This is a genomic window from Microcoleus sp. A006_D1 (genome assembly GCF_036702805.1).
Taxonomy (GTDB): Bacteria; Cyanobacteriota; Cyanobacteriia; order Cyanobacteriales; family Microcoleaceae; genus Microcoleus.
Map to the genome: position 1 here is coordinate 104446 of NZ_JAUBVZ010000003.1, position 57671 is coordinate 162116.

A 57671-nucleotide genomic window follows, 5' to 3' on the forward strand; every position below is an offset into this window, starting at 1 on the left:
CCGGTTTCTGACCACCCGCGCATCAAGCCAAAGAAACCGGGTTTTTTACCTAATCTACGGGTCAAAACCCAAGATTTCGTAAAAAAACCCGGTTTCTGACCACCCGCGCATCAAGCCAAAGAAACCGGGTTTTTTACCTAATCTACGGGTCAAAACCCAAGATTTTCGTAAAAAAACCCGGTTTCTGACCACCCGTGCGATCGCGAACTAATAAAATAAAGGGAGCGATCGCACGGAATGGCGATCGACCCCCTCTAAATATTGTGAACTATCTACTTTCGGCGACGGCGCCGCCAGTCAACACCCAACCGCTTGAGATAATCCCAGCCGCGTTGGGGCCAGACATGAGCGCTACCGGTCTTTTCGGCAATCCAGCGAGCTACTTTGGGGCCTGTCCAGTCTCCGCCGTCGGGGGCGGGACTTTGCAGGGCAAGTCGCAGTTCTTCTTGCTGTTCTGGACTCAGCAAGGATTTTGCGGGAGGGGGCTGGCGGTCTCCGCTGCGATTTCTCACCGAGGTAGGCCCTTCTCGGTTGTAGCGCTGGACAATTTCTTTGGCGTAGTCGTAGTTGAGCCCTACGACTAGGGCGGCTTGTTTGATAGTCCAATTTCGGGAAACTAAGAGCAGCAAGTGCCAGCGGCGCGACTCTGTGGTGTTTTGTGCCTGCCGGTAGCGAAGTTTGAGTTCCTCTGCCGTCAGGTGAGATTCTAGGTGAGCTTTAGGTGGCATTCTTCCAACGGGGCATCGGGAACTTCTTACCATATATCTTTGGTTTTGGGGATAATTCCGGATGAAATTGTTTTGCTGGGGATCGTTGCGGCAAATACGTAGGTTTTTTTCGCCGCCGATGCACGCAGAGAGACGCAGGTGAAGAAGGGCTGTAAGTGGGTACAATTGCCAGCTATATTGGCTAAGTGGCTGAAAGTAGAAATGATAAAGGTACGAGCATGGCATCCATCCGCGAGTTGCACCGACAACTAATCAATAAAGAACGCTCTGCTGTGGAAATTACGCAAGAAGCATTAGACCGAATTACCCAGCTAGAGCCGAAATTGAAAAGCTTTCTGTGCGTGACGGCAGATAGCGCATTGGCGCAGGCCCACAAAGTGGATGCCCAAATTGCAGCAGGCGAGGAAATTGGGCTGTTGGCCGGCATCCCGATCGCCGTTAAGGACAATATGTGCACCGAGGGCATTCCCACAACCTGCGCTTCTCGGATTTTGGAGAATTTTGTGCCTCCCTACGATGCAACCGTCGTCTCCAAACTCCACGCAGCCGGTGCGGTGATTGTGGGTAAGGCGAATATGGACGAGTTTGCAATGGGGAGCTCGACAGAAACTTCTGCCTACCAAGTTACCGCGAATCCTTGGGACTTGGAGCGCGTGCCCGGAGGTTCTTCTGGCGGTTCTGCCGCAGCGGTGGCTGGCGGAGAATGCGTCGTGAGCTTGGGTTCGGATACTGGGGGTTCGATCCGTCAACCTGCTGCTTTTTGCGGTTTGGTGGGGATGAAACCGACTTATGGGTTGGTTTCTCGCTACGGTTTGGTGGCCTATGCTTCTTCTCTCGATCAGATCGGGCCCTTTGGCCGGAATGTTGAGGATACGGCGATTTTGTTGGGGGCGATCGCCGGTTACGATAACAGAGATTCCACGAGTCTGAATGTTCCAATTCCTGACTACGCCCAAGCTTTGAGACCCAGTTTGCGACCCAAGGGTCAGATTAGAATTGGTGTAATTAAAGAAACTTTTGGTGTCGGGTTGGACGCGGCGGTGAAAGAGGCTGTGACTAAGGCGATCGAGCAATTTCAACAATTGGGCGCAGAAATTCAAGTCATTTCCTGTCCCCGGTTCCGCTACGGTTTGCCCACTTACTACATTATTGCTCCCTCGGAAGCTTCGGCAAATTTGGCGCGATATGATGGAGTCAAGTACGGTTTCCGATCGCCCGATCCCGATAATCTTTTGGATATGTATGCCAAAACTCGCTCTCAAGGGTTCGGTGCGGAAGTTAAACGCCGGATTGCGATCGGCACTTATGTGCTGTCGGCTGGATATTACGACGCCTATTATCTCAAAGCTCAAAAAGTTCGGACTTTGATTAAAGAAGACTTTGAAAAAGCTTTTTCTCAAGTTGATGTTTTGGTTTGTCCCACTGCTCCGACTACGGCTTTTAAGGCAGGGGAAAAATTCAATGACCCGCTGAGTATGTATTTGTCAGATTTGATGACTATTCCGGTGAATCTTGCTGGTTTGCCTGCTTTGAGTTTGCCCTGCGGATTTGATGATAAAGGACTGCCGGTGGGCATACAACTGATTGGTAATGTTTTGCAAGAATCTCGGCTGTTTCAAGTGGCTCACGCTTACGAACAGTCTACGAATTGGCACTTGCGCCGCCCAGAATTGCATTAATTTTTGAAATTCGGCGGAACGGGGCGACGGAAGTTAGTAATCGATATTGGCTAATTATGTGAATTAATCATTGACCGTTAGCTTTTAACCGATCGCTAATTTCCCGCTTGCCCTATTTTCTATGAACAAGTTTTTGGTATTCCTTTTGTCTAAATCGCTAATAACTTTTGGGATGGTTTTGGCGATCGCTTATGCTGCTGGTTGTCTAATTCTATTTGCAGCCCAAGGTAAGTTTATCTTTTTTCCGGCGCGGGCGATCGAAACTACCCCAGATAATTTTCAGTTGAAATATCAAGATGTTTTGCTGCCAATTCCAGCTAAAACAGGGGCGGTGGAAACCGTGCACGGGTGGTGGATTCCTGCCTGGGAAAACCCCCGCAAGGAGAGGGGGGAAGTCAGAGAGGCGGTTCCGGTTTACCCACAGGAAACCCCCCCCAGCCCCCCCTTGTTAAGGGGGGGAGCAAGAGAGGCTGTTCCTGTCCCCCCCCTTAACAAGGGGGGGTTAGGGGGGGTTCCGGTTCCTCACCTGAACAAGGGGGGGTTAGAAAGGGTAGTTTTGTACCTGCACGGTAATGGTTCAAATGTGGGAGCAAATGTCGAACACGCTAATCGATTTCATGGGTTGGGTTTGTCGGTATTTCTGATTGATTATCGCGGTTACGGAAAAAGCCAGGGCGATTTTCCCAGCGAATCTCGGGTTTATGAGGATGCTCAACTTGCTTGGGATTATTTGGTGCAACAGCGGGGGATTAACCCGCATCAAATTTATATCTACGGTCATTCTTTGGGAGGGGCAATTGCGATCGATCTAGCAGTGCGCCACCCGGAGGCGGCTGGGTTAATTGTGGAGGGCTCTTTTACTTCGACGCGGGCAATGGTGGATTTCCAAAAAGGGCTGTTTTGGATGTTTCCGATAGATTTTTTGCTGAGGCAGCGGTTTGATTCTCTGGCAAAAGTCGATCGCCTGCAAATACCTGTGCTGTTTATTCACGGGACTGCTGACAGTGTAGTTCCAGCCGAAATGAGCCAAAAACTGTTTGATGCAGCACATGAACCCAAACAGCTTTACATGGTTCCTAATGGAGGACACAATAATGCGGCACAAATCGGCGGTGCAGAATATCTGCGGGTAGTGAGCAAATTTTTAGGTACTTCCAAGTAGAGAAAAGCAGTTGTATAGCAAGAAACCGGGTTTCTGAGTTGAGTTTGTAGTAGTTAGTGACGCATCGGGGGCGAGAAACCGGGTTTCTACGAGTTTTGGGTTTGGTAACGAGAAATCTGCGAAGAAACCCGGTTTCTGGGTTCGCGAGTGCGATCGCCAACAAAGAAAAAAGCGATGGCGACGATACCGATTAATTAAACCTTAAAACATTCAGCCACCAGTCATTAACGGCACGGCAGTAATTGCAGTAATTGTTCGAGCTAATCGGTTGTTGTTTGTTAACTTCGCAACCTCGGCGAGATATTTTTCGGTTCGGCATCCTGGCACCGCAGAGATTGGCATCTGTGAGATTAGTTTTGTTCAATCTCGCATCGGTCAAGTCTGCCGCTCTGAGGTCTGCACCGGTGAGATTTGCACCGCTTAAATCAGCTTCTTTGAGGTCGGCACCGCTGAGATTTGCACCAGTTAAATCGGCATTTCTCATGTCAGTTTGATTGAGTTTAGCGGCGCTCAAATTACTACATTTTAAGTTAGCCAACTGGAGGGATGCGTCTCGAAGAGAACTCTCGCTGAGGTTGGCATTTTCTAAGTTGGCTCCCCTGATGTCTGCCCTGCTCATATCGGCTTTACTGAGATCGGCATCTGCCAAAAAGGCGTTTCTCATGTTGGCATTATTTAAATTGGCTTCCATTAAGTCAGCCGCCGTCAAGTCGGCATCAACTAAGTCGGCTCTGCTGAGAGTGGCGCGGCTCAAGGAAGCACCGAACAAATCTGCACGGCTTAAGGAAGCGCCAAATAAGTCGCATCCGGGACATCCTCTTGTTGCTAGCAGCCGCTTGATTAGAGACAGATTTTGAGCTTGTAAGGGAACTGCTGCGCCAAATGGGAGTAGCAGTATTGCTGCTAGAATTGTCAGTTTAATTTTGGTCATAAGCTGTTGCGCATTTAAATTATATATTTCAATTACCTATTCCCTTTCACAGTCAAATTATCTCTCCCTCTTCCCTTCTTCCCTTCTTCCTTTCTCTGCTTTGCTTGCCTCTAACATAACAGACTATGTAAAGGCAAGCGAAGCAAAGCTTAGTCTGAGTAAATCCTGTACGGCCTTTCATCAGCTAGTTTTCTGCTGGAATCAGGCGCGCGGGCTAAAAACCCGGTTTCTTAGTGACTTTTTCGCTGTCACACCCAATATTTTTAGCAGAAACGGCTTTGTTTGCGCAAGTCCTAGTCTAGGGGGCTGAGGCGGGCTGGCGGTGTCAGGTTCGCTGGGACTTGCGCTCGCGGATATTACTTACGTCTTTGGAATGAGAGCGAGTACCTCAAAGCAGCTTGGCAGGCATCGGCAAACCGCCGTTCGCAGGCGCTGAATGCCTTGTATTTTGGAGCTTGCAAGGGCTGGGGCAAATGGCTGGCGACAGCGGATCAATATTTATGCTCGATGTAGTTGGATTTTGCTGCGGGGGGCGATCGTTCTCCGTACAGGCGATCGGTAAATAAGCCAATTGGCTTAGACTCTTAAGACATATTGCTGATGCGCTGCCTTCTATAAAAAAGATAGCATTCTTGGGTAAGCGCCGAAATAATACTGAGCAACTAAGTATAAAAAACTACAACGTGTCTCGGCGGGTGTGAAAACTCGGTACAGCTAATACTTTCAGGAGAATAAAATAAATGTCGAACAGCATAGATCAACTGGCAGAAGGCGGCAGAGGAATCAAACTCATGTGGCAGATTGCAGACGAGTTACGTTACACCCGGACTCTCGATGGTAGAAATTGTTTGGCGCTGAGCAAAAGTTACGAAGTAGAAGGTTGCAGTCGATCGCAAAATATAAAAAAGGCTAGCGCTTTAGATGGGTTAATGAATTTGTTCAAGAGCTGGGATTGGCAGAATCAAATAGAGCAGGAAGAAGAGCTGCATGACAGTTTTGTGAAACAAATCAGCCTGCAAGTTAACACAGATGTGAATGCTTTAACTACAGTTTTGGAGTGGTTTGAGCAGTTGCAAGATTTATCGCTCCCCAATAAGGTTTGGTTCCTGCTTCAGTTAGCTTTGGCTGAAGGTTTCACTAATGCAGTTCGCCACGCTCACAAAAATCTGCCAGTAGAAACTCCTGTGCAACTGGATATTATGGTATTTAACGGACGCTTGGAATTCAAAGTTTGGGATTGCGGCCCGAGTTTTGATTTTGATGCTAAGCTCAAGGAAATTATCGGAGCCGATAGAAAACCCCGCTTGGATTTAGAGGTTTTGAACGATCCTTGCTGGGTGCCTAGCAGAGCGACAACTTTGGAACTGTCTCAGTTTCTAGTTGCTGGGTAGCTGTGGAGCGATCGACAATTAACAAACTGGAACCGTGAAAAATGTGTGATCATAAAAACGGTGTTAGGGGAAACGTTACGGGTTTTGTCTCCGCGCGCATGAGGGGTTTTGCATACTTGCAACCTGCGGCGGCTTTGGTTGAGAGCTATGGGCTTGGGTGAGTCTTTAGCAGTTCGAGAGAAATGGGTTCATTTGTCTAATTCGACCTTGAAAATTCAAAATTCCAAGTTAAAAATTATTTACAATAATTTTTAGCATTTTAGTTTATCATAGTATTTGGTTGCTTACCAATTACTAATGATTTCCAAAGAAAGTTTATTTGTGCTGTCTCTATTTCCCTACTTGGGATTTCTCTGGTTTTTGACTCGATCGGGAAAAACACCTCGTTTAGCTTTGATGGGATTTTATGGGACTCTGGTATTTGTGGCTGTGACTATTCCTGCTGCAATTTACGCAAAAGTTGCCTACAATGAGTCTCTAGCAAATGTCGATTGGTTGCACGGTTCTGCGGAACTATTCTTGACACTTGCCAATATTTTAGTAGTTTTAGGTTTTCGGGAAGCGGTGATTCAAGCTAAAGAATCTTCACAAAATGAGGGCGAAAAGCAAGAGTGTATTGTAGACGGGGAGAATAGCGGCAGTTAAACTGTTGCGGCATTTAAATTTAATTTTTCGGGCGGGCTAGAAGCCCACCCCACAAAAGATTCAAGAAACAGGATTGTAAAAATTAGATGCACGTCGGCTTAGTTTGGCGGGCGTTTGTTTAGTTGGGTGAGATAATTGAGATACTGGGAAATGCGATCGACATCCGCGTCAAGTAAACGACTGGCCCAAGAATGTATCTTGAGTTGCGATCGCATTTCCCGAAACACCGCAGCATCCCCGCGATTGTCGAGAGGAAAAACCCAAGCCTCAAATCCCGCCGACTTGAGACGGCTAACAGCGCCCTCGCCATCTTGCACCCACAATTGACGGTTAATCCGAAGCGGTTGGCAGGAATATTCACCGACAACGATTCCCCCCACAGAAACGCTAGCATCCTCTCCCCGATTGGAAAGTTCTTGCAAAATAGCTTTCAAGGAATTGAGATTTTTAGCATCTTGCACCTGCGGCGGTGTAAACTTGACAATCACCATTTCTAGAACTTCCACAGGTTTTGCGACTCGTGCAAAGTTGACCGGTTGAGCCGCCCAAGAATTTTGTATTTCCGGTGGCGGCGCCCAAGAGTTTTGTGTTTCCGATGGCGTCGCCCAAGAATTTTGTGTTTCCGGTTGGGCTACCTCGATTTCCTCTGCAACCTGTGCTGTTTCTACAGGCTTTGCAGTGTCTACAATTATCTGAATTTCCTCGCCATCCTTCTCAATTTTCCCGCTAATCAGCAAGATAGCATTATCTACAATGTAAGGTTTCAGTTGTTCGTAAGCTTTGGGAAACACAACAGCTTTGATTTGATGTGTCAAATCTTCTAATTGCAAAATTGCCATCGCATCGCCTTTTTTCGTCACCACCAGTTTGATAGCGTTGAGCATGACAATAACTGAGACTTTCCCTTTTTTATCTGCTAACTGTGCCAGAGTCACAACATCTGGATCTTGATTAGATTGAAGCAGAAACTTGAGGGGATGTTCTGATACATAAAAACCCAGCAATTCTTTTTCTAAACGCAATTTTTCCTGTGTATCAAAATTTTTCACAGTCTTTGATTTTGGTGCAGACTCGAATTTATTCACCGACTTCTCAAAGCTATTCCCACCGAACAAGTCAAACAGATTGCCTTGACCGCTTTCTCGATCTTTTTTGCGATCCCCGGCCCATTTCATCACCCCTTCGAGGTCGTTTACTAATTGACGGCGGTTAGGATCGATTTTGTCAAAAGCACCGCACTGAATCAAGGCTTCTAGGGCGCGGCGGTTGACAGAATGTAGATTTACGCGATCGCACAAATCAGCTAGCGACTTAAACTTACCCCCTTCTTGGCGCGCCGCCAAAATAGTTTCAATAGCCGTTTCCCCGACATTTTTCACCGCCGAAACCCCAAACAAAATCTTATCTTTTGCACCTCCCGTCATCTGTGTGGGGAGCGGCGTAAAAGTAAGTTCAGAACTATTAACATCCGGCGGCTCAACCTCAATACCCAGCTTGAGACAATTGGCGATATATCTCTGTACTTTATCCTGATCGCCCCGGTTAGCAGTTAGCAGTGCAGCCATGTATTCTACAGGATAATTCGCCTTTAAATATGCCGTTTGATAAGTGATATAGGCATAGGCCATTGAATGGGATTTATTAAAACAGTTAGATGCCACCAGACTATTTTCTAGCGTAAAATTATGATCTCGTTCAACGCCAATGTCATATACTTCTTGAGTTCCTAGTGATTTTCGACTAATAATTTTAACCATGTTTGTAACTCCTGAGAATATCTTCAATTTTAGTTTTTTTTCGTTGCAGCCCCAATCTGGGATACTGATACACAAAATCATAGAACGCTCGTATGTTTTCCCTACTAAATATTCTCCACTAATAAACTTTTTTGAATTGATGTTCTTGTATAGAACCCATGCCTAAGTGCCTTGCTAGTTCACAGGCAAATTCAAAGGAACCGACGATGCAGACTAAACCGCCACTTCTACCTTTGTTTGCATAAGCACAACCGTCACCGTCAAAGTAGCCTAACACATAAGATGCTAAATATTGTGAGTTAGGGAAATAAGTAACTCCTGAAAAAGTCCTTCCTGGTATGATGCCGTAGGCGTGTAAAGAGCTTGCCAGTTTTTCAGAAGAAAAATTTATTCGGTAGTGAGGAGCATAATTTTGAGGCTGAACAACTCTAATTTCACCAGAATATTGTAGCTCTACGCTGAGCATTTCTGTTAGTTCCTTGTCAATAGATTCAAAAGCTACATAATTAGTGTGAGTAGCGCAGCCATCAGCAGCTATCAATCCTAATAAATAGGCTTTAGCTTGAGAGTCAATTACATCAAAATAGCTTTCATTTAAAGTATAGCGGTTTCGCCGCTTAGTATTAATGTCAGCTTCTTTTAAAACTCTTGAAACCGCTCTTTCGCTCACGCCAAGGTAGTTAGGAATTTCTCGACACTCCATACCATGATTAAAAGCAGAAATGATTTGTTGCTTGTGTTCTGATTTTAGCTTTCTATAGTCTAGATACATTTTATATATCTGAGCTAGAGTTGATTTGTTTTAATTCTAATCCTTTTTCAAAGATTTCGTCAATGGGCAGCATTTGACCGTCAGCAGTCATAAATTTGTGATCTTTTGTGGCGCGAATTATCGAGCCATCTTCCAGACAATACTCAAAGACCTCCTGCTGACCTCGGCGATGCCACTGTGCAATTGGCTGTGTATAAATATGGCCATTATTATCAACACTATAAACAGTACATTCAATTTCTTCCTCAACGATTTTGCCAATAGCCATCGGCCCATATTCCACAGTCAATATCTTCGTGTCATAGCTCAAGCAATATTCCGCGAATTGTAGCATCTGCGCGAACAGTTTGTCAGCAATTCTTTGACTGACTCCGTTCTTAGTTGCGCCGTCGATAAACGTTTCCTTTTGCTTCTGCATTTCATCAGCTTTCTTCTTACCCATGGCGCGGCGCAGCAAGTCAGCTTGACCCAAAGAATAGCCCGCCAAATCTTGAGCCATCCGCATAATTTGCTCTTGAAAACAAAGCGTTCCGTAAGTCTCTTTTAAAATCGGCTCTAATAGCGGATGATCGTATTCAACGGTTTTACCGTGCTTGCAATCGATAAACTGAGGAATCAAACCTGCATCCAGCGGGCCCGGGCGGTACAGTGCCAAAATAGAAGAAATATCATCGAGACAGGAAGGTTTGAGTTTTCTAACTACATCCAGCATTCCAGAGGATTCCAACTGAAAAATACCTTCTAAATCTCCTCTTTCTAAAAGTCTATAGGTTTTATCTACATCATCCGGTAACTTTTTGATTCTGCCAAAAGTCTCTTGAGCTCGGCGCTCATTATCAGAAGGTAGGCTTTCTGGATCGACGGTTACATTTTGGGTGTGCTTAATATTAACAACAGTTTGCTGGAGCGTTGTCAAGTTTTTCAGTCCCAGAAAATCCATTTTCAGCAGACCTAGTGCTTCCAAATCTTCCATGTAATACTGGGTAATTACAGCACCTTCGTTATTCTTTTGCAGCGGTACAATTTCATCGAGCGGGTCAGAAGAAATCACTACGCCCGCTGCGTGAACGCCAAAGGTTTTGTTTGTCCCTTCAATCCGAATTGCCATGTCAATCCACTGACGAACTGGGACTTCTGTTCCGGTTTCGGCATTTATGCAAATTGTATTTTCGTAGTTGTCTTTAAATTCCTGTGCAGGTGTTGCATCGGAAATCATCACTTTAAGTTTTTCCGGTTTTCCCCGCGACACGGGAATTAATTTTGCCATTTCGTCTGCTTTTTTGTAGGGAATGCCTAACACTCTGGCAACATCTTTCAAAACAGCTTTTGATGTCATTCTGTTAAAAGTAATGATTTGCGCTACGCGCTCTTCGCCATACTTTTCAGTAACGTATTTAATCATATCTTCCCGTCTTTCTATGCAGAAATCGCTATCGATATCTGGCATGGATTTGCGTTCGGGATTGAGAAATCGCTCGAATAGCAGTCCGTGATGCACGGGGTCAATATTAGTGATTTTCAAGACATAGGCAACTAGGGAACCTGCGGCAGAACCGCGTCCCGGCCCTACGGGAATGTGGTTGTCCCTGGCATATTTCATGTAGTCCCAGACTACTAGAAAGTATGTGGAAAAACCCATCTGCTGAATCATTTTTAGTTCGTATTCCAGCCGTTCTTTGTAGACGGGGGGAATTTCGTTGCGGGTTCTACTTTTTAGGCGTTCTAAGAGTCCTGCCCATGATTTTTCTTCTACAAATGTATCTGCTGTATGTTCTGGGGGAATTGGATAGTTGGGAATGCGGTATTCCCCCATAATGTCATAGGATTTTACTTTATTTGCGACTTCTAATGTGGTGTCGATCGCCTCTTTGATGGTTTCGTCGTCCAAATGGTCTCGAAACAGTTGCGCCATCTCGTCCGCAGACTTAAGATATTCAGTGCCGCTGTAGCGCATCCGCTTTTCTTCTTCAATTTGTTTGTTGGTGTTGATGCACAGCAAAGCATCGTGTGCTTCTACGTCGTTGCAGGAAATATAGTGAGAATCGTTGGTGGCAATTATTTTAATGTTGAGTTCGCGGGCAATTTTGACGATTTCAACATTAACCATCCGGTCTTCTTGGGAACCGTGGTCTTGAATTTCTAAATAGTAGTCATCCCCAAAAACTTCTTTATACTCTTTAGCGACTTCGCGGGCTTTATCTAGTTTGTTTTGCAGAATCATTTGGGGAACTTCGCCGCCCAAACAAGCACTGGTGACAATGAGACCTTCGGAGTATTGTTTTAGGAGGTCTTTGTTGATGCAAGGACGACCAAAAATACCTCTGTCGGGCATTCCCTTTAGGTGGGAAATTGTGGTGAGTTTGACGAGGTTTTTATAGCCTTGGGTATTTTTAGCTAAGACAACTTGGTGGTATTTTCTTCTACCTCGAACTTTGACTTCGATGTCGCCGTTGACGACGTACATTTCATTGCCAATTATGGGTTTGATGTTTTTATTTCGGCAAACTTTGATTAGCTCGATCGCCCCGTACATCACTCCGTGGTCTGTAAGGGCGATCGCGGGCATCCCCAATTCCACCGCCCGTTCTGCGAGCTGCTGTAGCTGAGACGCCCCGTCCAGCAGGCTGTAATCGCTGTGAATGTGCAAACCAACGAAGGACATAGGGATTTAAAATATAAGATTTGAGACTTTAGATTCTACACCATTGGCCTGGGGAAAGATCAAATAAAAAAATAAAGCTTATTATCACTTTTAACCGAACTTGGGGTGGGGGGTCTGACACCACAAAACATCAGTTTGCTGCGATATTGATGATTGGAGGGGTAAATTATTGTCGATCGCGATCGCACTTTTACAAACTTGCTTGTTCCAAATAACCCTCCAAATCTTTAATGCGTTCTTTTGTCACTCGGGCTTTGCAATAACCGTAGGTAGGAGCAGCCAAAGTACCGCCTTCAAACTTCCCTGCTTCATAATCACAAGTTTCATCTCTAAATTTTACCCAAGTACGCTGTGCTGTAACCAATCTCTGCTTTTGTTTGGTGTTGATTTTTGGCAGAAGTTGCTGATATAATTGATTCAGCTTTGTATCGGCTGCTTTGAACTCTTGAGTCGAACACACATTCATGTCTAGCGTGGTTTGAGGACTTTTACAGTTAGGCTGTTGGGCGATTTTCACTCGGTTGTTGCTAGCTTGGCTGGGAAGCAACAATCCCGCAGCTAACAAAAGTGAACTTGCCGTAAATGTTGCCCAAACAATGCTATTTTTCACTGACATTATCCCTTTTTTAGTCTTTAATTTTCTCTGCTGGTTGAGCCGATCGCCAAATCCACCAAGCCGCCGCCCACAGAGTAAAATTACCAATGAGAGTCATCGCCGCTTGCAGGGTAACGATCCATTCGAGGGCTGGAGAGTTGTCGAAATAGTGCCACGTACAGGCGCACATAGCGCTGACGAGGGCGGGGAGCATTCCGGCGGAAAGAGCCCACCAAGCTCGGTTTTGAGTGACTTCGCCGTAAGTCCAAATTAACCAGATGGCGGCAATCCACTCGACGACGCTAGAGACGTGAATAATCCAGGTGGGAATTGACAAAGCGTGCATTTTTTGTATTGTGAAAACAGATGTGTGGCAGTTGACAGTTGATAGTTGGCAGTTGACCGTTGGCAGTTGACCGTTGACAGTAGTTACACCGTTTATGGTAGCAGGTTTGCGACTCTATTTATGAGGTTATTTGTGTGAATAGCTATCGGGCGGTTGCTATATTTTGTTGTTGACAAAAGAATTTTTAGGTAACAATAATTAGGTATTGTAATAGTTATATTGGATTCCCAACAAAGAGTAGAAATGCGAGCAATTTTGTGCGGCTATTACGGTAAAGGCAACGGCGGCGACGAGGCGCTGTTGGCTTCGCTACTGCAAATGTTACCAGATGGGGTAACGCCGATCGTCCTTTCTGGCAATCCCGTTCAGACAAATCAACGGTATGGGGTAGCTGCGCGCGATCGCATGAATGCGTTTCAAGTTCTCGAAGCCCTGCGCACCTCCGACGCGCTCATCTGGGGCGGCGGTAGCTTAATCCAAGACGCTACCAGCCTTGCAAGCCCTTTCTATTATGGCGGTTTGATGGGATTAGCGCAGCGGATGGGCTTAAAAACTGTCGCCTGGGCCCAGGGAATAGGCCCTTTGAAGCGCGAAATTACTCGCAAGTTATCTCAGCGCTGTTTTGCTGGATGCACCGCCGTCAGCGTGCGCGATAAAGGCTCAGCTACCTTACTTGCAGATTGGGAAATCCCCTTTACTTTAGCACCCGATCCCGTCTGGGCTTTGGAAAATTCCCCAGTTTCCGGTTTGTGGGATTTGCCAGCGCCCAGAGTTGCGGTTTGTTTGCGATCGCACTCTACACTAACTCCCGCCCGTTTGTCAATCTTAACTCAAGCTTTAGTTGACTTTCAAAAAGCCACTCGCACCTTGATTTTACTGCTGCCTTTCCAAGCATCTCACGACTTAGAAATTGCGAAACATTTACACGAAGCGCTGCCGAAAAGAAGCCGCATCCTCAGTTTAGACGATCCGAGGAAGTTGAAAGGAGTGTTTCGGGGAGTCGAAATGGCGATCGGGATGCGCTATCATAGTTTAATTATGGCCGCATCGGAAGAATGTCGCTGTTTTGCCCTCAGCTACGATCCGAAAGTTAGTCAGTTGATGGACGAGTTAGAAATGCCGGGATACTTATTATCAGAATTGCCCGAAGATCCGTATTTAATCAGCAAAACCTGGATCGAACACTACGCCAACGGTGACGCACTATCGCCGGAAAGGATAAAATTTATTGTAGGGCGATCGCTCTTTCATAAGCAAGTATTGCAAACCGCACTCCAGCAGTCTTAGTAAGTAGGTCATTGCGAAAAAACAATAGTATATTGTAGGGGCGGGTTTAGCTAAGAATCTATGATCCAAGCCAGTTTATGAAGGCAAAACCCGCCCTCTCCATCTAATGTTTATTTGTACCCACCTACTTAATAGCAGTCTCAGTAAGAGGTAAAATACCGTGACACTCAGTACAGCCGCCGACTTAAAAATTACCTGGGAAAAATTGCCCGCCGATTTCATTTTAGACGAGGAACCAGTGGAAAATATTGACCAACCCTTACTAGCTGCGGCCTTGCGAGAAATATTAGAAATTGCAGGCTTCATAGTAGCAGGAATATTAATTGCCCCGAATATGGCGGTCTGCGCGACATTAAACAACCAGCTAGTTGTCAAAGCTCCAGACTGGTTTTATGCCCGCAACGTACAGCCATTTCCTAATCAAGAAATTCGACGCAGTTACACTCCTAATTTAGAAGGAGAAATTCCCGATATAGTGATGGAATTCTTATCAGCTACTGCTAACGAAGAATATTCTCAAATAGAAAATTATCCCCCCGGAAAATGGTATTTTTACGAGCAAATATTACGAGTGCCAATTTATGTAATATTTAAACCTGCCACAGGAATTCTAGAAATTAACCAGTTGAATTCATCGGGAAGGTATGAATCACATCAGCCAGATCCAAACGGCCGTTATTGGATTCCTGGAGTTGGATTATTTCTGGGCATTTGGTATGGCACAAAAGCCGAAAGAACCGGATATTGGTTACGGTGGTGGGATGAAAGCGGCGAGATGCTATTGTGGGGTGCAGAAATGGTAGAAAGAGAAAGGCAAGAAAGAGTAATCGCTCAACAGGAGACCGAACAAGAACGAGAACGAGCCGAACAAGAACGAGAACGAGCCGAACAAGAACGAGAACGATCGTCCATATTGGCCGCACAATTAAGAGCATTAGGCATTGAACCAGAAGCTTAAAAAATAGGCGATGCTATTCGATCGAAAATTATTTTCAGCAGTTTCACCGCATTCTTACTAAGAGGTAAAATACCATGACACTCAATCCAATGCAATTCAAAATATCCTGGGAAAAATTGCCAAAAAATCTCATTTTAGAGGAGCAACCCCTGCAAGATATCGACCAGCCTTTGCTGGCGGCCGCCTTACGGGAAAGCTTAGAAATTGCGGAGCTAATTTTGGAGGGAACATTAGTTGCGTCTCATCTGGCGATTTGTGTAAATTTCAACGATCAGCTAGTTATAAAAACTCCCGATCTGTTCTATGCCACAAACGTACAGCCCCTTCCAGATCGAGAAATTCGCCGCAGTTATATCCCCAACCTAGAAGGAGATATTCCGGCAGTTGTCATGGAGTTTTTGCCAGATAATCCTCCTCGTTATCAGGATGAATATTCTGCCAAACAAAGTTACATCCCCGGAAAATGGCATTTTTATGAACAAATATTGGAAGCTCCAATCTATGTGATTTTTCAACCTGCGATCGGATATTTAAAAGTATATCATTTGAATGCACCAGCAGGCTATAAAAAACAGCAACCCGATGCAAATAATCGTTATTGGATTACAGGAGTTGGGCTATTTCTGGGTGTTTGGGAGGGAACAAAAGCCGAAAGAACCGGATATTGGTTGCGCTGGTGGGATGAGAGCGGAGAGATGTTATTGTGGGGAGCAGAGATGGTAGAAAGGGAAAGGCAACGAGCCGATCGACTAGCCGCACAATTAAGAGCAGCAGGCATTGAACCAGAAGCTTGATACAATAATTAGAAATGAAAAATCATAACACTGCGATTTTTCATTTCTAAATTAATCTGCGTTAATCCGCGTTAATCCGCCGACATCAGCGGTTAACAATTACATTCAGGAGACATCAAAATTGGGAAGAGTTAGAGTTCGGGAACACGTCAATCCGCTGTGCCGTAAATATCAAGTATCCGCCAGTGCCCCGGATTGGACTAAAATCTATGCCGACTCAAGTTTGCCGCTGCATTTAGATATCGGCTGCGCCAGAGGACGGTTTTTGTGGCACATGGCGCAAGTACAAACTGATTGGAATTTTCTCGGATTAGAAATTCGGGAACCTCTGGTTGAGGAGGCGAATCTTTGGCGGGACGAAAAAGGCTTGACAAATTTGCACTATTTGTTTTGCAATGCGAATAGTTCTCTGAAGCCTATTTTAGAAACTTTGCCCGCTGGTACTTTGCAGCGGGTAAGCATTCAATTTCCCGATCCGTGGTTCAAGAAAAAGCACCACAAGCGGCGGGTGGTACAGCAGGAATTAGTCGGCGAGTTGGCGACTTATCTGGCGATTGGCGGCGAAGTGTTTATTCAATCGGATATTGAGGAAGTAGAAGTCGAAATGTGCGATCGCTTTTCATCCGATCCTAGTTTTAAACGTACAAATAGCGGCGAATGGTTAGCAGAAAATCCTCTCCCTGTTGCTACTGAGAGAGAAATTGCTACTCTGAAACGCGGGGAACCAGTTTATCGTGCATTGTTTCACAAGTAGCTACACAAATAAAGCCTTAAACCCAAGACGGCAGCCACATCCTAATTTTCCATTCCATTTGTGACAAAGGCAGTCCCAAATAGATAGGCATCCAGAAAATAAAAGCACCCAAAACCAGAAAAATAATTGTTACCCCCATCCCTCGGAGGCGAGTTTGTGGGCTGTGCAGCCACCTGTCAGTCCACCAAGCAAGTGCTAAGGCTGCAAACACAGAACAGCCCATATAATGGTACAAAAATATGCAGCGAGTCACCTTCACCCAAGGCAGCAAATTAGCGGCCCAATTAACTATTAAATATAACGCCAGCCACATTTCAGCAGTCGGCGGAAACAAAATCGGCCGCTGCTGTTCTATCGTGTCAACAGAAGCCTCGCTGCGCGTTTGCAGCCACACCAAAATCCGGTGAACTAAAACTCCTATTACTAGCAATAAAGCTAAGGTTGACAGCCACCAAAGCAATGGATTTCCCATTGCGTGAACGTCAAAAATCACCGGATTTACACCGATCGGCAAAGGTGGCAAAACTGGGTCTGATTCTGCATTGCTGCTAATAGTTTTGTAGAAGTAAACTATGGGGCGGAGCATCAATGGCCAACTGTACCACGCGGAACAGTAAGGATGCACGTCTGCCCCGCTTTTGATCCGCTGGTGATAGGTCAAAATTTCCGTTTGCATCTGCCAAAAGTTGGGAGTTGGATTGAGATGCAGGTGAGGAATCCAGGAGATGCTGTAAACTAAAACAGGAATCACAGCTAGACTCAATCCTACTTCTATCAAATTGAGTTTAGTCAGTTTTTGTACTGGACTTTCGGGCGGGAGGAGAGCTGAATTTAGCTCGGGCTTTTGTTCTTCATCTGCTTTGTTTCCTTGGATAAAACGAACTGCCCACGCGCAGATCAAAATTAGATAAGTGCCGAACAGAAACCACAGCCCGTTCCATTTGATCGCAGCAGAAGCGCCAAAACCTATCCCGGCTAGCACCAGCCAAAGCCACCGCTTTTTGCCTTCAGATTCTACGGATTTTAGGATAAATAACTGTCCTAAGAGGCCAAACAAAACCAGATAAATGTTGTTGAGCGCGTAGCGAGATTCAACTAAAAACAAACCATCGCAGGCGATAAAGAAAGCAGCCAGAAAAGCAAAGGTGCGGCGCCGCACTAGCTGATAAGCCAGGGCTCCGACAACTAGGGGAATAAAGGAACCTGTGAGGGCATTCAGCCATCGGTAATCCCAAGGGGAAAGCAGGGAGCCAGCTAGACTGTTGACGGCTGTTTTGCCGAAGGGCAGGTGAGAACCTATCCAAATGCCGATCGCAATTATGTACTGACTCAGAGGCGGGTGAGCGTTGAAAAAAGGAGTTTTGGTGAGATAATCGTTGGCAAATTTCGCGTAATAAACCTCGTCAAATACTAAAGTGTTAAATCGCTCCAGTTCCCAAAAGCGCAGAGTTAAGGACACCAGGAAAATACCAAGCATTCCTAGGGAAAAAATCACAGTTGATTTGTTGAATTGTTTTTTGTTCGCTTTCATAAATGTGCACCGAAAAGATAGTAGATAGTAGATATAGCCTTTCGAGCTCTCATATGAGGTACTATCCGACATAGGGCATCGGCCTCCGTGGGCATAGGCCTCCGTGGGCATAGGGCTATCCTCACTTTTTTGAGAACCGCTATAGTAGATTGGAGAGCGAGCCTTAATTTAAAAATACTGAATTGAGAATAGCGTAAAAATTACAATTATGACTATTAACCTAGGCTGCGGCAAACCCTCCGGCGATCGCCCTTTCACGAAAACTAATCTAACATAATACCAAAAAAAAGCGGCTCCGCTTATCGCAGAACCGCCGTAACAGAGGATGAAAAATCAAAAATTAGCGGACTGCACCTTCAACAGAAGGCGATTCGATTGTCTTCATGAAGTACAGTTTCACCAACTGCCAACCGTTGGACAAATACAGAGGCAATTTTTGGAACAATTGCAAAACTTTCGGAGTTTCAGAAGCGACAATTGCGGTCAATTGCTGATTGTTTTTGAGGCAAATATCTAGCCGTTCATAAAATTCTGGATTGTTCACATCCAGCATGACGGGGAAGACGCGGCCTGCTGTTTCGTTGGTTTTTTTGATCACTTCAATGTCGTATTCGCGAGGATCGAGTCCGAGCGATCGATAAAAACCACCGCGCTGGATATCATTGAGATACATTGTCGCGAATACCGACAGCAAGAAGAAGCGGCACCACAACTTAGCGCGCCAATCATTCAACATCTGAGGCTGAGCTCTCATCACCGCATCAAAGAAATCTCCGTGGCGGTTTTCATCCTGGCACCAATTTTCAAAGAATCGGAAAATCGGATAAATCTGGTCTTCAGGATGCTCTTTCAAGTGCTGGTAAATCGTGATGTAGCGCCAATAACCGATTTTTTCGGATAAGTAAGTGGCGTAGAAAATAAACTTCGGCTTGAAGAATGTGTAACTGCGGCTCTTTGTCAAGAAACCCAAGTCCAGGGACAAACCAAAGTCCGACAGCGCTTTGTTGAGGAATCCGGCGTGACGTGCTTCGTCGCGGGACATCAGCAAGAAACCTTCGGCGAGCACCGGATTTTTGCCCTTGAGCTTGCGTGCCAATTCTTTGTATAACAAGAAGCCGGAAAACTCAGCGGTGCAAGAGCGTTCGAGGAATTCAATGAATAACTTGCGCTTTTCGCCGTCGATGTGTTCCCAAGATTGATCGAACTCGGCATCCCGCACGAAGTGGGTTTTGTTGTAGTCAACGCGGAACTCTTTGATGATTGCTTCGAGTTCGGCTTCGTTGATGGAGATGTCCATTTTGGCCATCTCGTCAAAGTCTGTTGTGTAAAATCTCGGCGTGAGAATAGTTTCTTTGGCTGGGGTTTTCGCTTCTTGCTGTTCTGCAAAAGCGGGTTTTTTGAGGGAATCTACCATATGTTTATTGGATTTTTGCTTATAATTGCTGGCTCGTTTGAGGTGTCGGGTACTGGGGGCGATCGCGCCCATGTATGTCCGACCAGCGCTGTGCGGCGCACGGAGGGCGCTTGGTGTGGAATTTAGGTCAAAACTGCGGAAATTCCCACGCCCTCCAGTGTACCAAGGTTTCGACCCCGGAAATATGTTGCTGGCGTTAAGAATTGCTACGCACAATTACTTACTGGGCAAACAGGCCAAACAGGGCATGGGCCAAACAGGGCAAACAGGGCATGGGGAATTGGTAGTAAATAACCAATAACTTCGGACAATGCACAAATATCTGCTGGTGTCAAACTGTTCAAACACCAGATAGAAAGTACAAAATGTATAAAGGGACTCCAATTCTTAGAATAACCAGGCAGGACGGGTATAAAATGAGCAATTTAGGTGTTAGTTACCTTTTATGGGCGGCTTGTTTTTTCGGCCCATTCGGACTCCACCGTCTCTACAACGGCAAGATTGCCACGGGTTTGCTGTGGCTGTGTACCTTTGGGTTATTTGGGTTCGGGCAATTGTTTGACTTGCTGCTGCTCCCAAACATGGTGGATGAACACAATGCCAGTCTCAGGGGCAAACTCGGTGTGTCTCCCGAAGGTATAGCGCTATATCCGATCGGCGGGGCGATCGCCTCGACATACCCCAAGCAAACCCCGGAACAGTTAGGGATTAAACTCCTGAAGGCAGCTTACACCAAGAACGGAAGATTGTCTGTCACCCAAGGGGTGATGGCAACCGGCGCTACTTTTGCGGAAGTGGAAGAGGCTTTTATGGCAATGCTCAAAACTGGTTATGTCAGCATCGAGAACGACCCAGTTACTGGCGTTGTGATGTATTACTTTCACGAACTTTAGCTGCTGCGGGTGCGTCAGTAGGGGGATTTTAGGTGTTGTTCCAGAGGCTAATGGCTGACGCACCCTACGGGGATTTTACTGCTGCGGGTGCGTCAGCCGGGGGAATTTTAGGTGTTGTTCCAGAGGCTAATGGCGCCCGGCACCCTACAACTTGATATTGCTTGCCCAAGAGTTGTTGCCGTTGGTCGAGTAAGCGATGCAGACAAAATCGGCTAGAATGTTTGTTTGTCTATACAATCCGAAAGTATTTAGTGTCATGGCAGTTCCTAAGAAGAAAACCTCCAAATCCAAGAAGAATATGCGCAAGGCTACATGGAAGCGCAAAGCTGTAGTGGCAGCTCAGAAAGCTCTGTCCCTGGGCAAATCAGTTCTGACTGGGCGTTCCAACAGCTTCGTGTATCCCGGCAATGAAGCAGAGGAGGAAGAATAAAGCGATTAAAAATTAAAAATTGGCATTTCTGATATTTTGCACCATTCTCGGTTACGAGGCTTTCCTGGCTGTCCCACAACACATATATTTTTTGTGGGGTGGCCACGAAGGGCCCGCCCGTACAGGAAAGGTTGAGAATGGTGCCAGATATAGCAGAAGGTAGAAGGCATTGGGCAGAAGCAATCTACCGCTTATGTTTCAGCAATTAAGAACGTCCTAACCATCGATCGCGATCGCGCTCATTAGTCAATCCTTCTTGGCTGTTGGTAAAATCAGCATGGCATCGCCAAAGGAATAAAAGCGGTACTGATGCTCGATCGCCTCTCGGTACAAATCCAACAGCCGAGGCCTTCCAATCATCGCGCTTAACATCATCATCAAAGTAGAGCGCGGCAAGTGAAAATTGGTGATCATCCCCTCTACAACACGCCACTTGTAGCCCGGATAAATAAACAAATTTGTCTGGCCACAAAAAGGCTGCAAGGAAAAATCGCCACTAGCCGCAGCGGCTCCCTCTAAAGCTCGCACTGCTGTCGTACCCACGGCAAAGATCCGCCCGCCTCTAGCTTGAGTTGCGCGGATTTTTTCGACGGTGGCGGCGGATACTTCCACCCATTCGTTGTGCATTTGGTGAGTCGTCACGTCGGCCACTTCCACGGGGCGAAACGTTCCTACTCCGACGTGCAGGGTGACAAAAGTTTTGTCGATTCCCCGCTGCTCCAAGCGGCTGAACAATTCTTCGGTGAAGTGTAAGCCTGCTGTGGGGGCCGCCACCGCCCCCGGGCGATCGGCATAAACAGTCTGGTACTGTTCTGGCGAAGCTTGGGACTTGTCGATGTATGGCGGCAGGGGTACGTGGCCGTATTCGTCCAAAAAGTTGACCAGAGTGGTATCTGTGGGGATGTCAAACTCCAGCACCCGTCCCCCGGTTGCTTCGTCCCTCTCTATAACTGTCGCAGTCAATCTATGATGCCCTGGCGCGAGTGCCGCCACTTCGGGAACGCAACAGCAAGGGTTTGCGACGGATTCTTCACAGTGTGGCTCAAACTCAATTTTTGCTCCCAACTTTAAGCGTTTCCCCGGTTTAACCAAAGCCAGCCAGCAGTTGTGCTGCCGTTCTTCCATCAACAATATCTCCACAGCCGGGCCGTTGGGCTTGTGCCCGTAGAGCCTCGCTGGCAGCACGCGGGTGTTGTTCAGTACCAGCAAGTCTCCGGGTTCGAGCAAATCCGGTAAATCCCGGAAAATTCGGTGTTGGTGGCTGCTGGGAGAATCTACCACCAGCAACCGAGAACTGTCCCGAGGCACTACGGGATTTTGGGCAATGCGCTCGGGCGGAAGTTCGTAGTCATAACCGTCCAAAGACCAGTCAATCTCTGTCATCGGGTGAATTCCTGTGCGATCGATCTGTCAACTGGGTAACAAATTGGGTAAAAACCCCCATCCAAAGTCGGGTGCTTTTCCCCTTGTGCGGGCGGGCAAGTGCCTGCGAATATAGAGGTGTAGCATCAGCTTTGCTCGAAGGATAGTTATGGAATACCTCTACTACATCGCCAATACTAGCCTCACTCTGAGAGTCGTGGATTACCTACGCACGGCTAGTCATCTTCCTTTGCAATTTATCACTGTTATTCACCAAATTGACGGCTGGGTCGTAAAGGTGAAAATGAGCCAATATTTAACTCCAGAAATGCACGGGGATTTTCGGGCTTTTATGAACGAACTCGGGATTCCTTACGATCCAGAAATTCGGTTGCAAATGGCACTTTGGAGCTTGGAAACCGGGCAATCGCCACTGAGCGTGATGCGCCGATACCAGGTGGCAGTGGTTTGTCACGGCAGCCCTGACCGTAAGGAAATTGAAGCGTTTCGACAGCAATTTGTCAAGGGTCTGGGATATTGCCCAGAAACTCTCGCCTAAACTGCTACACAGATACATTAACTTTTATAGCCCTTCTCAAGGGCGGTGGGTAATCGGTAATGGGTAATTGGTAATCGCTCGCCCTTGACCGAACTCACTTGAGAACTGTTATATGACAGAGGGGGAGAGGGAGATCAGGAGAGACCGGGAGAAGATTTAACGTTTTTCCCATGTCCGTTAAAAATGAAGAGAGAAATGCACCACAGCCTAGGTAAATTAATAATTGAAAATTACCAAGTGGCATTGCTTTTTGATTTTACCGTCTAATTTTTAATTTGGCATTTCTAATTACTAAAAGCCGATCGAATGTATTCTTGCAGGGTGAGCCGGTAATTTCCTGCAAGGGCAGATTGAGAGTTTGTTGCAGTTAATGGTGGCAATATTTCCTTAGTGTTTTGTCGTGAAAGTTCGCACCTGACTAGGGCGACATCAAAGCGACAAGAATTATTTGCTAAATCTGCACGAGTGCTTAAAAATATTTCGGCGGTTTGCCAAAGTTTGGCTTGTTTTGTGGCACTAACAGCCAGCATTCCACCAGCATCCCAATTTCCCTGGCGGCGAGTTTTCACCTCGACAAATGCTAATGTCTGGAATTGGTGATTGGGAAAGCCTCGGTTTTTTGCGCCCTCTTCATCTTTTCCGAGGGCGATGATGTCAATCTCTCCCCAGCGACAGTACCACTGTCGGTGCAGGATTTCCCAGCCTTGCTGCTGCAACCACTCGGCGACTAAGTTTTCTCCCAATGTGCCGATATCCCGAGAGTTTGGGGATTGGGAGGCATTGGAGTCGGTAGGCGCGCGCTTTCTGGTAGAATTCAATTGTGAACTGTCATCGCTGCCCATTAGCTTTAACTTGTATGCTTTCTGGAATTCGCCAACATATTTATACTTTCTTGCTCAGCTTTGTTATTTTAGCAGTAATTGCCGCTGGGGCGATCGCTATCAATCCCGCACCTGCTTTCGCCTTGGATCATGATAAAGAAATCCTAGTTGGCGCTGATTTTACTGGACAAGTTTTAACTGACGACAGTTTCAATAAAGCTAATCTTCGCAACAGCAATTTTACCAACGCAGATGTGCGGGGCGTCAGCTTTTTTGCCGCCAATCTGGAAGAGGCAAATTTAGAAGGCGCTAATTTCACGGGTGCGACTTTGGATTTGGCTCGCATGATGAGAGCAAATTTAACTAATGCTATCCTTGAGGGTGCTTTTGCTTATAATACCAGACTGGAAGGAGCGATCATTGACGGTGCTGATTTTACAGAGACACTGCTGCGAGACGATATGCTGGTAAAACTTTGTAAAGTTGCAAAAGGTACTAATCCGGTGACTGGTAGAGATACTCGCGAAACTCTGTTTTGCGATTACTAAAAGATAGGACGTACGGTTGAAACCGCGTCTATACAAACGATGTCCGCCGGACGCCGACTGAAGGAAATAACGTGATTTTAACCGCCGTGTCTTCAACCCGCACTCCTCGCGTGAGTGTTTGTGTAGACGCGGTTTCAACCGCCGTGTCTTCTAAAATCTTATTAGCCCCAAGGTACGGAAGTTAAATCGTAAAAATTAACTTGACGCAGCCGCTCTAATTCCTCTATCCATTCTTGTTCGGCGCAGAGTTGTTGGTAATGTTCTATAGCAGCATCTGTTTTCTGCCACATATCGAGTGCAATCCGGCGCCGCTTCATGCTGATGATTTGCTCGATACAGGCAATGGCCGATCTAATTACTAGAGGTGCGCGATAAACGTTTCTTTCTGAGAACTCGTTTAAGTGAAATAAATGTGAGATTTGATTGAGTTGAGTGGGATATTCCATGAAGCTATCTTGCAATTTCAATATTAACTCTGAAGGCGCTACTTGTAAAGAGATTTTGTGCAGTATTTCTGCATTTAAAATCAGGTGCCACAAAAATCTGTGATGAGACAAGCTAAACTGCACGTCTCTAGCTTCTATGGCTTCTCTGACTTCTTGGCGGTATTCGGGACAGTGCAAGTAAATCTGCAATAATTGCGCTTCTGCTTCTTCTAAAAGACTGCGGGCTGCTGCTGAAAAGCCGGGTTTTGAGCTTTTGGTTTCGCCGCTGGGCCGCTGTTTTTTGTATTGTTTGTTCGGCTTCAGCTTGTTTCTAATTAACAGAGGCATTGTCAATGCTTCGTCTTGACTCAGCCGCTTTGCCCAATCGCTGACTACTTGATTGAGCAAGTTTTCGGTTAACATTTTTGTGAGTCTAAAATCTCCTTTGCTGAGGATTTCGGCGCACTTTTGCAAATAATGCGCTAGCTGATTGTCGTCAGTGATGTTGGTTAATAATTTAATGATTTTTTTGGTAATTTGCTGGGAAGTGTCTGCTTGCTTCAAATCTTGATTTACGAGCATTTGTTGCAGTTGCCAGTCTAGCCACAATGGAGCATTTTTGAGCAGTTCTCGATACTGTTCTGGGGAGTATGTTTTGAGGTATTCGTCGGCATCTTTGCCGTCGGGAATGTTGAGCACTCGCAGTTGTACTTCTCCTTGATACGCGAGTTTTTCTATTTCTCCAATCGCGCGCTCTGCTGCTTGATTTCCTGCTTTGTCTGCGTCGAAGTTGAGGATAATTTGTTTGGAGTCTGTGTATCGCAATAACTGCCGCACTTGGTTTAAACTCAGGGCTGTGCCGAGGGATGCTACGGCGTTGGAGATGCCGGCTGCTTGAAGTGCGATCGCATCAAAGTACCCCTCTACGACGACTGCGCGATCGGCTTTGCCAATGGCTGTTTTGGCTGTATCTAGGGCATATAAAGTCTTGCCTTTATCGAATAGTTCTGTTTCGGGAGAATTCAGGTATTTCGGTTGTTCGTCGCCGAGAGCTCGGCCGCCGAAACCGATGACTCTGCCTTGGGTATCGCGAATGGGAATCATGATGCGGTTGCGGAAGCGATCGTAATAGCCGCTGCCTCCTGATTTGCGTGGTACAATTAGTCCTGCTTGTTCTACTAATTGCGCGGGATAGTTTTTTTGTTCTACTAAATAACTATACAGTGCTTCCCAACCTTGGGGTGCATAACCTATTTGAAATTGTTGGATAGTTTCTTCGCTGAGTTTGCGCTCTGATTTGAGATATGCTAAGGGTTCTTCTCCTTGGGTTTGTCTCAAGGCGTGTTCGTAAAACTTGGCTGTTAGTGCTGAGATTTCATACAGTTGTTCCCGCAGTGAAATTTGGCGCTGCAATTCTTGTCGCTGTTCTGGTTCGACTGTTTTGACGGGGACTTGATAATTTTTAGCTAGTTCTAATACTACTTCGCTGAAAGACCGTTTCTCTAATTCCATGAGGAATTTAAAGGCGTTTCCGCCTGCACCGCAGCCGAAACAATAGTACATTTGTTTGGCTTGATTGACGGTGAAGCTGGGAGATTTTTCGTCGTGGAAGGGACACAACCCGACGAATTCTTTGCCGCGTTTTTTTAAGATTACTCTACCGGAAATAACGTCTACTATGTCGGCTCTTTGTTTGACTTCTTCGATTGTTTCTGGGTGCAGCCGGGGAAATTGCATAGGACTATTTTAGGGTAATTAAAAGTATAGTAGAAGGAACTTCGGCAACGGATTTTGTAACGGATGTAAGAGGGAAGTTCGGCAACGAATTTTGTAACGGATGTAACGGATGTAAGAGGGAAGTTCGGCAAGGCGAAATGTACGGGATTTAACGGATTTTAACGGATGTCGGGAAGAGGAAAAAAGGGAAAAAGTCAAAGGTTTTAGCAAGTAAGAATGTCCTAATTGTGTTGGAATTTGTTGTATGTTTATTTGGAGATCACACAATTTTAGTAAAGCTAATCGTTGAGTTTTCGGAATTGCAGATGAAAACTGAATAAACCGGGTTTTATAGCATGGCTGATGGCAGAAAACTGGTTTTTTGTGAAAAACCAGGTTTCTGCCTAGGGCATAACTTTATTGTAAGATATTTACACTAACTGTAAGGAGCATCGGAAATAATGCGAATTTTAATGATGGGCGGTACTCGGTTTGTCGGGGTTTATCTTACTAAGATTTTAGCAGCACAAGGGCATGAGGTGGTGTTGTTTAACCGGGGCAATAAGCCTGTGCCGGTTGCGGGGGTGAAACAGATTTTGGGCGATCGCACAAATGTCGATCAATTGCAAGAAAAATTATCGGCGGTTGAGTTTGACGCGGTTTTTGACAACAACGGTCGGGAACTGAGCGATACAAAGCCTTTAGCTGAGATATTTAAGGGGCGGGTGCAGCACTTTGTTTACATGAGCTCTGCGGGGGTTTATTTGAAATCCGATCAAATGCCTCATATTGAAGGGGACGCTACTGATCCCAAAAGCCGACATTTGGGTAAGTGCGACACGGAAAATTATTTGGCTGAGTCCGGTTTGCCTTGGACTTCGATTCGCCCGACTTATATTTATGGGCCTCAAAATTATAATGATTTGGAGGCTTGGTTTTTCGATCGCATTGCGCGCGATCGCCCGATTCCGATTCCGGGTAACGGTATGCACTTTACGCAGTTGGGGCACTGTCAGGATTTGGCGGTGGCGATGGCGGCGGTTTTGGGGAATGAAAGGGCGATCGGGCAAATTTATAACGTTTCGGGCGATCGATTTGTCACCTTTGACGGTTTAGCCCGCGCCTGCATTCAAGCGGCAGGCAAATCCCCTGATGCTATTAAGATTGTACACTACGATCCAAAACAATTTGACTTCGGCCAAAAGAAAGCTTTTCCGATGCGCTTGCAGCACTTTTTTGCCTCAGTGAATAAAGCTGTCACCGAGCTTAACTGGAAGCCGGAATTTGACTTAGTTTCGGGGCTAAAAGATTCATTCCAGAATGATTATCTAATTTCGGGACGGGACGAAACCGAGATAGATTTTTCAGTCGATGACGAGATTTTGAAAGCTGTTTAAAGTAAAATTAAAGTATGGTGTGCAGCGCGCACCATACCAATGTTTAGGGAGAAAAATAACATGAGATTTATCAATCCCAAAATTGATTTTGCCTTCAAGAAAATATTTGGCTCTGCCCAGAGTAACGACATTTTGATTAGTTTCTTGAATGCCATACTCTATGAAGGCAGATCCATCATTGAAAGCTTAGAAATCCTTGACCCTTATCTTGCCCCTCAAATAGCCGGAGTTAAAAACAGCTACTTAGATGTCAAAGCGTTACTTAACGATGGCACATTTGTGATTATCGAAATGCAAGTTTTGAAGGTGCAGGCATTTGGGAAGCGAGTTTTGTACAATGCAGCAAAAACTTATGCACTGCAACTAACAAGGGGAGAATTATACCAGCAATTGCGACCTGTGATTGCTTTGACTATCACAGATTTTGAAATGTTTAGCGGGCATGAAGATGTAATTTCGCATTTTGTCTTCAAAGAAAGAACTCGCCTGTCTGATTATCTACAGAATGACATTGAGTTAGTATTTGTAGAGTTGCCCAAATTTAAGAAAGAATTGGATCAACTAGAAAATATTACGGACAAGTGGATTTACTTTATCAAAACCACTGGCACTTTGGATGAAGTACCTCAAACAATGGCTACAGTTCCGCAAATTCAGAAAGCTTTTGAAATTGCCAACGAAGTTAGTTTGACACAGGATGAATTGAACACGTTACAGCAGCAAGAGTTCTTTGCTCAAGATCAGGAAAGTTCAGTGGCTGTAGGCCGGGAAGAAGGCAGACAAGAAGGCAGACAACAAGGCAGACAAGAAGGCAGACAACAAGGCAGACAAGAAGCACAAATAGAGTTAATTATGATTTCGCTGAATCGCCTTTTAGGTGAACTAAACCCTGATATAGAAAGGCGCATTCAGCAGTTATCGAGCGACCAATTAGAAAATTTAGTAAACGCCGTATGGGGTTTTTCAAACTTGGAAGAGTTGAGTTATTGGTTGGAAGATAATTCTCAATAAGTTGATAACGCACCCTACCAGTTAAATAAAAGTAAGGTGCGTAGTTCACAGACTAGGAAATATTAGGTGAATTTGATGCTTGGAATCACACTCGGCACACGCTACAGCATTATCCGTCACTTGGGAGGCGGCGGATTTGCTCAAACTTATTTAGCTGAAGATAAGCAGCTACCAGGTAATCACCTGTGCGTCGTCAAGCAGCTTAAACCTCAATCAACCGATCCCGAAACTCTACGGGTAGCAAGACGTTTGTTTGATACGGAAGCACAAGTTTTATATAAGTTGGGAAATCACGATCGCATTCCCCAACTTTTTGCTTACTTTGAAGAAAATCAAGAGTTTTATCTTGTTCAAGAATTTATCGAAGGCCACGATTTAAGTCAAGAAATTACGCCCGTGTCTGCTGGAAATGCCGGAGGGATGAAGGAAGATCAAGTTATTACTATTTTGCAGGAACTTCTGGAAATTTTAGATTTTGTACACCAGCAAAATGTAATTCACCGCGATGTCAATCCACGCAATATCCTGCGCCGAGATCGAGATAATAAGTTAGTGTTAATTGACTTCGGCGCAGTCAAAGAAATTACGACTCAAATCACTAATTCTCAGCCCAAGAATAGCTTGAGCGTGAGTATCGGTACTCCCGGTTATATGCCCAGCGAACAAGCTCACGGCAACCCGAAACTCAGCAGTGATATTTATGCCGCAGGTGCGATCGCAATTCAATGCCTCACTGGTATAACTCCGCACCAAATGACCAAAGATCCGAATACAGAGGAAATAATTTGGCAGGAGAAAGCATCGGTCAGTTCGGAATTTGCGAAGATTTTAGATCGGATGGTAAAATACGATTTTAGGCAGCGCTATTCGAGTGCGGGCGAAACCCTAGAAGCTATTAAAGAATTGAAAAATTGTTTCAGCGGTACTGTTCCGGTATTGCCTCCAGTTGCTGCGAAAAATCCGCACAAACCGCGCCGAAAACTGTATTTTAAAATCGGGGCGATCGCCAGTTTGATTGGCATAACTATTATAGCATCAATTTATGGTGTAAATACTTTTAATTCGGCGAATGCAACTGACTTGCATAACCGAGGGATTACTCTTTACAATTTAAGCAAATTTGAAGAAGCTCTAGCTGCCTATGATCGAGCAATAACTCTCCGGCCTGACTACGCGGAAGTTTGGCAGGAAAAAGCTAAAACTTTATATGAATTGAAAAAATATAAGGAGTCACAATCAGCCTATGATAAAGCAATAGAATTAAAGCCGGAATATTTGGAAGCTTGGACGGGACGCGGTTATGCTTTGGATAAGTTGCAACAGTCAAAGGAGGCGATCGCATCTTTTGACAATGCTTTGAAAATCCAGCCAGACTATCCCGCAGCCTGGGAAGGGAGAGGCGATGCTTTGTTAGACTCGCAGCGGTACGAAGAGGCGATCGCCTCCTACGAAAAAGCCGTACAATTTCAGCCTAATTTGTACCTTGCTTGGTACAATCGGGGACAAGCTCACCAAAATCTAAAACAGTACGATCGCGCTGTAGAATCCTATCAAAAAGCAGTTGAAATAAAATTCGATAATTCTGATGCTTGGTACAATTTAGGGAATGTTTTCCTAGAATTGAACAAAAATCAAGAAGCTTTTGAAGCTTACGAAAAAGCCGTGCGGTTTCAGCCAAATTTTTATCAAGGCTGGTACAGTAAAGGTATCGCTTTGCTGAAAATGCGCCGACATGAAGAAGCGGTACAAGCTTACGAAAAAGCTGTAAAATTAAAACCCGATTATTATCAAGCATGGTACAATTTAGGTTGGTCTTACCACGAATTGCGCAAGTACGAACAAGCAATTGAGTGTTACAGCAAAGCCTTAGATTTGAACCCGAAAGAATCTCAAGGGTGGTACAATAGAGGTAATGCTCAGTACAATTTGAAGCGGTACGAAGATGCGATCGCCTCTTACAACGAAGCTGTCTATGTCAAGCCGGACTATTCGGAGGCCTGGTACAGTCGCGGTAACGCCCTTGTAGCGGTGAAAAGATTCGGAGATGCGATCGCCTCCTATGACAAAGCAATTCGCTACAAGCCGGATTACGGAGCCGCAATGGAAGCAAAAAAACGGGCCGAAAGTCAGCCCGGAATCAGCCAGCCGCCGCCCAAACAACTATAAATTGTTAATTCAGAAAACCGGGCGAATGGAATTCGCGTCTATGCAAACAAAACCCTAGAAGAGTAAAAAAACCGGGCGAATAGAATTCGCGTCTATACAAACAAAACCCGCCGACGCGGGTTGAAGATAACCGGGCGAATAGAATTCGCGTCTATACAAACAAAACCCGCCTCCGCGGGTTGAAGAATTGACCGTTAAAATTACGTAATCTTCTTCTGTCCGCGGAGGCGGACATCGTTTGTGTAGGCGCGAATTCCATTCGCCGTCTTATCTCGAACATCGTTTAAATAAATACGGTTGAAACCGCCGTCTGCATCTAGTTTTACCTAACAGCAGGACTAATTACCGTAACACGGCGACTGTCTACCAACATCGCCCAAAAACCTCGATCGCTCAATGCTTTTACCGCCGCAGTAGCAGCGTTTTGATCCGTTGTATAAGCAACGAATAAAAAGGGACGCTGACCGTAGGAAGCTAAGCCTACTTGCGTACCTAATGCTTGCTTGACTTGGCCGGCTAATTCCGGTTGATTGAAGTAATCTACTAACACGGCATAACCGGGGCCGAGGGCTTGGGGATTGAACGCAAGATTGCCAGTCTGGGGATTGGCGATTGGTTCTGAACCGGGTGCTGGCTGAGGGTTGTAGACTGGCAGGTTTTGGGGAAGTGCTGCTGCGGGCGATCGAACTACGTAAGCTTGCAATCCCACAACATCTTTGATGTATTTAACCCAATCGCTAGCGATTTGCGAGTCGCGAAAGCCACCAACTCGCGTTACGGTATCGTTGATATATCGGCAAACTGTATTGTCAGTATTTCCGGGGAAAGACCGTTTTGCTCTTTCTTGCTGTTCCGGTGTTTTTGTGACAATTAACAGTAGATATTCATCGGAATTTGGCGGTTCGCAGCTCGACTCAGCTTTAACAGAATTCGCTAAAAATGTCAAGGTCAAAATGGCGATCGAGGTAGCAGAAAATAGGGGAAGAGAGACAAAATATTTGTACAATTTTCCCCTTGATTTTCCTAGCTTCGCTGTGGAATCTTTGGCTAATTTGTTCATGCTGTCTGTAGGGATGCGAGGGCATCGGGAATAGTTGCTGATGGTGCTTGAAATTCACCTGTCAGTACATATTCTAATCGGAGTTTCAACCAGGTGATGAAGACAGGATCGGTGGAAATAATGGCTGCTGCTGGCTGAGGGCATTTTGCTTTAGTTGCTGCCATTGCCGGTGCTTCTAGGAAAGCTGGTTGTTTGACTAACCAGAAGTCTATTTGTTTTTCTTGTTCGTTGTAGTTACGAATTCTTTCTTTAAACACTTCATCAAGGGCTTCTTCTTCTAGCAAAAAGCGTTGGCTGGCTAAAACGTAGTAGTAGGTTTGCATTTTTTTCGTTTCTTAGGGGTTAGCAGTTAGCGGTTAATGTCGCCTCTACCGGCGATTTTTGCTTGGGTAGGGGCGGTTTGCCGAGTTGCGGCAGTTTGAGAGTTCTAAACTCTTGTGCCGTTTACTTTACCTTATTTGCTGTCATCTTGGTAGATGTAGAGCAAGTTGTGTCTGAAAAATGATTGGTGTGAGGGGTTGCGGGAGTTGAGGCGATTTTTTTTCTGGCGGTTGATTTTGTCTAAAATTTAGGTGACAATAGAAAGCTATATAGAATTGTACGTCGAATAATTGCCAATTATTGAGGCAATCTGGGGCTGTCACACCGGATTGGAAGTGGTTTGCATATGGAAAGTATTGCGATCGGTATTGCTTGGTGTGTCGCTTGGGGCGATCGACGGGAACCTCAATTTGCGATCGGCTATCGCTCGCGCTACCGATCTCCGGTTCCCTCAAGGGCGATCGCCCGTTATGCTCAACTTGTGGTATTTTGTTATTTATACAAATTCCAAGTGTTTTGACTTTCTAGAACCATTTTTTGCCGCATATCCCAAGGTAGTAAAACTTCAACTTTTGAACCCAAAGCTCGCAACCATCTGAGAACATAGTAGTCTGTAATTCGGTACTTGACTTGGTAGTAAATATCGGTGCTAGGACGAGACTGAATTATATCTAAAAGAATCTGTCGATTGTCTGGGTTGGGAGTATATTGTTTGATTAATGTGGCGGCGCGATCGCACTCTATGGCTCTACAGGTATGGTGAATGCTGATTCCTTGCAGGTAGGATTGGGCAAAAGCGCGATCGAACCGCAATACCATCAGCGCAGTTTCCTTATAAAAATCGCAGCCCCAAGCTTCCCTTAACATATTGTTGACTATTTTGGGAGTTGGCAGCTTATTTTCCTGATATTTTTCCTTGAGTAATTGCGGAACCCGAGGATCTTGCCAATCCAAGGATTCTAGACGTTTTGAAATTATGCGATCGAGCCGATATTTATACCAGTTAATTTCATTCCTGGGAGTGCTACCATAGGCACACAAATATTTAGCTCGTTCCATAAAGTAAATACAAACAGGATAAACAACGCACTCCTTAATCTGATTTTGATGAGCGCTGCGATAGGTTAATAACAAAGGAGCGATATTTTGAGAGTCCCAAGTTTCCTGCAATTCGCTCTGAAATTGATCGACAGCATCCTGCATCGGACTAGATTCTGGCACGAGATAATCAACATACAAAAAGACCCGGTGATTATCTTCATCAACTACCTCTTCTGAAAATTGGTCAGCTAATAGTGGCAAACTCGGATCTAGAAAACTAAACATCCCCAAAGTAGCAGCGAGATAAGCCTGTGCTTGCGGAGTCAAATTCTTGTCAGTATTGGGGTTTTCTGTGTGACTGGAAATTGGCGGTAGTTCTTCAACTCGGCGGTAGTTCTTGCTCCTACCAGTCACTCTCGTTAACCGTTTAAGCCAATTTCGACTCACCAATAAATCGAAGTCATTTTGCAGCGACTTCCGCACCTGAGCGAATAACTTTTCTGCCAATATATTATCTAAATCAGAATCAGCAATAGTTATTTCTTTTAAAACAGATTGCCGCCACTCATTTACAGATACATTGTATTTGATGAACCACTGTTGCGTTGTTTGGTTGCAAGCACAATTCTGGTCTGAATTGTTAATAATATCTTCGTGCTTTTCATCTTGGTAATTCTTGCCGAAGAAAGCTTCGCGCCAATCAGCATAGGTAAAGGGATTGTCAAGGGCAATATATCCCTCGTCGCTGTACAGCCAACTTACCAAAACCCACAACCTGATGGCACGGGTGAGATTCTGCATTTGATCGAGAGTTCCGTTGGCGAAATCCACTAGGAGTCTGGGTTTCGGGGGATTGCGAAAGGTTGGGTTCACGGTGGGTTTGGGGATTTGTGTTGTGTTTTTTTAGCGTAATGGCGATCGGAAGGGGGGTATTCCGATAGTATGCGATAATCGGCGTGAAAGTTGAAAAAGACGGACAAACTACCTTTATGAGTACATCTGAGTTCGACAAGTACAAAGTTGACCACTTGTTTCTGCTGGTTGGTGAAAACCCTTTACCGAATTATGTAGCTGCGAGACTTTTGTTAAATCAAGGAGGTACGCCCTACCTGGTATATACGAATGGTACAGAGAAGCCAGCCAAGCGTCTGCAAACAATATTGAATAGCGAACCAATAATTGGTTTAAAGACAGCTCAACTTGTGCCACTCAACGATAGCGAAGCTGATGCCTATCAGATTCAAAAGGCAATTCGCTCTAAGCTAGAAACTATCAAGGATGGAAAGATTGGATTGAATTATACGGGCGGTACAAAGGCGATGGCTGTACACGCTTACAGAGCAGTTTTTAGCAAAGAGCGCCCTGAAACTGTATTTAGCTATCTTGACCCCCGTAGATTGGAGATGTGTATCGATCGAGAAAATGGCGATCGCATTCGCATCAAAGTGAAACCAGAGACGTTGCAAGTTAAACTTGTAAAACTTTTCCAAATACATGGATGGACATGGCAAGAGAAATCTGAGCCTATTGACAAGCCAGAATTACCTGAAGGTGCAACAGCTTTTGCTGAGTTTCATAATAACGGTGATTTAGTGAAGTTATGGCGTAACTGGTGTAATGAAGTTTTGCGGAAAGCAGCCAGAGATGAAAACAATAAAAACAAATGGAAAAAAGAAAATCAACTTAAAGAGCTTCCTTCTTTGAGCTTAGATAATCTCAAGTCACATGAAAAAATCGTGAGTGCTTTGACTCATGTAGGAGTTGTGGGTAAGGAGTTATCACTTCAGACTTTCAAAGAGCAAGGACTCAAAAGCCTAGAATCTACCTGTAAGTGGTTGGATGGCGAATGGTTAGAACATCACGTTTTACAGCAAGTGCAAAAGATTCCAACCAATTTAGATATTTACGATAGTGCTACTTCATTTTGGATTAGAAATCCCATCGATCCCAAAAATACTAAGTTCCAGTTTGATGTTGCCTTCATGCGAGGATATCAACTATTTGCCATCTCTTGTACAACTATCGACCGTAAATCGGATTGTAAATCTAAGCTTTTTGAAGCATACATCAGAGCGCGACAACTAGGTGGAGACGAAGCGCGAGTGGCTCTAGTTTGTTGTGCTAATGAGACCGATGTCAATGCTCTGGAAACAGAAATCACAAATGTTTTCAATCCTTCTCCAGAAAGTGGTATAAAAAACCACAAACTTGCTGTATTTGGACGTGATGACTTAATAGATTTATCGAGCAGGATTGAAGACTGGATCAAACAAAACGATAAGGATGCCAGATGAGAAATTTTACTGTCACTGTACTAGACACAACAGGAATTCAACCCTACATTTTCGGTAGTAACCGCCTGCGCGAAAATATTGGTGCATCGTATCTCGTATCTCAAGCAACTGACAACTGGGCGAGAGAAGCTTTAAATAAACTGAAAGCAGAGATAAAGCAAGAAGTTTATGCCTTTAACCCTGAAAAGCATCAATCGGAGGCAAAACCACGCATCGAAGATGATGGACTAGCTGCTGAATTAGTTTATGCAGGTGGTGGCAATACAGTCTTGCTGTTTTCAGATCAGAAATATGCCGTGCAATTTACTCAAATTTTGAGTAGACGAATCTTAGAAGAAGCACCAGGAATCAATCTTGTCGCCGTTCATCAAGAGTTTGATTGGGATAATCAATCTCTGTATGAAGTAGTTCGACACTTGATGAAAAATGACTTGGATGCTAAAAAACGAAGCAGGATACCTTCTGCACCGCTGCTCGGTTTAGGTGTGACAGCAACTTGTCGCTCAACTCAGTTAGTCGCTGTAGGGATGAGCGAGAAGTTTAAGGATGATGAATCTTATCTTATTTCGACAGAAATTGAAGCTAAACTCAACGTTGTTTGTAAAGCTAACGACAACCTACAAAAAATGTTTGCAACTTCTTTAGGTTCGTATCAATTCCCTCTAAGAACAGACGAGATGGGTCGTTCTAAGGGAGATTCTAGCTATGTTGCTGTCATTCATGCTGATGGCAATGCTATGGGTAAACGGTTTCAAAAATTTGGTGAGGGAAAATGCAATCGAGACTATATAATTGATATGCGTGAACTATCCCACAGCGTCAATCAGGCTGGTATTAATGCGCTCAAAAAATCTGTAGAGATACTGGTTAAATCAATTGAGGTAGATGCCGATGGAAAAAGAAAAGTCAAGGGTCAGTTTGAGATCAAAGATAATTACTTACCCTTCCGTCCTCTAGTCTATGGTGGTGATGACATTACCTTTGTTTGTGATGGAAGATTGGGATTAGAACTCGCCGCCATTTTTCTGCAAGAATTTGAGAAACAGCCAATTGCAAATGGTGAGCCGATTAAAGCTTGTGCCGGAATTTGTGTTGTCAAAACTCATTATCCCTTTGCGCGCGCTTATCAACTGAGCGAAGATTTGTGTCGAAAAGCTAAAAAGTTTGTTAAAGATGAAAAGAAAGGAGATTTTTCAGCTTTAGATTGGCATTTGGCAGCCAGTGGCTTAAGCGGGTCAATTTCTGATATTCGTCAGCGCGAGTATCAAGTACCAGCAGGTAGTTTATCTATGCGCCCTGTAAGCTTGAGAAAAGAACAAGATAGTGACTGGCGTACTTGGGAAGGCTTCACAAAGGTAGTCAAACACTTCAATGAGGATGAGGAATGGAAAGGTCGTCATAATAAGGTGATTGCTTTAAGAGATGTACTGCGTCAAGGGAGTGAGGCAACTCAGAAATTTATCAAAAATTACAGAATCAAGGATGAACAACTGCCAACTTTCCCGGAATGTAGCGGTCAAAGTGTAACATTAGCTCAAGAGGGTTGGCTGCCTCCTGGAATTTGTGGCTATTTTGATGCAATTGAAGCAATGGAATTTTATATCTCATTGAGGGAAGAATGCAATGCCGATTTATCAACTGAAAATAAAAATGCTGAGTGATACTACCTTTGGACGGGGGGATGGAGTCGCAGGTTTAATCGACCAAGAAGTCGAACACGATCCCTATGGTTTTCCCTACTTGCGGGGACGTACTATTAAAGGATTGCTGAGTGAAGAATGTGATAACTTAATTGATGTTTTATCTAATCATCAAGATTGGGGAAAAGTTTCTTGTAAACTATTCGGGACGCTTGGTAGCACTCTCGGAACAATGGGTGCGGTTCACGTAGGTGATGCTTGTTTGCCTGAAGACTTACGTCAAGCTGTTGCTTTTCAGATTGAGGCCGGAACTTTAACAAAAACAGAGGTACTTGATTCCCTAACTACTATTCGTCGTCAAACTTCAATAGACGCACTATCTGGTACACCAGATGAAGGTAGTTTGCGTTCATTTCGTGTAATCTTGCGTGAACTTTGTTTCACGGCTGATTTGATTTTCGAGAAGATACCAAGTGATGAAATGCTGTCACTCTTAGCCGTTAGTTCTTTGGCACTCCGACGCTTGGGTAGCGGACGGAATCGAGGTCGCGGTCGCGTTCGATGTACGCTACACGATGCAGAAAATAATGATATTACCCATCAATATGCGAACCATTTTGGAACAGAAATTAAGGAGAAAGCTGCATGAAAGCTATTACTTTGTCATTGGAAACTCAGCAACCAGTTCTTGCTACTTCATTTCAAGGCGATCCCAACAGCGATGTTTCCTATTCTTACATTCCTGGTAGCATGATTCGCGGTGCAATTATTGGGCGTTATATGAGGCAGCATAATTTGTCAGAACTGGATTTAACCAGTAAAGATGTAAAGCGACTTTTCTTTGATGCCAATAGTACCCGCTACTTAAATGCTTATCTTTTGAGTCAGGAAAAGCAACGCACTTTGCCTGTACCTAAGTCTTGGTTCAAGGATAAGGATGATGAAGTTAAGGAGGATTCGTCTATAACTGTCTATGATTTCAGTATTGATAGAGGAGACAATCCAGAAACTCCGAAGTCTGTTGGTGAATACTTTTGGACAAATAAAGGTGGAGTAGTTAACTTATACAAAGACAAGCGGCGGATTAATATTCATAATTTTCGCGATCGCCAAAAAGGACGTTCTACAGACAATCAAGGTGAACTTTTCCGCTACGATGCCCTAGATGCGGGACAAAAATTTCAATCAATCATCCTCTGCGAAGATGGAGACGCAACAGCAATTCATATGTTATTAGTTACCGAACCCAACATTTGGTTAGGCGGTTCTCAAAGTGCTGGATACGGACATACCAAGATTATCGACTTAGAAATCCTTAATGATTGGGATGAAGTAGGAATTCCAGCAAAAGACCGTGAAAGTGATGAAATGTTAAGCATTACACTTTTAAGTGATACGCTTTTAAGAAATGAATACGGTCAGCCTGTTGCAGATTCAATGTTAATTAAACAGGCTGTCGAGGAAGTATTAAATATCTCAGATATTTCATTACTCAAACCTAGCAATATTTTTGCTAGTAGCACTTTGATTGGTGGCTTTAACCGTAAATGGGGATTGCCTTTACCTCAAGTACCAGCATTGGCAGCGGGAACTGCGATTGTTTTTGAAGGTATTGATATTATTGATGAATCACAAATCAAACAACTTGAAACTTATGGAATTGGAGAGAGAAGAGAAGATGGTTTTGGACGAGTTGCTGTTAATTGGTTAAAAAAAGAAGAGTTTTCAGTCAGTTTACCTAAGTCATCTAGTACCTCTAGCTTACCTCCCTTAAAAAAATCCGGTTCACATCTTTTGGCAGAACAAATGGCACAAAGATTGTTAGAACAAAAGCTAGAACAATTTCTTCAAAAACAGGTTGGATATTTAAGCTTGGCTGAGGGCATCAGTAACAGCCAACTGTCACGACTACAATCTGTTGCACGACAAGCACTTCCCAGTGGCGATTGTAATTTAGTTATTTCGCTGCTCAACAATTTACCATCGAATGCCAGGAATCAATTTGAACGCACAAAAATTGGTAATAAATCGTTCAGGCAACAGCTTGACGAGTGGTTAGGGAATCCGACAGATTGGATTAATGGCGTAAAAGAAGTAAAAATTGCTGGTATTGAGCGCAAGTTTGATGACGATCGCGCTAGAGAGGATAAGCTAGCCCAAAAGTACACGCTGCGGCTGATTATGGCGGTAGCGAAGAAGGCAACTAAGGAGAAAAACTGATGAGTCAAGAACGCCGAAACCGCTGTCAGCGCCCGATCGCCCAACGCATCATTGTCCGGGGTACGTTAACCTTAGATACTCCTACTTGTTTGGGAAGTGGTGACGCAGACAGTCCAACGGATATCGCATTGCTGAGAGATAGCGTGAGCGACTGTGCGCTTTTAACTGGTGCATCGATTGCAGGTGCTCTGCGGAATTACTTGCGGGAGTACCAACACGGATATGGGGTAGAGGAGCAAAATGGCGATCGGGCTACTCGCTTATTTGGTGGTACTCGTCGCGATCCAGATGGCGAACAAAGTCCATTAATTATCAATGATGCGATCGGCAGCACTATTCCCATTGTAGAATTAAGAGATGGCGTAGAAATTGAATCTATAACTGGCACAGCCAAACCAGGCCAAAAATATGACTTGGAACTGTTAGCGGCAGGAACAGAATTTCCGCTGTACTTTGAATTGCTGATAGAAAAAAATAAAAATCAGACAGAACAGCAAACGTTAATTAATGATTTAGCATTGGCTTTACGAGGTTTAGAGCAGCATGAAATCGGGATTGGCATGAAAAAGCGGCGCGGTTTTGGTCGCTGTCATGTCGAAGAGTGGCAGGTTTGGAGCTTTAACTTGGAACATTCGGGCGATCGCACTTCCTGGTTAAATTTTGAACATTGGCAACCAGGTTTATTGCCAAATTACCCAACTTATCCATTTAAAGAAGCCTTTGAGAAAGTTGGAATTCAGCTAGATGTAAGTGGAGAAGATAAGCGCGATCGCTTCACCATCCACGCCGAATTCAAATTAGTCGGTTCTCTGCTCATCCGTTCCGGTCAAGACTCAACTGGGCGCGCTCCCGATGTTGTACACTTGAAATCTCATCGTAATAATGAATTAAAACCAGTCTTATCAGGCACAAGTTTAGCAGGAGTCTTGCGTCATCGAGCCGAACGAATTGTGAATACTCTGGAAAAACCGATAACAATTATAGATGAAATGTTTGGGACAGACTTCAGCAAAGACAAGACAAAACAAGCTAAGGCAAGTCGTTTAGTCGTTCACGAGAAAGTCATTGAAAAGGCGGATGACTTAGTACAAACTCGAATTGCGATCGATCGTTTTACCGGAGGTGCATATCACGGTGCATTATTTGACGAACAACCTATCTTTGGTGGCGATGTCACTCTTGAACTAGAGTTACGCAAGCCTGAAGAGTCTGAAATAGGATTGCTGTTACTCTTGCTAAAAGATTTGTGGACAAGCGATTTACCTGTAGGAGGTGAAAGCAGTATTGGTAGAGGAAGATTGCAGGGAAAAAATGCAACATTGACTTGGCATAAATGGGATAAAAAGAAGGAGTTACAGCAGAAAGAAATATGGAGTATCGCTCAAAAAAGTGATAAAGAACCTCTTGATGTGAGCAACCCTGACAGATTACAAGAATTTGTTAATAAATTAGTTAAGGAGGTAAAAAACAATGAATAAACCTGATTGCCAATCCATTGAAGATGCTCAAGATATTATCGATACGCCCTCTTTGTACAATTGGTTACAACTTAAGGCAAAACAGTATCAATTACAATACTTATTAGCTCATGCTGATGATGGCGTAATTTGGGGTGAACTTAGAGGCAATGACAAGAAGTTGGTGACATCAGGAGATGATGATGTATTTCCAAAATTAGCTAAGTTCCGTCTTTGCACCCTCCAACAAAGTCGAATCTTTGGTAAAAAAGCTGAGGTTATGCTTTGGAAAGTGGGTCAAAACTGGAAAGCACGTTTAATTAAGGATGAATATCTATCAAAAGAGGATTATATTTGTGAAAAACAAATTCTCTGGGGAACCCAACGAGAAGGAGAGTCTAAACAGGAGTTTACTTTAGTTTCAGATGGTTCTCAAGGTCTAAAATACGCTGTGCCTTTAATCAATATTCCATTTAGCCAAGACAAAAAAAATCTATATCATCCGATTCGTTTACTCGTACATCACTATATCGACTATGATGATAGTGGAGTCGCGAGAGTTTATCTAAGTCGGCTGGTTGATTTACGAGGAACCTAATTATGATTGCTGAACCTCAATACACTCAAAAAATGACGGCGGAAGAATACCTAGAATGGGAAGCCAAGCAGGAATTTCGCTATGAATACATTGATGGCGAAATTTTAGCTATGACAGGCGGTACGATTCCTCATAATAGCATTGCTCTCAACTTCTATACAGCCCTAAGACCTCATTTGCGTCAGAGAGGTTGTCAAGCCAATGTGTCAGATGCGAAAGTTAAGCCTAGTCAATCAAGTCGTTATTTCTATCCAGATATAGTTGTGACTTGCGACTCCCAGGACTTGAAAGCCCGCGATTTTATTCAAAATCCAAAAATCATTGTTGAGGTTCTTTCGCCTGGTACAGCAAGTTACGATCGCACGAAAAAATTTAAATATTATCGTCAAATTCCGAGTTTGCAAGAATACGTCTTAGTTGATTCAGAAGAAATAATAGTTGAGGTTTATCGTCGAGGAGAAGGGAAGATGTGGCTTTATTATGAGTATGAAGCAGGAGAAATTATTACCTTAGAAAGTATTGAGTTTGAATGTGCGATCGAACTTTTGTATGAAGGGATTATTTTTGACAAAGAGTGAGGGTTGAAATCAAGAATGAGTCATTTTATTTAAGTGTAAGGAGATTGGATAATGAATCCCAAGCATATCGCAAAAATTACAGAAGTCGATCGTATCGCTAAAGCACCCTATAACTTTGTCGAACTTCCTGAAAAAATCGTCGTAGCAGAGGAATTACCAAATGGCGATCGATATCATTTAGAGCGCCACACTGGCAGAATTGAATGCACTTTAACTACTGAATCTCCTCTGTATATTCGCTGCGGAATGATTCCTACTAATTTCACTAAATATTCAGAGCTTCCAGAAAAATACTCGAAGCCACCACAAGATGCCACAGAGCAACAGAAGAAACAGTGGGAAGAGGAGAAAAAACAATGGGAGACAGACCGACGAAAAACTCTTGCTCCATTTTTTACATACCGAAACGATAATCTTCCTATTCTTCCTGGTAGCAGCTTACGCGGAATCCTACGAACTTTACTTGAGATCGTTAGTTTTAGTAAAATTGAAAGAGTATCCGACGAGCATCGCCTATTTTTTCGTGCAGTTGCATCTAATCCCAAGAAAGAATCTTGGGGGAAAGAATACAGGGATCGTGTTGATCCCGAAAAAATTCAGGCTGGCTATCTAAAAAAAGATAGTCAAGGATGGTATATTCAACCTGCTAAGAGTGAACAAGGTGAAACATTTGCGTGGGTTAGGGAAACGTCTATTAACTTGCCAAACTTTAAAATTTTCAATAATGATAAATATGAGCCTCAGTATATTTCTGTTAGCTATAGAAGTGTAGCTGTAGATAACACAGACAGAGCTAAACGCTTATTTGCTCATGATGTTGAATTGCCAGACATCCATCCCAAAAAAGGTGTGCTTGTTACCAGTGGAAACATGAAACAAGGAAATGAACCTTCACCTCGTCGTAATCATTGCGTAGTTTTCGCTGAGGATAAGAATGCTGCCCGATTCCCAATAGATCGTACAGCAATTGAGCATTATCGTAATGCTCTGACTAATTTTCAGAAAGAATCACCCTTTAATAAGGATTGGGGATTATTAGAAGAAAATCGTCCTGTGTTTTACTGTCCTCATGAAAGTGGAAATATAGTAGGATTTGTTGGTCAAAGCCCTAATTTTCGTATTCCGTACTCTCCTCAAGGTAATGGACACGCAACGACTGTCTTAGATTTTATTCCTGAAGATTTGAGAAAATTAGCATCAATTGATCTAGCTGATGCAATCTTTGGCTGGGTAAAGCAAGAATCTGAATCACAAAAATTACCTCTAAAGTTTGAAAAAAAAAGAGCCGGGAGAGTGTTTTTTACAGATGCCTTATACCAAAGCAATCAAAATGGTATCTGGTATCAAGATAAACCATTAACTCCTCAAATCCTATCTGGGCCGAAACCGAGTAACTTTTCGCACTATTTGGTTCAACCAAATGCAGACAAATCAGAACTAAAACACTATGCAAGTGAACCAATTAAAAATACAGTAATTCGCGGTCATAAGCTGTATTGGCATAAAGGCAGCAATCCTGAATTTAAACTTAAACTTAATTTGGATAAAAAGAAAGAAGTTTCAGATACTCAGACTACTCAAATTAACCCAATTAAAAAAGGTGTGATTTTTAAGTTTGATATTCACTTTGAAAATTTGAGCAAAGTTGAATTGGGCGCATTGTTATGGGTGTTGAGTCTCAGCAGTCAGAAGTCACAACAACTGGGAACTGCTAAACAGGGTGAAGAATACTGTTTTTCCCTTGGTATGGGTAAACCGCTGGGGATGGGTGCGGTGAAAATTGACTATGAATTGCATTTGAGCGATCGCACCTCTCGCTACAGCAATCTATTTGATGGTACAAAGTGGAAAACTGGGGAAGAAGACCAATCTCAAACTGATACAAAAGAGCAAGAATGTGTGAAAGCATTCGAGAAATATGTCCTAGATGGAATCAGCGAGCGCGATTATCCAAAAGAGCGAAATAGAGAACAACTGCAACATTTAAAGCAGTTACCGAGAATTGAAATGTTGCTGGCGATGTTGCGGTGCGATAAAGATAAAATTCCAGATGAAGAACAGACTCGATATATGGAACTTGAAGAATTTAAGCAGAGAAAAGTTCTACCTACTCCATTGGATGTAATGAACATCCTTGATCATCGCAGATTTGCTTCTGTAGAAAGCCAATTAACTACAAAAATAAGCAATAAATCTACTCTTCCCAAACCTAAACCTAAGAATACCTCCGAGCGAGGTCGAGATGAAGGTGGAGGAAATATTAATCTGGCATTTCAAAGACCTCCGAACAAGCCAAAACGTTAAGTCGATCGCCCATATCCCACCTCACCCATCTCGTCAAGGCCGATCGCCCTTTCCCCATGCTAAAATTAGCTCAATAAAATACACCACCTAAATTTAGGAGTTTATGATGCCTTTTAGCGCTTATAAAACAGTCGGTTCAGTCCTCAAAGAATTTCAGATTACCTATACTGAATCCAATTTCATAGTAGAAACAGAGTTTCATGTTTCTGACTATTTTCGAGAAGATTTAGAATTTACAATGCGAGAAGGAGTGGTTGATAATTCTGAATTTGCAGTTTGTGAAAATTTGATTTATCCAGTTATCAAAGAAGTTTGGAAGTGCTATTACAGCGGGTTTGTTTTGTGGAGCCATCAGTCTCTTACCTACGACCAGTATCTTTCTGGATTTCCTGAATATATTTTGGCTAAACGTTCTATTTTAGGAAAAATTGTTTTTGATAAACCTTATTTTATGATAGTTGAAGCTAAACAGGATAACTTTGAAAATGGATGGGCCCAGTGTTTAGCGGAAATGATTGCCGCACAGCGACTGAATGAAAACTCAGAGCAAGATATTTTTGGAATTGTATCAAATGGGGAAGTATGGCAATTTGGTAAACTTAAGACTAATCTTTTTACTAAAAATAAACAGTCTTACTTGCTTGACGATTTAAACAAGCTTTTTGCGGCGATTAACTATATTTTTAGACAATGTGAATTGCTGCTGAATGCTGAAATAGCGAGTCAGAATTGAAAGGTAGCAGGTGTATTTAATCAGGAGCAGCGAGGATGAGTTAAGTCGCCGACGGAATCAAATAAAATATTATAAAGCGTAAAATGTGTGGAGTGATTCACTTTCCCCATAATATCGATCCCGCCTACCGCACACATCCCACCAAAAGCGATCGCCCCGCACATCCATAAAGCTAAACTAATCTAGAGTTTTACCATAAAAATTTCACCCCGTTCATGAACATCGCCTATCTCGTCAACCAATACCCCAAAGTCAGCCACAGCTTCGTCCGCAGAGAACTTCTAGCTGTCGAAACCTACGGCATCAAAGTCGGGCGTTACTCCATCAGATCCTGCGAATCCGAACTCGTAGACGGCGCAGACAAACAAGAACAAGAACTGACCAAAGTCATCCTAGGAGTTGGCGTACAGGGCTTAGCGTGGGGTTTGCTCAGCACTGCCACAACTAGACCAATTCGATTTCTGGAAGCTTTGCAGTTAATGTTCAAAGTGGGCTGGCACTCAGAACGCGGGATTTTGCTGCACATAGCTTATTTCGCAGAAGCTTGCATTCTTTTAAATTGGTTTGCAGAAGCGGGTACAACACACGTTCACGCTCACTTCGGCACAAATTCCACAACTGTTGCAATGCTGTGCCGCGTGCTTGGCGGCCCGACTTACAGTTTCACTGTTCACGGCCCCGAAGAATTTGATAAAGCTACACTTCTTTCCTTAGATGAAAAAATTAAACGATCGACCTTTGTCGCAGCAGTCAGTTCCTTCGGCAAAAGTCAGCTTTTTCGGTGGTGCGATCGCACTTATTGGTCAAAAATCCACGTCATACACTGCGGTGTCGATGCAGCATTTTTAGCCGCACCGCACGTCCCAATACCCGCAGCACCCCGCTTAGCTTGCATTGGGAGGCTCAGCGAACAAAAAGGTCATTTGCTACTGCTAGAAGCCGCCAGCAAGCTAGCAGTTCAAGGCTTAGAGTTTAAATTGGTATTCGTTGGAGACGGGCCGCTGCGAACTGAGATTGAACAGCAGATTGTACAACTCGGCCTGCAAAACTATATAGAAATTACCGGCTGGGCCAGTGGCGATCGAGTTCAGCAAGAAATTTTAGCTTCCCGCGCCATGGTATTGCCCAGTTTTGCCGAAGGTTTGCCCGTCGTAATTATGGAAGCCCTCGCCCTCAATCGGCCCGTAATTAGCACCTATGTTGCTGGCATCCCCGAACTCGTAGAACCAGGGGTTTGCGGTTGGTTAGTTCCTCCCGGTTCCGTAGAAGCATTAACTATTGCAATGCGTGCGGCATTGGAAGCACCTTTAGAACAGCTAGAAGAAATGGGGAAAACAGGGGCAGAAAGAGTTGCTCAACAACATAATGTTGATTTAGAGGCAAAGAAATTAGTGGCTCTGTTTCAAGGATCTATTGAACAATCATCGAAAAATTGGGTTTGAAACCTCCCCCTTTTAGGGGGACTTTTAGTCTATAATTAAAAGTCTACCGCAGGGCTTGCGGGAGGCAATAGCCAAAGCCTGTGGAGCGAGCATAAGACCGGAAAACCCTTCGGGAGGTGGAGGCAGTTGCAATGAAACAGGAACCCAAATAGCGATGTTTGGGAATCGCCGCACTTTTAGGGCGGTGAGAATGTCAACATAAGATAAGAAGACTCGGCGGTTGAAACCGCGTCGATAAAGACAAAACCCGCCTCCGCGGGTTGAAGACAAAGGCGGTTTCAACCGCCGAATTATCTTTACACCGCGGAGGCGGACTTTGTTTGTGTAGACGCGGTTTCAACAGCCGTCTTATCTTCTTGATTCTTTAGTCCGCGGAGGCGGACTTTGTTTGTGTAGACGCGGTTTCAACCGCCGTCTTATCTTCTGCGGGCGATTTGTAACTTTTTAAGGAATAGGAACAGATCTCAACAACTTATCAACAATTGTTTTCGCCTTCCTTCCCCCCGCCGGAATCAACCGATGAGAAAGTACGTGCGGTGCTAATTCCTTGACATCATCCGGGGTGGCAAAATCCCGCCCCGAAATAAACGCCAAAGCCTGAGATGCCCGGTGCAAAGCCACCGCACCACGGGGACTCACCCCCAGAGTAATCTCTTCATCCTCGCGGGTCGATCGCACCAAATCCACAATATACTGCTTCAAAGAACCTTCCACCTGCACCGCAGCGCACAAACGGCGCAATTCCTGCACCTCTTCCAAAGAAATACAAGGCTGCAAATCCTCAACAGCAAAAGGATCAGATAGCCGTTCCAACATTTGCAACTCTTCCGACGCAGCGGGATAGCCCAAAGTCAAAGACAAGGTAAACCGATCCATCTGGGCTTCCGGTAACGGAAAAGTGCCTTGATATTCGATCGGGTTTTGAGTCGCAATCACAAAAAACGGCGCCGGAACAGTCCGAGAAACTCCGTCTACCGTCACCTGCTTTTCTTCCATCACTTCCAGCAAAGCAGACTGAGTTCGCGGCGTCGCCCGATTGATTTCATCCGCCAGCAAAACATTCGCAAAAACTGGGCCTGGCAAAAACTCAAACTTGCCGCTGCTGGGATTCCAAATATTAGTACCGGTGATATCTGTCGGTAACAAATCGGGAGTGCACTGAATCCGCTGAAACTTCCCATCGATCGATCGCGCTAAAGACTTCGCCAACAGCGTTTTTCCGACACCAGGCACGTCTTCTAGCAGCGCGTGTCCCCCCGAAAGCACAGCTACCAGCACCAAGCGAATAGCATCCGCTTTGCCGACAATCGTCTTGCCTAGATTTTGTTTGAGCCGCTCAATATGTTCTCTCATATCCCTGACTTCTAATTGTTAATTGCTAGTTGTTAATTGCTTGTTATTTTATTCCTAGTTCCTCTCAGCTAGGACTTCGTTTGTGTAGTAGCGATTTCAATCGCCCAAGCAAAACTGTACACAATGAATTGATAATTAGGACGGGCTAGAAGCCCATCCCACATTTTTTTCTTGTGGGACGTTGCTCTGAGCATCGTCCGCAAATTTGATTAAAAGGACTTTTGCAATTTTGTCTATTAACCATTAGCAGCTAACACCTTTCTAGCAACATCACAATCTGTCTGAATTTGAGTTTTGAGAGCATCTAGAGAAGCGAATTTTTGTTCGGGTCGCAAAAATTCTACCAAACTTGCGCTCAAGGTTTGACCGTACAAATCCCCAGACCAATCTAACAGGTGAACTTCGACAGTGGGTTGCAGGCCGTTTACCGTCGGGCGGCGGCCAACATTCATCACTCCATTGATCAATGATAAATTAGACGATCGCTCAGAGATTAGAGATTTGGGCTTTTCCCACTTATAGGAAGAACTTTCATCTTTCATCGTTCCTCCATCTTTCACCGAGACTCGCACCGCGTAAACGCCAAAACTCGGCAAAAATTTTTCGGGAGGCAGTTCGATATTAGCAGTAGGAAATCCGATCGTCCTACCCAGCCGCTGTCCCCCAACCACAGTCCCCACCAAACTGTAGGGTCGCCCCAGCAACTTATTCGCTGTTCTGAGGTCGCCGGATGCCAAACCTTCGCGGATGGCGGAACTGCTGATCCGATCGCCTTGGGCGCAATTGTGCAGCGGTACAAGAGCAACCTCAATACCGTAACCTGAGGCGATCGACTGCAAATCCACAGCCGTCCCAGCGCGTCCGCGTCCGAACCGAAAATCAACCCCGACGCTGATGCGACTCGCTTGCAGTTGCCGCACCAGAATTTCCTCGACAAATTCAGCAGCAGTCAAAGCTGCCAATTCTCGATCGAACGGCAGCAGCACAAGTTGCTCGACGCCCATTGCTGCGAGCAATTCTACCTTTTCTGCCAGAGGTGTCAGCAGTTTTTTGGGTTGACCTGTAAAAAATTCTTGCGGGTGGGGATCGAATGTCACCACGGTGCCGTAAAGCCGATCGACTCCATCAGAATACAGACCGGAGAGGCTGTTGCCCGCCGAGTCCCTGCTGTGCGCGATCGAAGCATCTAAGTTATCACCGTTGCGGGCTGTATCGGGCGGTGCTGCTGAGTCGTTGTCCCAGCTTGCCGGATCTTCGCTTTCCAAATTTTGATCTCTACCGGCGTTTGATCCCAAGTTTTGCCCGGACGCCGAAACAGTCGTAGAATTTAACTGAGCCGATCGATTTAAAATTGGCTGCACGACTTGTTGGTGCCCTAGGTGCAAACCGTCAAAGTTTCCCAAGGCAACAGAAGTTGGAGTCAGAGCAGCGATACAAGAAGAAGTTACCCACACGCTTTAGATTTTGCCATACTTAGCCGAATTGCGATCGCCCGTCGATTTGAGATTTGAGATTTGAGATTTGAGATTTGACTCCACAGATCGATCACAGAACTCGAACATCGATCTAAACTTTTTTATTTTCCACTCCTGGCGCCGGGGCTTGTATCCGTCTTTGAGTAAGGTCAGCTCTCACTTAAATTTTAGATTTGGAACCTCAAGATTTCCCAACCATCTGGCAATCTCAAATCCATCACACAGGCACTTTAGGGGCTTGCACCGATGCTTCAGACAAATCCTTATTATGAGGAGGCAGCAACTGTAACGACAAACCTTCCCGCGCCATCAAACTGTTCGGGAACCTTTGAGCGACTTGCTCTCCCACCTTGTCTAAAAACTCGTCATTGTGCTGCGGGTCGTGGTGAAAAATCACCAACTTTTTAACATTAGCCGCATGAGCCACCTTCACCGCTTCCTGCCAAGTCGAATGTCCCCAACCGACTCTGCTGTTCTTCTCCGAGTAATACTCCTCATCGGTGTAAGTAGCGTCGTAGATCAGCACGTCAGCATCCCGAGCCAAAGACAGCACATTTTCGTCCAAGCGATCGGGTAAATGTTCCGTATCAGTCACATAAGCTGCCGAATACCCCCGCCAGTTAACGCGGTAGCCTACAGCTTCCCCGGGATGGTTCAACAAAGCAGTTTCCACCTTAATCTCTCCGATTTCCAGCGGTTCGCCCACTTCTATATCGTTAAACTTTAGGTCTGCCCCCATAATTTGCAGCGGTACCGGAAAATTGGGGTGCAGCATCTGGTCGTTGAGCCGCTGCTGGATAGTAGCCTTATTAGGAGGAGGAGCCACAGCCCCATAGATGTGAAAACAATTGCCCTTGACAAAAGCTGGCACAAAAAATGGGAATCCTTGAATGTGATCCCAGTGAGAGTGAGTAAAAAACATATGAGCTTCTACGGGCATCTGCGACAGGAGAGTTTGTCCCAAAACCCGCAATCCAGTACCGCCATCAAAAATTAGGCGACTGTCACCCACTCGCATTTCTATACAAGGCGTGTTGCCCCCGTAACGTACTGTATCAGCTCCGGGAGACGCTATGCTACCTCTAACGCCCCAGAAGTGAACCGTGAATTGGTTTTGCATACTAGACATGGGTTTTCCTGCAAGATTTTTCCGGCGAGCCATCGGTAAGGTGTTTACATATATAGCAACCGCCACGTAGGCTAGGACATAAATAATGTCATGAATAGATCCTATGACCATGAGAGCATAAACGGTTTGATGCTTGTGCTATGTAACTGTCAACTGTCAACTGTCAACTGTCAACTGTCAACTGTCAACTGCTATAAGTAAGGGCTTGTGCGATCGAAACCCAAGCTTTTTGACTGTCGAGTTCCCCACTTGTTGGAAGTGCCAAAAGTCTCGCTTGCCAGAAAATGCAAAACTGTTGGGCTTGACAACGGAGCAATAAATTACAAGGTAGACTAATCAAGTCTCGATCGTAAATATTCTTGGACTCTCTTCACTAGCGTAACCTCCAAAGACACAATTTGGGGCAACATATCTGTTTCAGTCTGGTCTTGCAGCCGCTGTTGTTACAGCCTTCGCACTTGCCGATCGCGCGGCAGAGTCTTGGCACTGCTGTTTTACGGGTTTGAACCCGGACGATCGCCAACTGCTATGGTAGTCCGATCTTGCCGATCGGGCGCGACGGTTCTGGCTTTTACCAGAATTACGGCTCATTTACCGGACTCGATCTGCTTCCATTAATTCAAAAATCTTAGCAGTTTAGGAACGATCCTGCTATTGATTCTCTAAACAATTCGGTGTGGCTTCTCCGTCGGCCCTGAGGTTGGGGTTCGTCCAGCTAGCGGTGAAGCTGTGAACCAGCCTCATCTGAAACCCAGGGGCGGCGGGCAAAAGGCTAAATTTTTGACGCGCAGTTTTCGGCGGACGAATTCAATCACTCAAAATCCCCCAAATTTCATCAATTTAAAGTTTTTCGGGTTTTGTCCCCGCCCCAACTCGATGACCTTCTGTATCAAGAGTTATCCAGAAATATTCGCTGTTCACCTGTCGTGCTTTTCTCAACAATCTTGAATCAATACCTAGCCACAGTTGCATTGTCGCAGTTTCATAGCTCACCAATAGGTAGCTATAGCAGTTGACAGTTGACAGTGGACAGTTGACAGTTGCATAACCCGAATCAAACCATTGATGCAGTACGGGTATCGGCTCTATTCATTCCGGTTATTTATGTCCTCACCGTGGCGGTTGCTATAGAAACCAGGCGAGAGTAAAGTCAAGAGTCCGCAGGCGAGTAAACTTAGGTGTTGAGGCAAGCAGTCAGCGTTTGGCTGTGAAGGCATATTGCCCGATCGACCTGATGGTACTGTTGGCAATCAACAACTGTCCGAAGTATTGTTGAACAGCTCTATTTTGGGAAAGTATTTCTCGAAATTCGGCGCAATTGCGGTAGTCGCCACAGGTTGAATTTTCAGGTATCATAGAGCAATACGGCTCTGGTTGGACGACAATCTAAATCAGTGCAAAAAACGCCGGGATAATTTTAACTTATTTCTCAAAAAACTCAGTATGAATAAACTTAAAAAAAATACAACCAAGCTGAATCGACCAGTAGTGAAAGAGTCCGATCGCACTTTGCAACTCGGTCAGCCACCATCCTTCGACCTGTCCATAGAAATGAGCGATACCCCGTTGACTCAATTGAGTCACGATCGCCCCCCCGGCACGGCAGAAAAAAAGCGACGCAGAGTTGGTGCCAAGATCGTCGCTCCGGCCGGAGCGCCTGTGGTTTCTGCCGCCTTTCTCAAGTGGCTGCTAGAGCGTTTGACTCGCTCTCAAGGTTGGCTGGCAGTTGTCACCCTGGCAGCAGTTTGGGGGTTGTGGAACAGTCAGTTACTGTTTTCGACAGGGCTGGGGATCGCAGCGATGATGCTGGTTTACCGAGGGCAGTCGCGGGACTGGGAATTGCTGCGATCGCTCGTCGAGCAATTTTGCCAGAGCCCGAACCGCCGATTTATTGTAGCGGTGGGCAGCGGCGGCATTGCTACCTTGGGCGCTTACCTGAGTTTGGGGATTTGGGCGGACTCCGAGAGCCACTGGATGGCTTTGAACCTGATTTTGCAGAATTTTGGCACGATCGCGATTGCAGGGCTGTTGCTGCGGCAAGCGCTGAGTCTGGGGGCCGAACAAGATGAAGCAACGCTCGATCGCATCCTGGCAGATTTGACTGATGCTGACCCGGTGAAGCGTTTGATTGCAGTGCGACAAATGACAGATTTGGTGAATAACGGTGGGTTTGGCCCTGTGAGTTCGGTGAAAAGTTCCTTAGCGGATACGAAGCGATCGGCAGAAAAGCCCTTTTCTTCCAGGGCTGCGCTAACCAAGAGGATCGCCCGTTACCGCGCTGCCGAGTGCTTTCGCCTGATGCTGAGTCGAGAACCGGAAGCTTTAGTCCGCAATGCCCTTCTCGAAGGTTTGCAGACTTGGGACGATACTTATGGCACTGCTTTAGAACCCAAAAGTAAAATCATCGACTATTAGCTGACCGTCAAAAGCATAAAAACTAATTCGATGAATATTCGGAGCTTTGACGCGCAGGGGAGCCCTAGGGGCGATCGGAGAATTAGACCCTGCCAGATTGGGCGCAGGCATTTCATCCTGAACAATTGGGTTCCCGTCGATGTCGCAAGCAGATAAAACAGTTCGTCGCGAACTGGTGACAAGTCCTGACACGCTGCGAACTGGATGCTTGAAAGTTACTTCTATCAGTCCGCTTTTTGGGGCTCCCATTAACACTGTTGCCCCAGAACCCATGAAAAATGCTGGGTTTGAAGGTTGGATCGCGACGGCATTGGTAAAATTTACCCCCCAATGTGCAAACTGGTGTTCTACTACTTCAAAGCATTTTAAGTCTTCTAAAGCTAAGCGGACGATCGCCGGTACGGTGGCGCGCGATCGCACCTCTAACCCTGCGCCCGAGCGTTCTGGAGTGGCGACTAAAGACTTTTTGCCATTTAAATCCATGCTTCGACAGGCAGTGTCAAATTCTGCAAACCCGTCCGATTGAAGACTTTTTGCGTCAACCATAAAACCCTCGCGATCCCGTTTCCTAAGCAGTTGCATTTTTAGTAGATCTCCCTGAGATTAGTTGTTTCTGGTGTTTTGGAATTTATAATGGCGAGCCCTGGGAAATTGACTCTCCCTGCAATGCCGGAATCGAAAACCGATCGCCCGCCCTCCAACAAGGACTTTCGACCTCAAAAGCCACTGCTCCGCAAAATATGGTGATTAATTATTCGTGATTTGTCCGCACCAGCTTTGCAGCGGTGGGTCTGAAAGCGAGATATATCTAATACTCCTGCTTTCCGAGCGCCTGCTTTCCGGGTCGGCAAACAGACTTTATTATGTTGAGGGGTCTTACCCATCATTTTGCTATTATCTCCGATCAGCGGTAGTTTGCAAGGGTGAGGATAACTACACAGCCGAACTGCCCAAATCGCAAAACTTAGTTCCTGTCTGTAGTTTCAGGGTTCACTTGTACTAAAATAGATTGAAATCATTACTCAATCTTTACAAAAACGCCACCAGCTTTGCAACTTTTTTAAACAGGGACGGGGCGGCGAACGAAAATCTAAAATCTAACAGCGATTGAGGTTTATTTATGCTTGTGCCCCTCGGCTTCGGTCAGCGATCGATAGTTACTTCGATCGGCAGAATGGTTTACTACACTGCTGAAAAAATGCCTTGGATCGGATTGCCGACCTCAACGACAGAAAACCAACCGAATTTGGTATTCTTTCACGGTTTTGGGGGCGGGTCAAGTGCCTACGAATGGTCGAAAGTTTATCCGGCTTTTGCGCCAGAATATCGCATTTTAGCACCTGATTTAATCGGTTGGGGGCGATCGGAACATCCGCCCCGAAATTATCAGGTTGAAGATTATATCACAACTTTGATTGAATTTCTAGATAAAACTTGTGGCAGTCCGACAGACGTGATCGCTTCTTCGCTCACAGGGGCGATCGCGATTCGAGCTGCGATCGCCCGCCCGGATCTCTTCAAATCGCTTATTTTGACGATTCCCAGCGGTTTGTCAGACTTCGGACAAGATTACGGCAGCAGTTTCTTCGCTAAGCTAGTCAACACGCCGATTTTAGACCGCTTGCTCTACAGTACCGGCATCGCCACAGACGGTGGCATTCGCAGCTTCCTAGAACAGCGCCAATTTGCAGATTCCCGTCGCGTTTACCAAGAAATTGTGGACGCTTATCTGGAATCTGCTTTGGAACCAAATGCAGAATATGCCGCGCTGTCTTTTGTGCGGGGAGATTTGTGTTTTGATTTGTCGCTATATATCACTCAGCTAACAACGCCGACTGCGATTATTTGGGGTGAAAAATCTCAGTTTACTAGCCCGGAGATTGGTCAGCGGTTGGCTAATCTCAACCCAGAAGCAATTAAAGTTTTTCAATCTCTGGAAAATGTGGGTTTGACTCCGCAGTTGGAAATTCCGGCTGTGACTATTGGTTTAATTCGGCAGTATTTAAGGTTGCTTTCCGAAGGGTGAAGTTCGCCAGCCGATTCGCTCCGCGGATTTAACGGATATCACCGATAGAGGTTCCAGGTTCGAGGGAAGAAGGAAGATTAATTCCCCACTACCCATAGATGTCAACTTAATCCTAAAGACCTCTGTATCTCTCGTTTATATCCAAGTCTAGATCCCCCTAAATCCCCCTTAATAAGGGGGACTTTGACAATACTCTTGTCCCCCCCTTTCTTAAGGGGGGCTAGGGGGGATCTAGACTCTGCTAGAAGCGAGATTTCTCATGGATTTTAGTCTGAAATTGACACCAATGACCAATGACCAATGACCAATGACCAATGCCCAATGCCCAATGCCCAATGCCCAATGCCCAATGCCCAATGACTATTCTTTGACTCGCACGTCGATGACGCTAGCGTTGAAAATGTATTTTTTGCCTTCAAGTTCTAGGGTAGTGCCAATTTTGACTTTGGTATTTCCTAAAACTGGGCCGTTTTCAGTAATTTGACCTTTTCCTTCTAGGGTAAACATCATATTTCTGCTGAAGGATTCTTCTTCTCGGGGATCGGGTAGAGCTTTGAGGGTACCGTTGGGCTGGGGAACTGCGAGGGTTCTGGTGATTGTTTTGACGGATTTGATCGTAATCTGACCGGAGGGTTGATTGCGGATCACCACATTGATTTTATCCCCGGGCTTGAACAAATCTTGAACGTTTGTGCCTTTGAGTCCGATCGCAATTGCATCGATTTCTACAGGTTTCATACCCGGGCCGCCGACTTGGGCGACGGAACCGCCGGATGTGCCGGGAAAGAAGAAGATGCCGACTGCAACTAGCAGCACAATCATCGCGGCACCTACGTCTAGAATGCTGAGTTTGCCGAACAGTCGGCCTTGAGAATCTAAAATTTTCATAAATCGCCTATAAACGGACAGCGACAGGAGTATCTGTACAAGCCAAAAGATATTACCATAACGATCGCCCAAAATCCGCAGGACTTGCAGACTGGGGGAGAGGGGGATACTGGGGGACCCGGAGATGGGGAGATGGGAGAGTGGGGGTCAACAAGTTAACATAGCAACTAAGCAGGCTTAAATTTCGTCTGCCGATTTAGTGACTTTTTGAGTTTTTCCTAAAAAAAAGAAGACCGGGCGGTTGAAACCGCGTCTATACAAACAAAACCTGCCTCCGTGGGTTGAAGAACGGACGGTTGAAATTACATTATTTTCTTCAGTCTCTTAGAGAGGGACTTTGTTTTTGTAGATGCGGTTTCAACCGTACGTCTTACCTTCCTTCTTCCTTCTTCCTTCTTCCTTCTTTTAGCACTTATCAATCATGTTAAAAAGTTTGTGGTTGACTTGCCGGCATACTTGTGGCCGGGGGATTTATCTATTTCTGTCGGTGATTGTGGCTGCCGGTATTTGGGTGATTTCCCCAGAACCGACTCAAGCATTTTCGTTGCCGGAACTGATTTTTCGGGGGATTCAAGTTATTCAATTGTCGAATATGTCCGATCGCCAAGAGGTGACGGTTGGCCAACAAATTAATCAGCAGTTGACGAAAAGCGAGTTTAAGCTTGACCGCAATCGCGCCACTAAAGTATATATCAACCGCATCGGTCAACGGCTGGCAGAGCAAAGCACTCGCCCGAATATTCCTTATACTTTTCAGGTGATTGATGACGACAATATTAATGCTTTTGCGACAATGGGCGGTTTTGTTTATGTGAATAAGGGTTTGATGGCGGCGGCAGATAATGAGGCCCAATTGGCAAGTGTAATTGCCCACGAAATCGCGCATATTAGTGCTCGCCACTCGATTAAACAAATGCGTCAAATGGCGATCGCCTCTGGTGTAGCTTCAGCGGCGGGGCTCGATGGTTCTCAGGCGGTGCAGATTGGAGTGGAATTGGCTTTGCGCCGCCCCCACAGCCGCCAAGCTGAGTATGAGGCGGATCAGTTGGGTTTGCAAAGTATGGGGCGATCGGGCTACGCTCAATCTGGGATGGTTGATTTTATGAAAAAGTTGCTCAACCAACCTTCTCCGCCGAGCATTTTGAGCACTCACCCGGCTACTAGCGATCGGATTGCTGCGATTTCCCAGGCGATAGATCCGGATCTCGCTAGCGGTGAAGGTTTGAATAATGCGGCTTATAAGCTAGAAATGCGTCGGCTGCTGCGATCGTCGTAAGCAATTCTAAATCTGTTAAGGGCGATCTCTTCTCTTCTCTTCTCTTTTCTTACTTCGCGACAAGTGCTTACGCACCGCTTCGCGTACTGCGTCTTCGCGGTTCATTAAAAAATAAATCTAGTTGGTAGAGTGCGGAGCGAAGTGGGTGAATTTCGATCGAGGGCGATCGAACTCAAGCTGACGCACCCTACAACTGCTGTTGAACAACAGAGCTCATCTCAGGTTTCGGGAGTGCAACCTGCTGCGGCCTCAATTGTCTGACAACTTCGTCAAACGGCAAAATTCGGACTTGATTGTTAAACACATTTACCTGATAAACTCTGCGATAACTGAGGTCAAGTCCAGTCAGCCAGCCGCTTTTGGGATGATAAGCACCCGTGTCAATATCCAGCCACCCTTGGCCCCTGACTAATTCACCTGGCCTCACGCCCTCAAAAGTAAACGTGATCGTGTGACCGGTGATAATTAACTTATTGGGAAAATACGGTTTTGATATCGTGTGAAATTCTTTGCGAATCCAGCACAGTTGTTCGCTCGACTGTTCACTAATTGGCATAGTCGGATGCACACCCGCGTGCACCAGCCAGATATCCCCTAAGTCTAAGTACGTAGGGAGCGATCGCAGCCAATCTAAGTGTTTGTACGGCATCATCCCTGTATCCCTGTAGCTGGCGACAGTCGCATCGC

General features: G+C 45.1%; 53 protein-coding genes (1 of these 53 running past the window's edge). 30 read left to right on the forward strand and 23 right to left on the reverse strand.

Going from position 1 to position 57671, the window contains the following annotated elements; all coding sequences use genetic code 11:
• Positions 1 to 272: 272 nt before the first annotated feature.
• On the reverse strand, positions 273 to 728 hold the full coding sequence (locus tag QUB68_RS06070; protein ID WP_332990357.1) for a helix-turn-helix domain-containing protein: 456 nt from the start codon (positions 726 to 728) through the stop codon (positions 273 to 275).
• A 218-nt stretch (positions 729 to 946) separates the two neighbouring features.
• Here QUB68_RS06070 and gatA point away from each other — a divergent pair, with 218 nt between their 5' ends.
• Together gatA and QUB68_RS06080 are read left to right on the forward strand one after the other, a co-directional pair.
• Positions 947 to 2407, forward strand: a complete 1461-nt coding sequence (gene gatA / locus QUB68_RS06075; RefSeq protein ID WP_332991145.1) for an Asp-tRNA(Asn)/Glu-tRNA(Gln) amidotransferase subunit GatA — start codon at positions 947 to 949, stop codon at positions 2405 to 2407.
• Positions 2408 to 2552: 145 nt separating this feature from the next.
• A complete protein-coding gene (locus QUB68_RS06080; RefSeq protein ID WP_332990358.1) occupies positions 2553 to 3569 on the forward strand; it encodes an alpha/beta hydrolase in 1017 nt (338 codons plus the stop codon).
• Positions 3570 to 3759: 190 nt separating this feature from the next.
• Here the strand turns inward: QUB68_RS06080 and QUB68_RS06085 are convergent, their stop codons facing one another.
• Positions 3760 to 4500, reverse strand: coding sequence for a pentapeptide repeat-containing protein (locus tag QUB68_RS06085; protein WP_332990360.1), 741 nt, complete (start codon positions 4498 to 4500; stop codon positions 3760 to 3762).
• 436 nt (positions 4501 to 4936) lie between these two features.
• Between QUB68_RS06085 and QUB68_RS06090 the strand changes: the two genes are divergently transcribed.
• From QUB68_RS06090 to QUB68_RS06100, 3 genes are all read left to right on the forward strand, one after another.
• Positions 4937 to 5062 carry a hypothetical protein gene (locus QUB68_RS06090; RefSeq protein ID WP_332990363.1) on the forward strand — a complete coding sequence of 42 codons (126 nt, stop codon included), beginning with the start codon at positions 4937 to 4939 and terminating at the stop codon, positions 5060 to 5062.
• 178 nt (positions 5063 to 5240) lie between these two features.
• Positions 5241 to 5891, forward strand: coding sequence for an ATP-binding protein (locus QUB68_RS06095; protein WP_332990366.1), 651 nt, complete (start codon positions 5241 to 5243; stop codon positions 5889 to 5891).
• A 297-nt stretch (positions 5892 to 6188) separates the two neighbouring features.
• The gene (locus QUB68_RS06100; RefSeq protein WP_332990369.1) at positions 6189 to 6536 is read left to right on the forward strand and encodes a DUF3593 domain-containing protein; all 348 of its coding nucleotides are present in this window, start codon (positions 6189 to 6191) and stop codon (positions 6534 to 6536) included.
• A 98-nt stretch (positions 6537 to 6634) separates the two neighbouring features.
• Here the strand turns inward: QUB68_RS06100 and QUB68_RS06105 are convergent, their stop codons facing one another.
• From QUB68_RS06105 to QUB68_RS06125, 5 genes are all read right to left on the reverse strand, one after another.
• A complete protein-coding gene (locus QUB68_RS06105) occupies positions 6635 to 8293 on the reverse strand; it encodes a helix-hairpin-helix domain-containing protein (protein WP_332990372.1) in 1659 nt (552 codons plus the stop codon).
• A gap of 118 nt (positions 8294 to 8411) precedes the next feature.
• Positions 8412 to 9065, reverse strand: a complete 654-nt coding sequence (locus tag QUB68_RS06110) for an endonuclease (protein ID WP_332990374.1) — start codon at positions 9063 to 9065, stop codon at positions 8412 to 8414.
• Position 9066: 1 nt separating this feature from the next.
• Positions 9067 to 11727, reverse strand: a complete 2661-nt coding sequence (locus QUB68_RS06115) for a DNA polymerase III subunit alpha (protein ID WP_332990376.1) — start codon at positions 11725 to 11727, stop codon at positions 9067 to 9069.
• Between the two features lie 190 nt (positions 11728 to 11917).
• On the reverse strand, positions 11918 to 12337 hold the full coding sequence (locus QUB68_RS06120; RefSeq protein ID WP_332990378.1) for a lysozyme inhibitor LprI family protein: 420 nt from the start codon (positions 12335 to 12337) through the stop codon (positions 11918 to 11920).
• A gap of 16 nt (positions 12338 to 12353) precedes the next feature.
• Entirely contained in the window at positions 12354 to 12668 is a 315-nt protein-coding gene (locus QUB68_RS06125; protein WP_332990381.1) for a DUF2499 domain-containing protein, read from the reverse strand.
• A gap of 243 nt (positions 12669 to 12911) precedes the next feature.
• Between QUB68_RS06125 and csaB the strand changes: the two genes are divergently transcribed.
• The 4 genes from csaB (at position 12912) to trmB (ending at position 16461) form a co-directional block, all read left to right on the forward strand.
• Positions 12912 to 13955, forward strand: a complete 1044-nt coding sequence (gene csaB, locus QUB68_RS06130; RefSeq protein ID WP_332990383.1) for a polysaccharide pyruvyl transferase CsaB — start codon at positions 12912 to 12914, stop codon at positions 13953 to 13955.
• Positions 13956 to 14115: 160 nt separating this feature from the next.
• Positions 14116 to 14913, forward strand: coding sequence for a Uma2 family endonuclease (locus QUB68_RS06135; RefSeq protein WP_332990385.1), 798 nt, complete (start codon positions 14116 to 14118; stop codon positions 14911 to 14913).
• A gap of 74 nt (positions 14914 to 14987) precedes the next feature.
• Entirely contained in the window at positions 14988 to 15707 is a 720-nt protein-coding gene (locus QUB68_RS06140) for a Uma2 family endonuclease (RefSeq protein ID WP_332990387.1), read from the forward strand.
• A gap of 121 nt (positions 15708 to 15828) precedes the next feature.
• A complete protein-coding gene (gene trmB / locus QUB68_RS06145) occupies positions 15829 to 16461 on the forward strand; it encodes a tRNA (guanosine(46)-N7)-methyltransferase TrmB (protein ID WP_332990388.1) in 633 nt (210 codons plus the stop codon).
• A 16-nt stretch (positions 16462 to 16477) separates the two neighbouring features.
• On the opposite strand, the gene QUB68_RS06150 is transcribed toward trmB, so the two are convergent.
• Together QUB68_RS06150 and acsF are read right to left on the reverse strand one after the other, a co-directional pair.
• On the reverse strand, positions 16478 to 17992 hold the full coding sequence (locus tag QUB68_RS06150) for a dolichyl-phosphate-mannose--protein mannosyltransferase (protein ID WP_332990390.1): 1515 nt from the start codon (positions 17990 to 17992) through the stop codon (positions 16478 to 16480).
• A 340-nt stretch (positions 17993 to 18332) separates the two neighbouring features.
• The gene (acsF, locus tag QUB68_RS06155) at positions 18333 to 19406 is read right to left on the reverse strand and encodes a magnesium-protoporphyrin IX monomethyl ester (oxidative) cyclase (protein ID WP_332991146.1); all 1074 of its coding nucleotides are present in this window, start codon (positions 19404 to 19406) and stop codon (positions 18333 to 18335) included.
• Positions 19407 to 19822: 416 nt separating this feature from the next.
• Here acsF and QUB68_RS06160 point away from each other — a divergent pair, with 416 nt between their 5' ends.
• The gene (locus QUB68_RS06160) at positions 19823 to 20299 is read left to right on the forward strand and encodes a TM2 domain-containing protein (RefSeq protein WP_332990392.1); all 477 of its coding nucleotides are present in this window, start codon (positions 19823 to 19825) and stop codon (positions 20297 to 20299) included.
• 256 nt (positions 20300 to 20555) lie between these two features.
• Positions 20556 to 20729 carry a 50S ribosomal protein L32 gene (gene rpmF / locus QUB68_RS06165; RefSeq protein WP_332991148.1) on the forward strand — a complete coding sequence of 58 codons (174 nt, stop codon included), beginning with the start codon at positions 20556 to 20558 and terminating at the stop codon, positions 20727 to 20729.
• A gap of 246 nt (positions 20730 to 20975) precedes the next feature.
• Here rpmF and queA read toward each other — a convergent pair whose 3' ends face one another.
• Positions 20976 to 22112 carry a tRNA preQ1(34) S-adenosylmethionine ribosyltransferase-isomerase QueA gene (gene queA, locus QUB68_RS06170; RefSeq protein ID WP_332990394.1) on the reverse strand — a complete coding sequence of 379 codons (1137 nt, stop codon included), beginning with the start codon at positions 22110 to 22112 and terminating at the stop codon, positions 20976 to 20978.
• A 148-nt stretch (positions 22113 to 22260) separates the two neighbouring features.
• Between queA and QUB68_RS06175 the strand changes: the two genes are divergently transcribed.
• The gene (locus tag QUB68_RS06175) at positions 22261 to 22650 is read left to right on the forward strand and encodes a hypothetical protein (RefSeq protein WP_332990396.1); all 390 of its coding nucleotides are present in this window, start codon (positions 22261 to 22263) and stop codon (positions 22648 to 22650) included.
• A 284-nt stretch (positions 22651 to 22934) separates the two neighbouring features.
• Here the strand turns inward: QUB68_RS06175 and QUB68_RS06180 are convergent, their stop codons facing one another.
• Positions 22935 to 23492 (reverse strand): YraN family protein, encoded by a 558-nt coding sequence (locus QUB68_RS06180; protein WP_332990398.1) that lies wholly within the window; start codon positions 23490 to 23492, stop codon positions 22935 to 22937.
• A 14-nt stretch (positions 23493 to 23506) separates the two neighbouring features.
• Between QUB68_RS06180 and QUB68_RS06185 the strand changes: the two genes are divergently transcribed.
• The gene (locus QUB68_RS06185; RefSeq protein WP_332990400.1) at positions 23507 to 24019 is read left to right on the forward strand and encodes a pentapeptide repeat-containing protein; all 513 of its coding nucleotides are present in this window, start codon (positions 23507 to 23509) and stop codon (positions 24017 to 24019) included.
• 161 nt (positions 24020 to 24180) lie between these two features.
• Here the strand turns inward: QUB68_RS06185 and dnaG are convergent, their stop codons facing one another.
• On the reverse strand, positions 24181 to 26181 hold the full coding sequence (gene dnaG, locus QUB68_RS06190) for a DNA primase (RefSeq protein ID WP_332990402.1): 2001 nt from the start codon (positions 26179 to 26181) through the stop codon (positions 24181 to 24183).
• Between the two features lie 440 nt (positions 26182 to 26621).
• Between dnaG and QUB68_RS06195 the strand changes: the two genes are divergently transcribed.
• From QUB68_RS06195 to QUB68_RS06205, 3 genes are all read left to right on the forward strand, one after another.
• Entirely contained in the window at positions 26622 to 27557 is a 936-nt protein-coding gene (locus QUB68_RS06195) for an NAD-dependent epimerase/dehydratase family protein (RefSeq protein ID WP_332990404.1), read from the forward strand.
• A gap of 60 nt (positions 27558 to 27617) precedes the next feature.
• Entirely contained in the window at positions 27618 to 28568 is a 951-nt protein-coding gene (locus QUB68_RS06200) for an Rpn family recombination-promoting nuclease/putative transposase (RefSeq protein WP_332990406.1), read from the forward strand.
• Positions 28569 to 28643: 75 nt separating this feature from the next.
• Positions 28644 to 30734, forward strand: coding sequence for a tetratricopeptide repeat protein (locus tag QUB68_RS06205; RefSeq protein ID WP_332990408.1), 2091 nt, complete (start codon positions 28644 to 28646; stop codon positions 30732 to 30734).
• Between the two features lie 322 nt (positions 30735 to 31056).
• On the opposite strand, the gene QUB68_RS06210 is transcribed toward QUB68_RS06205, so the two are convergent.
• Positions 31057 to 31794: a hypothetical protein gene (locus tag QUB68_RS06210; RefSeq protein ID WP_332990410.1), complete on the reverse strand. Its 738-nt coding sequence runs from the start codon at positions 31792 to 31794 to the stop codon at positions 31057 to 31059.
• Complete coding sequence (locus QUB68_RS06215; protein WP_332990412.1) at positions 31791 to 32117, reverse strand: MgPME-cyclase complex family protein; 327 nt, start codon at positions 32115 to 32117, stop codon at positions 31791 to 31793. Before QUB68_RS06215 ends, QUB68_RS06210 begins: the two co-directional genes overlap by 4 nt.
• 344 nt (positions 32118 to 32461) lie before the next feature.
• Between QUB68_RS06215 and QUB68_RS06220 the strand changes: the two genes are divergently transcribed.
• A complete protein-coding gene (locus QUB68_RS06220) occupies positions 32462 to 32635 on the forward strand; it encodes a hypothetical protein (protein WP_332990414.1) in 174 nt (57 codons plus the stop codon).
• Here the strand turns inward: QUB68_RS06220 and QUB68_RS06225 are convergent.
• Positions 32608 to 34029 carry a TIGR03985 family CRISPR-associated protein gene (locus QUB68_RS06225; protein WP_332990416.1) on the reverse strand — a complete coding sequence of 474 codons (1422 nt, stop codon included), beginning with the start codon at positions 34027 to 34029 and terminating at the stop codon, positions 32608 to 32610. The genes QUB68_RS06220 and QUB68_RS06225 overlap by 28 nt on opposite strands.
• Before the next feature lie 83 nt (positions 34030 to 34112).
• Between QUB68_RS06225 and QUB68_RS06230 the strand changes: the two genes are divergently transcribed.
• The 10 genes from QUB68_RS06230 (at position 34113) to QUB68_RS06275 (ending at position 46422) form a co-directional block, all read left to right on the forward strand.
• Complete coding sequence (locus QUB68_RS06230; protein ID WP_332990418.1) at positions 34113 to 35450, forward strand: Card1-like endonuclease domain-containing protein; 1338 nt, start codon at positions 34113 to 34115, stop codon at positions 35448 to 35450.
• Positions 35447 to 37111, forward strand: coding sequence for a Cas10/Cmr2 second palm domain-containing protein (locus QUB68_RS06235; RefSeq protein ID WP_332990420.1), 1665 nt, complete (start codon positions 35447 to 35449; stop codon positions 37109 to 37111). Before QUB68_RS06230 ends, QUB68_RS06235 begins: the two co-directional genes overlap by 4 nt.
• Entirely contained in the window at positions 37101 to 37739 is a 639-nt protein-coding gene (locus QUB68_RS06240) for an RAMP superfamily CRISPR-associated protein (protein WP_332990422.1), read from the forward strand. Before QUB68_RS06235 ends, QUB68_RS06240 begins: the two co-directional genes overlap by 11 nt.
• Positions 37736 to 39310, forward strand: a complete 1575-nt coding sequence (locus QUB68_RS06245; RefSeq protein ID WP_332990424.1) for a hypothetical protein — start codon at positions 37736 to 37738, stop codon at positions 39308 to 39310. Before QUB68_RS06240 ends, QUB68_RS06245 begins: the two co-directional genes overlap by 4 nt.
• On the forward strand, positions 39310 to 40788 hold the full coding sequence (locus QUB68_RS06250) for an RAMP superfamily CRISPR-associated protein (protein ID WP_332990426.1): 1479 nt from the start codon (positions 39310 to 39312) through the stop codon (positions 40786 to 40788). Before QUB68_RS06245 ends, QUB68_RS06250 begins: the two co-directional genes overlap by 1 nt.
• A complete protein-coding gene (gene csx19 / locus QUB68_RS06255; protein ID WP_332990428.1) occupies positions 40781 to 41365 on the forward strand; it encodes a type III-D CRISPR-associated protein Csx19 in 585 nt (194 codons plus the stop codon). Before QUB68_RS06250 ends, csx19 begins: the two co-directional genes overlap by 8 nt.
• 2 nt (positions 41366 to 41367) lie before the next feature.
• Positions 41368 to 41943 carry a Uma2 family endonuclease gene (locus QUB68_RS06260; RefSeq protein ID WP_332990430.1) on the forward strand — a complete coding sequence of 192 codons (576 nt, stop codon included), beginning with the start codon at positions 41368 to 41370 and terminating at the stop codon, positions 41941 to 41943.
• 51 nt (positions 41944 to 41994) lie between these two features.
• Positions 41995 to 44247 carry a TIGR03986 family type III CRISPR-associated RAMP protein gene (locus QUB68_RS06265; RefSeq protein WP_332990433.1) on the forward strand — a complete coding sequence of 751 codons (2253 nt, stop codon included), beginning with the start codon at positions 41995 to 41997 and terminating at the stop codon, positions 44245 to 44247.
• A gap of 103 nt (positions 44248 to 44350) precedes the next feature.
• Positions 44351 to 44980 carry a hypothetical protein gene (locus QUB68_RS06270; RefSeq protein WP_332990434.1) on the forward strand — a complete coding sequence of 210 codons (630 nt, stop codon included), beginning with the start codon at positions 44351 to 44353 and terminating at the stop codon, positions 44978 to 44980.
• A gap of 215 nt (positions 44981 to 45195) precedes the next feature.
• Entirely contained in the window at positions 45196 to 46422 is a 1227-nt protein-coding gene (locus tag QUB68_RS06275) for a glycosyltransferase (protein ID WP_332990436.1), read from the forward strand.
• A 444-nt stretch (positions 46423 to 46866) separates the two neighbouring features.
• On the opposite strand, the gene QUB68_RS06280 is transcribed toward QUB68_RS06275, so the two are convergent.
• The 5 genes from QUB68_RS06280 to QUB68_RS06300 all read right to left on the reverse strand — a co-directional run bounded on the left by QUB68_RS06280 (position 46867) and on the right by QUB68_RS06300 (position 51735).
• The gene (locus tag QUB68_RS06280) at positions 46867 to 47775 is read right to left on the reverse strand and encodes an AAA family ATPase (protein ID WP_332990438.1); all 909 of its coding nucleotides are present in this window, start codon (positions 47773 to 47775) and stop codon (positions 46867 to 46869) included.
• Between the two features lie 236 nt (positions 47776 to 48011).
• Complete coding sequence (locus QUB68_RS06285; RefSeq protein ID WP_332990439.1) at positions 48012 to 49229, reverse strand: bifunctional riboflavin kinase/FAD synthetase; 1218 nt, start codon at positions 49227 to 49229, stop codon at positions 48012 to 48014.
• Between the two features lie 238 nt (positions 49230 to 49467).
• Positions 49468 to 50379 (reverse strand): MBL fold metallo-hydrolase, encoded by a 912-nt coding sequence (locus tag QUB68_RS06290; protein ID WP_332990441.1) that lies wholly within the window; start codon positions 50377 to 50379, stop codon positions 49468 to 49470.
• A gap of 417 nt (positions 50380 to 50796) precedes the next feature.
• The gene (locus QUB68_RS06295; protein WP_332990443.1) at positions 50797 to 50970 is read right to left on the reverse strand and encodes a hypothetical protein; all 174 of its coding nucleotides are present in this window, start codon (positions 50968 to 50970) and stop codon (positions 50797 to 50799) included.
• A 603-nt stretch (positions 50971 to 51573) separates the two neighbouring features.
• Complete coding sequence (locus tag QUB68_RS06300; protein ID WP_332990445.1) at positions 51574 to 51735, reverse strand: hypothetical protein; 162 nt, start codon at positions 51733 to 51735, stop codon at positions 51574 to 51576.
• A gap of 87 nt (positions 51736 to 51822) precedes the next feature.
• On the opposite strand from QUB68_RS06300, the gene QUB68_RS06305 reads away from it, so the two are divergent.
• Positions 51823 to 52794, forward strand: coding sequence for a hypothetical protein (locus QUB68_RS06305; protein ID WP_332990447.1), 972 nt, complete (start codon positions 51823 to 51825; stop codon positions 52792 to 52794).
• On the opposite strand, the gene QUB68_RS06310 is transcribed toward QUB68_RS06305, so the two are convergent.
• Positions 52762 to 53376, reverse strand: a complete 615-nt coding sequence (locus tag QUB68_RS06310; protein ID WP_442923046.1) for a hypothetical protein — start codon at positions 53374 to 53376, stop codon at positions 52762 to 52764. The genes QUB68_RS06305 and QUB68_RS06310 overlap by 33 nt on opposite strands.
• Positions 53377 to 53914: 538 nt before the next feature.
• Between QUB68_RS06310 and QUB68_RS06315 the strand changes: the two genes are divergently transcribed.
• Positions 53915 to 54820 carry an alpha/beta fold hydrolase gene (locus QUB68_RS06315; protein WP_332990450.1) on the forward strand — a complete coding sequence of 302 codons (906 nt, stop codon included), beginning with the start codon at positions 53915 to 53917 and terminating at the stop codon, positions 54818 to 54820.
• Positions 54821 to 55180: 360 nt separating this feature from the next.
• Here the strand turns inward: QUB68_RS06315 and QUB68_RS06320 are convergent, their stop codons facing one another.
• Positions 55181 to 55708, reverse strand: coding sequence for a DUF4330 domain-containing protein (locus QUB68_RS06320; RefSeq protein WP_332990452.1), 528 nt, complete (start codon positions 55706 to 55708; stop codon positions 55181 to 55183).
• A gap of 421 nt (positions 55709 to 56129) precedes the next feature.
• On the opposite strand from QUB68_RS06320, the gene QUB68_RS06325 reads away from it, so the two are divergent.
• On the forward strand, positions 56130 to 56984 hold the full coding sequence (locus QUB68_RS06325) for a M48 family metallopeptidase (protein ID WP_332990454.1): 855 nt from the start codon (positions 56130 to 56132) through the stop codon (positions 56982 to 56984).
• Positions 56985 to 57171: 187 nt separating this feature from the next.
• Here the strand turns inward: QUB68_RS06325 and QUB68_RS06330 are convergent, their stop codons facing one another.
• Positions 57172 to 57671: the 3' portion of a metallophosphoesterase family protein gene (locus tag QUB68_RS06330; protein ID WP_332990456.1), read on the reverse strand. It continues 271 nt past the right edge of the window; only the last 500 of its 771 coding nucleotides appear in the window; its start codon lies beyond the right edge, outside the window — the gene reads right to left on this strand; it ends in the stop codon at positions 57172 to 57174.

Excerpts from the sequence above, each read along its gene's own strand:
- QUB68_RS06070 (WP_332990357.1), bottom strand. The coding sequence starts at position 728 with ATGCCACCTAAAGCTCACCTAGAATCTCACCTGACGGCAGAGGAACTC.
- gatA (WP_332991145.1), top strand. The coding sequence starts at position 947 with ATGGCATCCATCCGCGAGTTGCACCGACAACTAATCAATAAAGAACGC.
- QUB68_RS06085 (WP_332990360.1), bottom strand. The coding sequence starts at position 4,500 with ATGACCAAAATTAAACTGACAATTCTAGCAGCAATACTGCTACTCCCA.
- QUB68_RS06090 (WP_332990363.1), top strand. The coding sequence starts at position 4,937 with ATGCCTTGTATTTTGGAGCTTGCAAGGGCTGGGGCAAATGGCTGGCGA.
- QUB68_RS06095 (WP_332990366.1), top strand. The coding sequence starts at position 5,241 with ATGTCGAACAGCATAGATCAACTGGCAGAAGGCGGCAGAGGAATCAAA.
- QUB68_RS06100 (WP_332990369.1), top strand. The coding sequence starts at position 6,189 with ATGATTTCCAAAGAAAGTTTATTTGTGCTGTCTCTATTTCCCTACTTG.
- QUB68_RS06105 (WP_332990372.1), bottom strand. The coding sequence starts at position 8,293 with ATGGTTAAAATTATTAGTCGAAAATCACTAGGAACTCAAGAAGTATAT.
- QUB68_RS06110 (WP_332990374.1), bottom strand. The coding sequence starts at position 9,065 with ATGTATCTAGACTATAGAAAGCTAAAATCAGAACACAAGCAACAAATC.
- QUB68_RS06115 (WP_332990376.1), bottom strand. The coding sequence starts at position 11,727 with ATGTCCTTCGTTGGTTTGCACATTCACAGCGATTACAGCCTGCTGGAC.
- QUB68_RS06125 (WP_332990381.1), bottom strand. The coding sequence starts at position 12,668 with ATGCACGCTTTGTCAATTCCCACCTGGATTATTCACGTCTCTAGCGTC.
- csaB (WP_332990383.1), top strand. The coding sequence starts at position 12,912 with ATGCGAGCAATTTTGTGCGGCTATTACGGTAAAGGCAACGGCGGCGAC.
- QUB68_RS06140 (WP_332990387.1), top strand. The coding sequence starts at position 14,988 with ATGACACTCAATCCAATGCAATTCAAAATATCCTGGGAAAAATTGCCA.
- QUB68_RS06150 (WP_332990390.1), bottom strand. The coding sequence starts at position 17,992 with ATGAAAGCGAACAAAAAACAATTCAACAAATCAACTGTGATTTTTTCC.
- acsF (WP_332991146.1), bottom strand. The coding sequence starts at position 19,406 with ATGGTAGATTCCCTCAAAAAACCCGCTTTTGCAGAACAGCAAGAAGCG.
- QUB68_RS06160 (WP_332990392.1), top strand. The coding sequence starts at position 19,823 with ATGAGCAATTTAGGTGTTAGTTACCTTTTATGGGCGGCTTGTTTTTTC.
- rpmF (WP_332991148.1), top strand. The coding sequence starts at position 20,556 with ATGGCAGTTCCTAAGAAGAAAACCTCCAAATCCAAGAAGAATATGCGC.
- queA (WP_332990394.1), bottom strand. The coding sequence starts at position 22,112 with ATGACAGAGATTGACTGGTCTTTGGACGGTTATGACTACGAACTTCCG.
- QUB68_RS06175 (WP_332990396.1), top strand. The coding sequence starts at position 22,261 with ATGGAATACCTCTACTACATCGCCAATACTAGCCTCACTCTGAGAGTC.
- QUB68_RS06180 (WP_332990398.1), bottom strand. The coding sequence starts at position 23,492 with ATGGGCAGCGATGACAGTTCACAATTGAATTCTACCAGAAAGCGCGCG.
- QUB68_RS06185 (WP_332990400.1), top strand. The coding sequence starts at position 23,507 with ATGCTTTCTGGAATTCGCCAACATATTTATACTTTCTTGCTCAGCTTT.
- dnaG (WP_332990402.1), bottom strand. The coding sequence starts at position 26,181 with ATGCAATTTCCCCGGCTGCACCCAGAAACAATCGAAGAAGTCAAACAA.
- QUB68_RS06195 (WP_332990404.1), top strand. The coding sequence starts at position 26,622 with ATGCGAATTTTAATGATGGGCGGTACTCGGTTTGTCGGGGTTTATCTT.
- QUB68_RS06200 (WP_332990406.1), top strand. The coding sequence starts at position 27,618 with ATGAGATTTATCAATCCCAAAATTGATTTTGCCTTCAAGAAAATATTT.
- QUB68_RS06205 (WP_332990408.1), top strand. The coding sequence starts at position 28,644 with ATGCTTGGAATCACACTCGGCACACGCTACAGCATTATCCGTCACTTG.
- QUB68_RS06210 (WP_332990410.1), bottom strand. The coding sequence starts at position 31,794 with ATGAACAAATTAGCCAAAGATTCCACAGCGAAGCTAGGAAAATCAAGG.
- QUB68_RS06215 (WP_332990412.1), bottom strand. The coding sequence starts at position 32,117 with ATGCAAACCTACTACTACGTTTTAGCCAGCCAACGCTTTTTGCTAGAA.
- QUB68_RS06220 (WP_332990414.1), top strand. The coding sequence starts at position 32,462 with ATGGAAAGTATTGCGATCGGTATTGCTTGGTGTGTCGCTTGGGGCGAT.
- QUB68_RS06235 (WP_332990420.1), top strand. The coding sequence starts at position 35,447 with ATGAGAAATTTTACTGTCACTGTACTAGACACAACAGGAATTCAACCC.
- QUB68_RS06240 (WP_332990422.1), top strand. The coding sequence starts at position 37,101 with ATGCTGAGTGATACTACCTTTGGACGGGGGGATGGAGTCGCAGGTTTA.
- QUB68_RS06245 (WP_332990424.1), top strand. The coding sequence starts at position 37,736 with ATGAAAGCTATTACTTTGTCATTGGAAACTCAGCAACCAGTTCTTGCT.
- QUB68_RS06250 (WP_332990426.1), top strand. The coding sequence starts at position 39,310 with ATGAGTCAAGAACGCCGAAACCGCTGTCAGCGCCCGATCGCCCAACGC.
- csx19 (WP_332990428.1), top strand. The coding sequence starts at position 40,781 with ATGAATAAACCTGATTGCCAATCCATTGAAGATGCTCAAGATATTATC.
- QUB68_RS06260 (WP_332990430.1), top strand. The coding sequence starts at position 41,368 with ATGATTGCTGAACCTCAATACACTCAAAAAATGACGGCGGAAGAATAC.
- QUB68_RS06265 (WP_332990433.1), top strand. The coding sequence starts at position 41,995 with ATGAATCCCAAGCATATCGCAAAAATTACAGAAGTCGATCGTATCGCT.
- QUB68_RS06270 (WP_332990434.1), top strand. The coding sequence starts at position 44,351 with ATGATGCCTTTTAGCGCTTATAAAACAGTCGGTTCAGTCCTCAAAGAA.
- QUB68_RS06275 (WP_332990436.1), top strand. The coding sequence starts at position 45,196 with ATGAACATCGCCTATCTCGTCAACCAATACCCCAAAGTCAGCCACAGC.
- QUB68_RS06280 (WP_332990438.1), bottom strand. The coding sequence starts at position 47,775 with ATGAGAGAACATATTGAGCGGCTCAAACAAAATCTAGGCAAGACGATT.
- QUB68_RS06290 (WP_332990441.1), bottom strand. The coding sequence starts at position 50,379 with ATGTCTAGTATGCAAAACCAATTCACGGTTCACTTCTGGGGCGTTAGA.
- QUB68_RS06295 (WP_332990443.1), bottom strand. The coding sequence starts at position 50,970 with ATGAGCCGTAATTCTGGTAAAAGCCAGAACCGTCGCGCCCGATCGGCA.
- QUB68_RS06300 (WP_332990445.1), bottom strand. The coding sequence starts at position 51,735 with ATGATACCTGAAAATTCAACCTGTGGCGACTACCGCAATTGCGCCGAA.
- QUB68_RS06305 (WP_332990447.1), top strand. The coding sequence starts at position 51,823 with ATGAATAAACTTAAAAAAAATACAACCAAGCTGAATCGACCAGTAGTG.
- QUB68_RS06310 (WP_442923046.1), bottom strand. The coding sequence starts at position 53,376 with ATGCAACTGCTTAGGAAACGGGATCGCGAGGGTTTTATGGTTGACGCA.
- QUB68_RS06315 (WP_332990450.1), top strand. The coding sequence starts at position 53,915 with ATGCTTGTGCCCCTCGGCTTCGGTCAGCGATCGATAGTTACTTCGATC.
- QUB68_RS06320 (WP_332990452.1), bottom strand. The coding sequence starts at position 55,708 with ATGAAAATTTTAGATTCTCAAGGCCGACTGTTCGGCAAACTCAGCATT.
- QUB68_RS06325 (WP_332990454.1), top strand. The coding sequence starts at position 56,130 with ATGTTAAAAAGTTTGTGGTTGACTTGCCGGCATACTTGTGGCCGGGGG.